Source organism: Flavobacterium ovatum, assembly GCF_040703125.1.
Taxonomy (GTDB): domain Bacteria; phylum Bacteroidota; class Bacteroidia; order Flavobacteriales; family Flavobacteriaceae; genus Flavobacterium; species Flavobacterium ovatum.
The window spans coordinates 3,440,687-3,498,357 of sequence record NZ_CP160035.1; the positions used below are offsets into that span (position 1 = coordinate 3,440,687).

At 35.1% G+C, this 57,671-nt stretch carries 42 protein-coding genes and 1 other RNA gene (2 of these 43 running past the window's edge); 18 read left to right on the forward strand and 25 right to left on the reverse strand.

Translation table 11 applies throughout. From position 1 onward, the window contains the following. The 3 genes in view from ABZP37_RS14415 to ABZP37_RS14425 are tightly spaced (at most 57 nt apart) and all read left to right on the forward strand, a layout consistent with a single transcriptional unit that may run on beyond the window. Nucleotides 1-4,166 carry the end of a gliding motility-associated C-terminal domain-containing protein gene (locus ABZP37_RS14415; protein ID WP_366183799.1) on the forward strand. Its footprint begins 8,503 nt before the window's first position, so only the last 4,166 of its 12,669 coding nucleotides appear in the window; its start codon lies beyond the left edge, outside the window; it ends in the stop codon at nucleotides 4,164-4,166. A 57-nt stretch (nucleotides 4,167-4,223) separates the two neighbouring features. After that, nucleotides 4,224-5,132 carry a type IX secretion system membrane protein PorP/SprF gene (locus ABZP37_RS14420; protein ID WP_366183062.1) on the forward strand — a complete coding sequence of 303 codons (909 nt, stop codon included), beginning with the start codon at nucleotides 4,224-4,226 and terminating at the stop codon, nucleotides 5,130-5,132. An 11-nt stretch (nucleotides 5,133-5,143) separates the two neighbouring features. After that, nucleotides 5,144-7,081, forward strand: a complete 1,938-nt coding sequence (locus ABZP37_RS14425) for an OmpA family protein (RefSeq protein ID WP_366183060.1) — start codon at nucleotides 5,144-5,146, stop codon at nucleotides 7,079-7,081. A 650-nt stretch (nucleotides 7,082-7,731) separates the two neighbouring features. Here the strand turns inward: ABZP37_RS14425 and ABZP37_RS14430 are convergent. Then, a complete protein-coding gene (locus tag ABZP37_RS14430; protein ID WP_366183800.1) occupies nucleotides 7,732-8,535 on the reverse strand; it encodes an SDR family oxidoreductase in 804 nt (267 codons plus the stop codon). 113 nt (nucleotides 8,536-8,648) lie between these two features. Further along, nucleotides 8,649-8,746, reverse strand: an RNA gene (gene ffs, locus ABZP37_RS14435) — signal recognition particle sRNA small type. 87 nt (nucleotides 8,747-8,833) lie between these two features. Here ffs and ABZP37_RS14440 point away from each other — a divergent pair. After that, the gene (locus ABZP37_RS14440; protein ID WP_366183801.1) at nucleotides 8,834-9,883 is read left to right on the forward strand and encodes a glutaminyl-peptide cyclotransferase; all 1,050 of its coding nucleotides are present in this window, start codon (nucleotides 8,834-8,836) and stop codon (nucleotides 9,881-9,883) included. A 146-nt stretch (nucleotides 9,884-10,029) separates the two neighbouring features. Here the strand turns inward: ABZP37_RS14440 and ABZP37_RS14445 are convergent, their stop codons facing one another. After that, nucleotides 10,030-10,923 (reverse strand): hypothetical protein, encoded by an 894-nt coding sequence (locus ABZP37_RS14445; protein WP_366183802.1) that lies wholly within the window; start codon nucleotides 10,921-10,923, stop codon nucleotides 10,030-10,032. A gap of 112 nt (nucleotides 10,924-11,035) precedes the next feature. Here ABZP37_RS14445 and ABZP37_RS14450 point away from each other — a divergent pair, with 112 nt between their 5' ends. Next, nucleotides 11,036-12,064 (forward strand): formimidoylglutamase, encoded by a 1,029-nt coding sequence (locus ABZP37_RS14450; protein ID WP_366183803.1) that lies wholly within the window; start codon nucleotides 11,036-11,038, stop codon nucleotides 12,062-12,064. Nucleotides 12,065-12,177: 113 nt separating this feature from the next. After that, a complete protein-coding gene (locus tag ABZP37_RS14455; RefSeq protein ID WP_366183804.1) occupies nucleotides 12,178-13,437 on the forward strand; it encodes a DEAD/DEAH box helicase in 1,260 nt (419 codons plus the stop codon). Between the two features lie 103 nt (nucleotides 13,438-13,540). Here ABZP37_RS14455 and ABZP37_RS14460 read toward each other — a convergent pair whose 3' ends face one another. The 3 genes from ABZP37_RS14460 to aroC all read right to left on the reverse strand — a co-directional run bounded on the left by ABZP37_RS14460 (nucleotide 13,541) and on the right by aroC (nucleotide 18,287). Then, nucleotides 13,541-15,736, reverse strand: a complete 2,196-nt coding sequence (locus ABZP37_RS14460) for a response regulator (RefSeq protein WP_366183805.1) — start codon at nucleotides 15,734-15,736, stop codon at nucleotides 13,541-13,543. A gap of 68 nt (nucleotides 15,737-15,804) precedes the next feature. After that, nucleotides 15,805-17,082, reverse strand: a complete 1,278-nt coding sequence (locus ABZP37_RS14465) for a dicarboxylate/amino acid:cation symporter (protein WP_366187544.1) — start codon at nucleotides 17,080-17,082, stop codon at nucleotides 15,805-15,807. Nucleotides 17,083-17,225: 143 nt separating this feature from the next. Next, nucleotides 17,226-18,287, reverse strand: a complete 1,062-nt coding sequence (aroC, locus tag ABZP37_RS14470; protein WP_366183806.1) for a chorismate synthase — start codon at nucleotides 18,285-18,287, stop codon at nucleotides 17,226-17,228. Between the two features lie 233 nt (nucleotides 18,288-18,520). Between aroC and ABZP37_RS14475 the strand changes: the two genes are divergently transcribed. Beyond that, complete coding sequence (locus ABZP37_RS14475) at nucleotides 18,521-19,345, forward strand: UDP-2,3-diacylglucosamine diphosphatase (protein WP_366183807.1); 825 nt, start codon at nucleotides 18,521-18,523, stop codon at nucleotides 19,343-19,345. A gap of 133 nt (nucleotides 19,346-19,478) precedes the next feature. Then, nucleotides 19,479-19,985, forward strand: coding sequence for a hypothetical protein (locus ABZP37_RS14480; RefSeq protein ID WP_366183808.1), 507 nt, complete (start codon nucleotides 19,479-19,481; stop codon nucleotides 19,983-19,985). A gap of 46 nt (nucleotides 19,986-20,031) precedes the next feature. Here the strand turns inward: ABZP37_RS14480 and ABZP37_RS14485 are convergent, their stop codons facing one another. Continuing rightward, nucleotides 20,032-20,460, reverse strand: coding sequence for a protease complex subunit PrcB family protein (locus ABZP37_RS14485; RefSeq protein WP_366183809.1), 429 nt, complete (start codon nucleotides 20,458-20,460; stop codon nucleotides 20,032-20,034). An 11-nt stretch (nucleotides 20,461-20,471) separates the two neighbouring features. Then, the gene (bshA, locus tag ABZP37_RS14490) at nucleotides 20,472-21,635 is read right to left on the reverse strand and encodes an N-acetyl-alpha-D-glucosaminyl L-malate synthase BshA (protein ID WP_366183810.1); all 1,164 of its coding nucleotides are present in this window, start codon (nucleotides 21,633-21,635) and stop codon (nucleotides 20,472-20,474) included. A 583-nt stretch (nucleotides 21,636-22,218) separates the two neighbouring features. Between bshA and ABZP37_RS14495 the strand changes: the two genes are divergently transcribed. The 3 genes from ABZP37_RS14495 to ABZP37_RS14505 are packed head-to-tail and all read left to right on the forward strand — an operon-like array spanning nucleotide 22,219 to nucleotide 23,066. Continuing rightward, entirely contained in the window at nucleotides 22,219-22,377 is a 159-nt protein-coding gene (locus tag ABZP37_RS14495; RefSeq protein WP_366187546.1) for an enoyl-CoA hydratase/isomerase family protein, read from the forward strand. Next, the gene (locus tag ABZP37_RS14500) at nucleotides 22,313-22,876 is read left to right on the forward strand and encodes an enoyl-CoA hydratase-related protein (RefSeq protein ID WP_366183811.1); all 564 of its coding nucleotides are present in this window, start codon (nucleotides 22,313-22,315) and stop codon (nucleotides 22,874-22,876) included. Before ABZP37_RS14495 ends, ABZP37_RS14500 begins: the two co-directional genes overlap by 65 nt. Nucleotides 22,877-22,895: 19 nt before the next feature. Further along, complete coding sequence (locus ABZP37_RS14505) at nucleotides 22,896-23,066, forward strand: aldehyde dehydrogenase family protein (protein ID WP_366183812.1); 171 nt, start codon at nucleotides 22,896-22,898, stop codon at nucleotides 23,064-23,066. 13 nt (nucleotides 23,067-23,079) lie between these two features. Here ABZP37_RS14505 and ABZP37_RS14510 read toward each other — a convergent pair whose 3' ends face one another. After that, entirely contained in the window at nucleotides 23,080-23,568 is a 489-nt protein-coding gene (locus ABZP37_RS14510) for a T9SS type A sorting domain-containing protein (RefSeq protein ID WP_366183813.1), read from the reverse strand. Between the two features lie 412 nt (nucleotides 23,569-23,980). Between ABZP37_RS14510 and ABZP37_RS14515 the strand changes: the two genes are divergently transcribed. The 4 genes from ABZP37_RS14515 to ABZP37_RS14530 all read left to right on the forward strand — a co-directional run bounded on the left by ABZP37_RS14515 (nucleotide 23,981) and on the right by ABZP37_RS14530 (nucleotide 30,017). Next, complete coding sequence (locus ABZP37_RS14515; protein WP_366183814.1) at nucleotides 23,981-24,751, forward strand: enoyl-CoA hydratase-related protein; 771 nt, start codon at nucleotides 23,981-23,983, stop codon at nucleotides 24,749-24,751. 10 nt (nucleotides 24,752-24,761) lie between these two features. Continuing rightward, nucleotides 24,762-26,219 carry an aldehyde dehydrogenase family protein gene (locus tag ABZP37_RS14520; RefSeq protein ID WP_264619072.1) on the forward strand — a complete coding sequence of 486 codons (1,458 nt, stop codon included), beginning with the start codon at nucleotides 24,762-24,764 and terminating at the stop codon, nucleotides 26,217-26,219. A 95-nt stretch (nucleotides 26,220-26,314) separates the two neighbouring features. Then, on the forward strand, nucleotides 26,315-27,346 hold the full coding sequence (locus ABZP37_RS14525; protein ID WP_366183815.1) for an L-rhamnose/proton symporter RhaT: 1,032 nt from the start codon (nucleotides 26,315-26,317) through the stop codon (nucleotides 27,344-27,346). Nucleotides 27,347-27,485: 139 nt separating this feature from the next. Continuing rightward, entirely contained in the window at nucleotides 27,486-30,017 is a 2,532-nt protein-coding gene (locus ABZP37_RS14530) for a sugar-binding domain-containing protein (RefSeq protein WP_366183816.1), read from the forward strand. Nucleotides 30,018-30,710: 693 nt separating this feature from the next. Here ABZP37_RS14530 and ABZP37_RS14535 read toward each other — a convergent pair. The 3 genes from ABZP37_RS14535 to ABZP37_RS14545 all read right to left on the reverse strand — a co-directional run bounded on the left by ABZP37_RS14535 (nucleotide 30,711) and on the right by ABZP37_RS14545 (nucleotide 33,597). Further along, nucleotides 30,711-31,964, reverse strand: coding sequence for an FAD-dependent oxidoreductase (locus ABZP37_RS14535; protein ID WP_366183817.1), 1,254 nt, complete (start codon nucleotides 31,962-31,964; stop codon nucleotides 30,711-30,713). Nucleotides 31,965-31,979: 15 nt separating this feature from the next. After that, the gene (locus ABZP37_RS14540; RefSeq protein ID WP_366183818.1) at nucleotides 31,980-32,288 is read right to left on the reverse strand and encodes a 2Fe-2S iron-sulfur cluster-binding protein; all 309 of its coding nucleotides are present in this window, start codon (nucleotides 32,286-32,288) and stop codon (nucleotides 31,980-31,982) included. 151 nt (nucleotides 32,289-32,439) lie between these two features. Next, nucleotides 32,440-33,597, reverse strand: coding sequence for a cytochrome P450 (locus ABZP37_RS14545; protein WP_366183819.1), 1,158 nt, complete (start codon nucleotides 33,595-33,597; stop codon nucleotides 32,440-32,442). Nucleotides 33,598-33,912: 315 nt separating this feature from the next. On the opposite strand from ABZP37_RS14545, the gene ABZP37_RS14550 reads away from it, so the two are divergent. Next, nucleotides 33,913-34,749, forward strand: coding sequence for an AraC family transcriptional regulator (locus tag ABZP37_RS14550; protein ID WP_366183820.1), 837 nt, complete (start codon nucleotides 33,913-33,915; stop codon nucleotides 34,747-34,749). A 170-nt stretch (nucleotides 34,750-34,919) separates the two neighbouring features. Here the strand turns inward: ABZP37_RS14550 and ABZP37_RS14555 are convergent, their stop codons facing one another. The 10 genes from ABZP37_RS14555 to ABZP37_RS14600 all read right to left on the reverse strand — a co-directional run bounded on the left by ABZP37_RS14555 (nucleotide 34,920) and on the right by ABZP37_RS14600 (nucleotide 50,506). Continuing rightward, nucleotides 34,920-36,173 carry an MFS transporter gene (locus ABZP37_RS14555; RefSeq protein ID WP_366183821.1) on the reverse strand — a complete coding sequence of 418 codons (1,254 nt, stop codon included), beginning with the start codon at nucleotides 36,171-36,173 and terminating at the stop codon, nucleotides 34,920-34,922. A gap of 164 nt (nucleotides 36,174-36,337) precedes the next feature. Continuing rightward, entirely contained in the window at nucleotides 36,338-37,390 is a 1,053-nt protein-coding gene (locus ABZP37_RS14560) for a sugar phosphate isomerase/epimerase (protein WP_366183822.1), read from the reverse strand. 196 nt (nucleotides 37,391-37,586) lie between these two features. Then, a complete protein-coding gene (locus ABZP37_RS14565; protein WP_366183823.1) occupies nucleotides 37,587-38,744 on the reverse strand; it encodes a Gfo/Idh/MocA family oxidoreductase in 1,158 nt (385 codons plus the stop codon). 67 nt (nucleotides 38,745-38,811) lie between these two features. Continuing rightward, nucleotides 38,812-41,028, reverse strand: a complete 2,217-nt coding sequence (locus tag ABZP37_RS14570) for a c-type cytochrome (protein WP_366183824.1) — start codon at nucleotides 41,026-41,028, stop codon at nucleotides 38,812-38,814. 14 nt (nucleotides 41,029-41,042) lie between these two features. Beyond that, on the reverse strand, nucleotides 41,043-41,798 hold the full coding sequence (locus tag ABZP37_RS14575; RefSeq protein ID WP_366183825.1) for a ThuA domain-containing protein: 756 nt from the start codon (nucleotides 41,796-41,798) through the stop codon (nucleotides 41,043-41,045). Between the two features lie 12 nt (nucleotides 41,799-41,810). Further along, the gene (locus ABZP37_RS14580) at nucleotides 41,811-44,165 is read right to left on the reverse strand and encodes a TonB-dependent receptor (RefSeq protein WP_366183826.1); all 2,355 of its coding nucleotides are present in this window, start codon (nucleotides 44,163-44,165) and stop codon (nucleotides 41,811-41,813) included. Between the two features lie 14 nt (nucleotides 44,166-44,179). Next, a complete protein-coding gene (locus ABZP37_RS14585; RefSeq protein ID WP_366183827.1) occupies nucleotides 44,180-44,542 on the reverse strand; it encodes a c-type cytochrome in 363 nt (120 codons plus the stop codon). A 259-nt stretch (nucleotides 44,543-44,801) separates the two neighbouring features. After that, the gene (locus tag ABZP37_RS14590; RefSeq protein ID WP_366183828.1) at nucleotides 44,802-45,686 is read right to left on the reverse strand and encodes a family 16 glycosylhydrolase; all 885 of its coding nucleotides are present in this window, start codon (nucleotides 45,684-45,686) and stop codon (nucleotides 44,802-44,804) included. Nucleotides 45,687-45,920: 234 nt separating this feature from the next. After that, nucleotides 45,921-47,345, reverse strand: a complete 1,425-nt coding sequence (locus tag ABZP37_RS14595) for a sulfatase (protein WP_366183829.1) — start codon at nucleotides 47,343-47,345, stop codon at nucleotides 45,921-45,923. A 92-nt stretch (nucleotides 47,346-47,437) separates the two neighbouring features. Continuing rightward, nucleotides 47,438-50,506, reverse strand: coding sequence for a DUF2264 domain-containing protein (locus ABZP37_RS14600; RefSeq protein WP_366183830.1), 3,069 nt, complete (start codon nucleotides 50,504-50,506; stop codon nucleotides 47,438-47,440). 220 nt (nucleotides 50,507-50,726) lie between these two features. On the opposite strand from ABZP37_RS14600, the gene ABZP37_RS14605 reads away from it, so the two are divergent. Next, a complete protein-coding gene (locus tag ABZP37_RS14605) occupies nucleotides 50,727-51,875 on the forward strand; it encodes a hypothetical protein (protein ID WP_366183831.1) in 1,149 nt (382 codons plus the stop codon). Nucleotides 51,876-51,991: 116 nt separating this feature from the next. Here the strand turns inward: ABZP37_RS14605 and ABZP37_RS14610 are convergent, their stop codons facing one another. Both ABZP37_RS14610 and ABZP37_RS14615 read right to left on the reverse strand, forming a co-directional pair. After that, nucleotides 51,992-53,968, reverse strand: a complete 1,977-nt coding sequence (locus ABZP37_RS14610) for a plastocyanin/azurin family copper-binding protein (RefSeq protein ID WP_366183832.1) — start codon at nucleotides 53,966-53,968, stop codon at nucleotides 51,992-51,994. Nucleotides 53,969-53,985: 17 nt separating this feature from the next. Further along, nucleotides 53,986-55,881, reverse strand: a complete 1,896-nt coding sequence (locus ABZP37_RS14615) for a family 16 glycoside hydrolase (protein WP_366183833.1) — start codon at nucleotides 55,879-55,881, stop codon at nucleotides 53,986-53,988. Nucleotides 55,882-56,130: 249 nt separating this feature from the next. Between ABZP37_RS14615 and ABZP37_RS14620 the strand changes: the two genes are divergently transcribed. Next, nucleotides 56,131-56,808 (forward strand): hypothetical protein, encoded by a 678-nt coding sequence (locus tag ABZP37_RS14620; protein WP_366183834.1) that lies wholly within the window; start codon nucleotides 56,131-56,133, stop codon nucleotides 56,806-56,808. A 139-nt stretch (nucleotides 56,809-56,947) separates the two neighbouring features. On the opposite strand, the gene ABZP37_RS14625 is transcribed toward ABZP37_RS14620, so the two are convergent. Further along, nucleotides 56,948-57,671 carry the 3' portion of a DUF1080 domain-containing protein gene (locus ABZP37_RS14625; protein ID WP_366183835.1) on the reverse strand. It continues 125 nt past the right edge of the window, so 724 of the gene's 849 nt are visible here — the last part of the coding sequence; the start codon falls outside the window, past its right edge — the gene reads right to left on this strand; the stop codon is at nucleotides 56,948-56,950.

Here is a 57,671-nt window from a genome sequence, read left to right on the forward strand (position 1 = left end):
GTAACGGTCTTGCCGATGGAACGATAACCGTTTCTGGGGTTAGTGCTGGCGCAACTACAACTATTAAATTAGACAATACAGGGGCTGACTTAAGTGCTCAAACTGCTTTTGGTCCTGGTACTTATACCATTACCGCTACTGCTGCTAATGGAAATACTAGCGGAAATTGTACGGCTTCGAAAACAGTTACCATATCTCAACCCATTGCTGTAGCTCTTAACGTAGCGTCTACTAATGTTTCTTGTAACGGTCTTGCCGATGGAACGATAACCGTTTCTGGGGTTAGCGCTGGCGCAACTACAACTATTAAATTAGACAATACAGGGGCTGACTTAAGTGCTCAAACTGCTTTTGGTCCTGGTACTTATACCATTACTGCTACTGCTGCTAATGGAAATACTAGCGGAAATTGTACGGCTTCGAAAACAGTTACCATATCTCAACCCATTGCTGTAGCTCTTAACGTAGCGTCTACTAATGTTTCTTGTAACGGTCTTGCCGATGGAACGATAACCGTTTCTGGGGTTAGCGCTGGCGCAACTACAACTATTAAATTAGACAATACAGGGGCTGACTTAAGTGCTCAAACTGCTTTTGGTCCTGGTACTTATACCATTACTGCTACTGCTGCTAATGGAAATACTAGCGGAAATTGTACGGCTTCGAAAACAGTTACCATATCTCAACCCATTGCTGTAGCTCTTAACGTAGCGTCTACTAATGTTTCTTGTAACGGTCTTGCCGATGGAACGATAACCGTTTCTGGGGTTAGCGCTGGCGCAACTACAACTATTAAATTAGACAATACAGGGGCTGACTTAAGTGCTCAAACTGCTTTTGGTCCTGGTACTTATACCATTACCGCTACTGCTGCTAATGGAAATACTAGCGGAAATTGTACGGCTTCGAAAACAGTTACCATATCTCAACCCATTGCTGTAGCTCTTAACGTAGCGTCTACTAATGTTTTTTGTAACGGTCTTGCCGATGGAACGATAACCGTTTCTGGGGTTAGCGCTGGCGCAACTACAACTATTAAATTAGACAATACAGGGGCTGACTTAAGTGCTCAAACTGCTTTTGGTCCTGGTACTTATACCATTACCGCTACTGCTGCTAATGGAAATACTAATGGTAATTGTACGGCTTCGAAAACAGTTACCATATCTCAACCCATTGCTGTAGCTCTTAACGTAGCGTCTACTAATGTTTCTTGTAACGGTCTTGCCGATGGAACGATAACCGTTTCTGGGGTTAGCGCTGGCGCAACTACAACTATTAAATTAGACAATACAGGGGCTGACTTAAGTGCTCAAACTGCTTTTGGTCCTGGTACTTATACCATTACCGCTACTGCTGCTAATGGAAATAATAATGGTAATTGTACGGCTTCGAAAACAGTTACCATATCTCAACCCATTGCTGTAGCTCTTAACGTAGCGTCTACTAATGTTTCTTGTAACGGTCTTGCCGATGGAACGATAACCGTTTCTGGGGTTAGCGCTGGCGCAACTACAACTATTAAATTAGACAATACAGGGGCTGACTTAAGTGCTCAAACTGCTTTTGGTCCTGGTACTTATACCATTACCGCTACTGCTGCTAATGGAAATACTAGCGGAAATTGTACGGCTTCGAAAACAGTTACCATATCTCAACCCATTGCTGTAGCTCTTAACGTAGCGTCTACTAATGTTTTTTGTAACGGTCTTGCCGATGGAACGATAACCGTTTCTGGGGTTAGCGCTGGCGCAACTACAACTATTAAATTAGACAATACAGGGGCTGACTTAAGTGCTCAAACTGCTTTTGGTCCTGGTACTTATACCATTACCGCTACTGCTGCTAATGGAAATACTAATGGTAATTGTACGGCTTCGAAAACAGTTACCATATCTCAACCCATTGCTGTAGCTCTTAACGTAGCGTCTACTAATGTTTCTTGTAACGGTCTTGCCGATGGAACGATAACCGTTTCTGGGGTTAGCGCTGGCGCAACTACAACTATTAAATTAGACAATACAGGGGCTGACTTAAGTGCTCAAACTGCTTTTGGTCCTGGTACTTATACCATTACCGCTACTGCTGCTAATGGAAATAATAATGGTAATTGTACGGCTTCGAAAACAGTTACCATATCTCAACCCATTGCTGTAGCTCTTAACGTAGCGTCTACTAATGTTTCTTGTAACGGTCTTGCCGATGGAACGATAACCGTTTCTGGGGTTAGCGCTGGCGCAACTACAACTATTAAATTAGACAATACAGGGGCTGACTTAAGTGCTCAAACTGCTTTTGGTCCTGGTACTTATACCATTACTGCTACTGCTGCTAATGGAAATACTAGCGGAAATTGTACGGCTTCGAAAACAGTTACCATATCTCAACCTGAAATTGCTGTCTCTGTAAGCGGAGTTGCTACTAATGCTTCTTGCTTTGGACTAGCAGATGGTTCGATTGCAGTAACCAATAGTGCTGGTTCGACTGTAGTGATTACAAATGCTGCTAACGAAGTAGTTGCTAATACAGAATTAGTTGCTGGTACTTACACCCTAACGGCTACTACAGCTGGTGGAAACCAAGGACAAAATTGTACAGCTACTGCTCAAGTAACCATATCTCAACCTGAAATCGCTGTCTCTGTAAGCGGAGTTGCTACTAATGCTTCTTGCTTTGGACTAGCGGATGGTTCGATTGCAGTAACCAATAGTGCTGGTTCGACTGTAGTGATTACAAATGCTGCTAACGTAGTAGTTAATAATACAGGATTACTTGCAGGTACTTATACCCTAACAGCTATTGCTGATGGTGGTAATACAGATCAAAAATGTACGGCTACCGCTCAAGTAACAATATCTCAACCTTCTGCCACACTAAGTGCCAGTGTAATTATTAAAAACAATAATAATTGTATAGGATGTAGTAATGGTGCTATTAACCTAACAGTACTAGGTGGAACAACACCTTATTCATACACATGGTCTAATGGAGCTATAACTGAAGATATTGCTTCTTTACCTAAAGGTAAATACGATGTTGAAATTAAAGACAAAAATGGATGTACTGTGAATTATTCTTATTTCGTTACTGAATCTGGAATTGAAATTCTTAAAGATGCAGTATATGAAGACAGTAATAATGATGGTAAAACTAATATTGGAGATAAAATTGTGTATAACTTTATTGTGAAAAATACAGGAAATGTAACTTTAACTAGTGTAAAGGTAACTGACAATAAAGCGACTGTTAGTGGAGGACCTATCGCTTCTCTTGAAGCAGGGGCTTCAGATAACACAACTTTTACAGCTACACATGCTATCACTCAAGAAGATATTAACGCTGGAATATTTTACAATTTAGCATTAGCAAATGGTATTGACACTGAAGGGGTTCCAGTAACAGCTACATCTACAGACCCTACACCATGTGATTCATGTCCAAAAGATCCTACTTGTAATGACTGCACTAGCACTATAACTCCTTTAAATCAAAGTCCTAAATTAGAAGTTAAAATAGCTCAAGATAATGATAGATATAGTTTTATTGGTGATATTATCAATTATACCATTACAGTAACCAATACAGGTAATGTGACTCTCCATGACATCCGAGTGACTGATAGTGTTACAGGTTTAGATATTACCATTCAAGGCTCATTAGCACCTGGAGAAAGTATTCAACCGATTATTCGAAGTCATACTATAGTTAAAGATGACTTAGTGCGTGAATTTGTAACCAATACAGCTAATGCGGTTGGTTTAACAATTACGAATAATGAGGTACCTGCCCTACCTGATTCTAAAACAGCTGAAAAAGCAACAGTACTGCCTTGTGAATCAATATATATTTACAACGCTTTCTCACCAAATGGTGATGGAATTAATGAAAAGTTTATAGTTGATGGCTTTAGATCTGAATTTAAAATCTGCTACCCTGAGAATACTGTTGAGATTTATAACCGATGGGGAGTATTGGTTTTTGAAACCAAAAACTATGACAATGAAACCAACTTTTTTGAAGGGTATTCAAGAGGTAGAACAACTGTCAGCGAATCATCTGGATTACCTACAGGAACCTATTTTTACATCATAAGTTATAGTTCCATTGATGGAATTGGTGATATTCAAACTTATAGAAAAGAAGGGTATTTATACCTTACTCGATAATTACAACTCAACTCTAACTCCTGAGGATGAAAATCCTCAGGTTAAAACTAGAACCACATGAAAACAAAAATACTTTCTTTCGTTTTGATGTTTACTGCAACGGTAAGTTTTGCACAACAAGATTCGCAATTTACTCAGTACATGTACAACACAATCAATGTCAATCCGGCCTACGCAGGATCTAGAGGAGCCTTGAGTATATTTGCTTTGCATCGTACCCAATGGGTAGGACTCGATGGAGCACCTGTAACTAATGCTGTTTCAATAAACACTCCTTTGAATAGTAGTAGACTTGGACTTGGAGTATCGCTAATCAATGATAGGATTGGACCTACTACTGAGAATACGATCTCTGCTGATTTATCATACACAATACCTACTTCGGAGACTTTCAAGCTTTCCTTTGGTATTAAAGCTACCGCCAATTTGTTTGACCTAAACAATAGTAAACTTGTTTCTAAAGAACAGGGGGACCCAACCTTACAAAGTTTTACTAAATTCAATCCTAACTTAGGTGCTGGTTTATATTTACATTCTGATAAAGCATATGTAGGCTTTTCTATTCCTAACTTTATTGAATCTAATCGATATGATGATAATGAAGTCGCTCTTTTTAAAGAAAAAGTAAACTATTATTTGATTGCTGGTTATGTTTTTGATTTAAACAACAACATTAAATTCAAACCTGCTATGCTCTCTAAAATGGTTAAAGGGTCTCCTTTACAGGCTGATATTTCTGCTAACTTTTTATTCTTTGATAAATTTATGCTTGGTGCTTCTTACAGATGGAGCGCTGCTGTTAGTGCAATGGTAGGTTTTCAAATTTCGGATGCTATGTATATTGGATATGGTTATGACAGAGAGACTACTAACTTAAACAATTACAGTTCTGGTTCTCATGAAATTTTCTTGCGCTACGAGATTTTCAAAAATAACGATAAAATCACTACTCCAAGATTCTTCTAAAAGCAATTATTATGAAAAATAAGATACTCCTTTACATAACAATAGTAAGTGTTTTTTCCTTAAACATTTACTCTCAAAAAGCTAGATTAGCTGCAGCCGATCAAAAATATGACAACTATGCCTATATAGATGCCATAAAAACTTATGAAAGAGTAGCAGAGAAAGGCTACAAGTCTGCCGATATGTTTCAAAAGTTAGGTAATGCTTATTATTTTAACGCACAACTTGAAAATGCAGCCAAATGGTATGGGGAATTATTTGCTATGAATACCTCTGTTGAACCCGAATACTATTACAGATATTCACAGTCTCTAAGAGCCATTGGTGAGAATAAACAAGCCGATGCTATGATGGTTAAATTTGTAGAGCTTTCTGGAAATGACAATAGAGCAAAACTCTTTAAAAAAAATAGAAACTACCTAGCAGAAATTAAAGCCAATTCTGGAAGATACGATATTGAGGATGCAGGTATAAACTCTAAATATTCTGATTATGGGACCGCTATTTATAACAACAAAATAGTTTTTACTTCCGCTCGGGATACCGGTAGTATAGGACAAAGAAAACACACTTGGACCAATCAATATTTTACCAATTTATATATGGCTGATTTGGGTGATCAAATGACCCCTGGAGCTCCTAGTAAATTTGATAAAAACATAAACTCTAAATTTCATGAATCTACTCCGGTATTTACCAAAGATGGAAACACTATGTATTTCACTAGAAACAACTTTATTGATGGTAAGAAAGGTAAAAATGGAAACGATGTCACTTTAATCAAAATTTACAAAGCAACAATCGAAAAAGAAAAGTGGGCTAATATTATTGAATTGCCTTTTAATAGTAACAATTATTCTACAGCACACCCTACCCTTAGTCAAGATGAAAAAACATTATATTTTGCTTCAGATATGCCAGGGACTTTAGGTCTTTCTGATTTGTTTAAAGTAAAAATAAATGACGATGGTAGCTTTGGTACTCCTGAAAATTTAGGCAATACCATTAACACTCCTGGTAGAGAAACTTTTCCTTTCATGAGTGACGAAAATGAAATCTACTTTGCCTCTGACGGGCATCCTGGTTTGGGAGGTCTAGATGTATTTGTTTCTAAAATAAGTCAAGATGGAACTTTTAGTGAGGTTCAAAATGTGGGTGCTGATATTAATTCCCCTAAAGATGATTTTGCCTATTTAATAGATACTAAATCTCGTAGAGGTTTCTTTACCTCTAATAGAGACGGAGGACAGGGATATGACGATATTTATAAATTTTTAGAAAACAAAAGGTTGACTTGCGAACAAGAATTGTATGGACAAATTACAGATATCGATTCTAAAGAAGTTCTTCCTAATTCTAAAGTGAGTCTTTTTGACAAAAGATTCAAAGACATCTCCTCTATGATGTCTGATCAAAAAGGAAATTATTCTTTTATGGTCGAATGCGATAAAACGTATTATGTAAGAGCTGAAAAACCAGAATACACAACAAAGGAAGAAAAAATAACAGTCGATAAGGATCAAGGTAAAACAAAACTCGATATTGCTTTAGAAAAAATTACTTGTAAAGTTGCCATTGGAGATGATTTGGGTAAATGTTTTGGTATCAAAATGATCTACTTTGACTTTGACAAATCAGATATTAGACCTGAAGCTGCTTTAGACCTAGAAAAAATATTAGATGTACTAAAACAATATCCAAATATGAAACTAGATATTCGTTCTCATACCGATAGTAGAGGAAGCTTTAAATACAACGAAGCCTTATCTGATCGAAGAGTTAAATCAACCATTGCTTGGTTGATTAAAAATGGTATAAACTCAAACAGGTTTATCGGTAGAGGATATGGGGAATATGAGTTAGTAAATAAATGTTCAGACGGTGTTAATTGTACTGAAGAAGAACACCAACTAAATAGAAGAAGTGAATTTATTATTACTGATTTGTAACATTATAAGTTGTACTTTAATATAAAACATAAGGCCTTAAAAGTATATCTTTTAGGCCTTTTTTATTAGCCACAGATTAAATTGATTTCCACAGATTAAATCCTTTTAATCCAAATAATCTGTGGCAAAAAGTTTTTAGAAGCTAAAGCGAAATGCACTAAAGCACATAGTTTTAACTATAATTTGAGACCAATAAAAACTTTTTGTTTGCTTAGGTTTTTCCTTTTATATCAACACAGTTCTTAATGCGGTTATGTGATTTTCTATGACTTCATTATTAGAATGTAATTTTGAATTTACATTTTTCACACTGCAACACAAAAGCAGTTAACTACTTTTTTGTGTATCCATTTTTAAATATGTATTTCAGACTATTGAAGTTCTAACAAGATAATTTCGACCGCAGGAAACTTGTCACTGAATCGTTTTAATAATAGTGTTTCATCTTAACTCAAAGTAGCTGTTTTCATAATTATTGATTTCTTTTACAGAAATAAACAATTAAAAACTTGTGTATGTATTTGTGTACACATTTTACCCAGGATTGTACTTTAATACGTTTTGGGATATTTGATATGTTTTCTCCTTAATTTATTATGATTAACGTCTTTAAATTATAGACATTAAACGAATGTAATACAAATGAGTCGTTACAAATTATAATGGTTCATCAACATTTTCTCATACATTTTGTCAGGCAAAATACGTTTGAGCACAATAGAAAACTTTTGCATAAAAGCACCTACCTTATAATGAATCTTTGGATTTGTATTTTGAATAATTACATAAACTGCTGTTGCCATTTCCAAAGGGTCGCCCCCACTATCCACGTGAGCATCCATAGTTTGCAACATATCCCCATACACTTTTTCGTAAGCAGAACCAGAGACTATTGGAGCATGATAACGTCCAGAAGCAATGTTAGTAGCAAAATCACCAGGAGCAATATTTGTAATTTGGATTCCAAATGATTTCACTTCCATACGTAAAGCCTCAGTAACCAATTCTAAAGCTCCTTTAGAAGCCGAATAAATTGAACGATATGGCAATCCCATATAACCCGCAATTGAAGTCACATTGATAATCAAACCCGATTTTTGAATACGCATTTGTGGCAATACCGCTTTCATAACCTCAATAGGTCCAAAAAAATTGGTCTCAAAATTATTCTTAATTTCCTCTGTAGGGATTTCTTCTAAGGGGCCTGTTATTCCAACACCTGCATTATTAATCACAACATCAATTCGTCCAGAACGAGCTATAACTTGGGCGATTGCAGTCATTATAGTATCCGTTTTTCGAACATCTAAAGCTAATAAAGGAAAAACTGAATTTGCAATCCGATTAGGATTCCTGCTAGTACCATAAACTATAAAACCTTTTAGGTGTAAAAATTCACCAATAGATTTCCCAATTCCAGAGGAACCTCCTGTAATCAAAACTACTTTACTCATTATTACTTATTTTCTTAGAAACGTCCAAAAATAAAAAAATCTTCCCTAAGGAAGACTACATTTATTAATTTTTAAAAAAAAATCTGATTCGCCGCGGCGAACAGATAAATAAAAAATGGCAAGCGACCTACATCGCACCGCTCAACCACGTACCCTTGCTATGTTCCCATCCTGGGGGAGTCTGCAGGAGCTGGTCGTGTAGGACTTGCCGGTGCAAATATACAATCTTTTTATATTTTTGCAAGACCTTTGCTCGCTTAAAATAACATTGTATATTCGTCTAACAAATTTTTTAATCATGAAAAAGCATAACTTACTATATGTCATTTTATTAGGAATGGCAGTTTCTAACTGTGGGGACAAAAAAAAAGGTGAAAATTCTATATTTACTTTTGATTCGACTCAATATTTAGCCCAATACCAACCTCAAGACAAACTAAATTTGGGAGTTTTGAATCCAAATTCAAAAGAAATCGATAGCATCATCTATTTTGTCAATGATACAAAAGTTGGAGTAACGAAAGGAAACACTAAATTACCGTTGGCATTAATAGAACAAAAATTAGGCTACCAAAACCTAAAAGCTTTAGTTTATTTTGAAGGCGAAAACTCAGAAGCTACTACAAGAGTAGAACTGGTTTCTAATGTAACTCCAAAACTATTAAAATATAAAATCATAAATACCTACCCTCATGACATCAATTCATTTACGGAAGGTTTAGAGTTTTATAAAGACACCTTATATGAAAGCACAGGCTTAAATGGAAAATCATACCTTAGAAAGTACGATTACAAAACAGGCAAAGTATTCCAACAAATAGATTTAGATTCAAAATATTTTGGAGAAGGAATCACCATCTTAAATGATAAAATCTATCAATTGACTTGGCAAAATAAAACTGGCTTTATCTATAATGCTAAAACTATGAAGCTAGAAAAAACCTTCACTTACGACAAAGACATTGAAGGTTGGGGAATGACCAATGACGGCACAAACATCTATCAAACTGATAAGACAGAGAAAATTTGGAAAATGGATCCAGCAACTCAAAAAATGATTGATTACGTTAATGTATATGCCGGAAATGCTAAAATTAAATCCATTAACGAACTAGAATGGATAGAAGGTAAAATATACACTAACGTTTGGATGAAAGACGCTATTGCTGTTGTAAATCCAGCAAACGGAGCAGTTGAAGGAATCCTAGATTTATCAGGTTTACGTAAATTCTTAAATGTTACTCCAGATGACGTGCTAAACGGAATTGCTTATAATCCGAAAACAAAAACAATATTTATCACAGGGAAAAATTGGGATAAGATGTTTGAGATTACCGTTTCAGAATAAACTTTATTTTCTGTAAAGCAACAAGGGGCTAACATTTTTTTGTCAGCCCCTTGCTTATTTAATATCTAAACTTTTCATTTCATCATAAAAAAAAAGTAGTGATTCGAAAATCACTACTTTTTTAAATTTTTATTATTTAAAGACTGTTATTTCAAATCAAAACTTGATTTAGAAACCAAAACATCTTTATCAAATACATTTACAAAATAAGTCCCTTTAGCAAAGTCCTTACCAGGTAAGTTTTCAGAAACGTTTACAGTTTTATTTTCGTATTTTACTGTAGTTGCAAAACTGTATGATAATGTTTTATCCCCAAAATTTTGTGTTTTCTTATCTCCCAAAACATTATTTTTACTATCAATTACTTGTACGTAGTAGGTTTTATCTCCAGTTTTAGCAATTTGATTTTCAGCAATAGTAAAACTTATTTTAAGCATATCTGCTCTACTTGCTTTATCCGTTTCAATTTGCTTTTCACTACTTCTTAAAAGCCCTGGATTTCTAACTATATAAGCTGATGTTCTTAAATTTACAACTGATAATTTTGCTCCTTTTTCAACAACTTTTGAAAGTTCGTCATTTTGAGTTACTAATACTTCATTGGTTTTTTTAGCAGCAACTAATACAACAGTCGTACTATCACGTTGTACAGTCAACTTTGTATTTTGTTTTTTTAAACCATCATTTTCAGCTATCAAAGCTTTCATGTTGCTTTGTAAAGCAATATATTGAGATTTAAATTTTGAAACGTCTCCTTTTGATTTACTCAAGTCAGACATTATACCTACCACTTTATCTCTTTCTTTAATTAATTCCTCTGACATAGAGGTGTTTTCTGCAATTGCTGCATCATACGTTGTTTTTAGTTCTTGCAAATCTTTCATTACTGTTTCTTTTTCTGAAACTGTAGTTTTCAATTCAGTTTGAACAGTTTCTACATCCGAAGAAACTTTAAAAATATAAACTAAACTTCCGACTAATAGAATTGCTAAAACAGCAATAACCGCTTTTAGACTTGAATTACTTTGTTGATTTTCCATTTTAAATTATTTGTTTTATAGAATTTGTTTTTTCAAATTTAATGAATATATGTACATCTTTTAACGTAAGTATATACATTTATAGTATTTTTGAAAAAAAAATATTTTTTTTATGGAAAAGCTTTTGCCTTTTACAATGAAGGATCTTGCAAAGATTACCAATCACAGAAGTGGTGAGATAAAATTTGGAGAAAAAATGATTACCATCGCTAGCGGTGTTGATCCAATCTCATTTTTAATAAAATCAGAAGCTAAATATGTACTTGTAGGCATTCCTGAAGATGTTGGGATTCAAGCAAATTCTGGACGACCAGGGGCTGCATCAGCCTGGAAAACAGCTATAAACAGCATTGCTAATATCCAACACAATCGTTTTTGTAAAGGAAATCAAATTATCGTTTTAGGCGAAATTGATGTACAAGAAGAAATGGAAGATGCCAAAAAATTGGATTTCAAAAACATCGATGACCGTTTAAAACTTAGCCAATTAGTTGCCAAAATAGACAAAGAGGTTTCTCATATAATTTTTAGTATCATCAAGGCTGGTAAAACTCCAATTATTATTGGTGGCGGTCAAAATAATGCTTACGGAAACATAAAAGGAGCTGCCCTAGCTAAGGGAAAACCTATAAACTCTATTAATTTTGATGCCCATTCAGATTTTAGAATACTCGAAGGACGTCATAGTGGAAATGGGTTTTCATATGCCTACAACGAAGGTTTTTTAAAAAAATATTTCATTTTTGGTTTACATGAAAACTACGTTTCAAAAAGCGTATTGGATCTAATCAAAAAAACGGAAGACAGATTACGTTACAATACCTATGACAGTATTAAGATTCGTAGTGAAAAAAATTTTTCCCAAGAAATGATTGCCGCACATGAATTTATAAAAACAGATTCCTATGGAATTGAAATAGATTTAGATGCAATACCTAATATCGCGAGTAGTGCTATGACATTAAGCGGTTTTTCTATTGAAGAACTACGACAATTTATTGCATACTTTGGGAAACATAAGAACGCGACTTACTTACACATTTGCGAAGGTGCACCAGACTTAGATGCAGATAAAAACAATCATTTAATAGGACAACTTATTGGCTATTTAGTTACTGATTTTATTAAGTCAAATCAGTAATATATAATACTACCAAAACAGCATAAATCTCCCATTTTATAAGGAATGAATAAATAACACTATCTTTGCCGTTCAATAGCTGTACTTATTACAGTGTATTTAATTTCAAAAATATGTTATTCGAAGATTTAAAACTTTCAAAAAGTATTCAAAAAGCCGTATATGAACAAGGCTATATTAACCCCACACCAATTCAAGAACAATCAATTCCACTTATTTTAGCTGGAAATGACTTGATTGGGTGCGCACAAACAGGTACTGGAAAAACAGCTGCTTTTGCTATTCCAATTATACATCAATTACACAGAATTGTAGGTTCTACAAAAAAAGCAAAACAAATTCGTGCCTTAGTAATTACTCCTACACGAGAATTAGCCGTACAAATAGGACAAAGCTTTGACACATACGCCAAATATACAAATCTTACGCAGCTGACAATTTTTGGTGGAGTCTCACAAAACCCACAAGTAGATACTTTAAAAGACGGAGTAGATATATTAATTGCAACTCCTGGAAGATTATTAGATTTACACAAACAAGGTTTTATAGACTTAGACCATTTGCATACATTAGTACTTGATGAAGCAGACCAAATGCTTGATATGGGATTTGTAAATGATGTCAAAAAAATTGTAAAATTGACTCCTAAAAACCGTCAAACATTATTTTTCTCGGCTACCATGCCTATTGCTATACGTGAGTTAGCTGAAATGTTTTTGACAAAGCCTGAAACTGTCACTGTTTCTCCTGTTTCTTCTACAGCTGAAAAGGTTGAACAACGTGTTTATTTTGTTGAAAAAGGTGAAAAAAGAAACCTTTTATACCAATTAATTCAAAATGAAAACCTTAGTGATGTATTAGTTTTTTCAAGAACCAAACACGGAGCTGATAATGTAGTGAAAGCGCTTCGCAAGAAAAACATTCCTGCTGAAGCTATTCATGGAGATAAATCTCAAAATGCAAGACAAAGAGTTCTTGAAGCTTTTAAAAATAAAGAAGTAGGTGTATTAGTAGCTACTGATATTGCCGCACGAGGAATCGATATTGATCAATTACCATTTGTTATTAATTTTGATTTACCTAATATACCTGAAACCTACGTACACCGTATAGGACGTACAGGACGTGCTGGAAATGGTGGTGTTGCAATTTCTTTTTGTAGTAAAGATGAACACGGTTACTGGAAAGACATACAAAAACTAATCAAAGTAGATGTTCAAACAATTAGTGATCACCCTTTCCCTTGGCATTCAGGAAATCCTGAAACTGCTCCTGGAGGTTCTACAAAACCTCAAAACTCTAATAGAGGTGGCGAAGGTCATAAATCAAGAAAATCTACTGCCTCAAAACAGAATAAAAAACGTTGGTATTAATTGATACACACAAACAAAACCAAAAACACCTCTATTTTCCTTAAAAAAATAGAGGTGTTTTTTTATACTAATATCCCGTCCTGAAAATGGTGATTTTAAAAAGCTATGCTTTAAAAATAAGTTGATTTATTATTTTAAACAAAATAGCAGTTTCGAATGGCTTCACAATGATATCGTTTATACCTACTGATAAAGCTTGTTCGGTGATTTCTTCTTTACTATAAGCCGTAAGAGCGATAATAGGTGTTAAAACCCCCATAGCTCTAATAATTTTAGTAGCTTCAAATCCATTCATTTCCGGCATATTTATATCCATCAAAATGGCGTCAAAACTGGAGTTTTCCACTAATTCAATAGCTTCTTTTCCTGACCCAACAACAACACACTTATAGTTTCGTTTTTCAATAATTTTTTGGGTAACTAAACGATTTATACTATTATCATCTACAACAAGGACTGTAAAAACCTGACTGTTTGATAAATCGACTTCAATGTCATTTATAATATCATTTGTTTTTTCAGGATTTGAATCAAACGGAATAACAAACATAAAGGTTGTGCCTTCCCCTAATACACTTTCAATAAAAATGGTACTTTCAAATAGCCCTAATAATTTCTTAACGATTGGTAGCCCTAATCCTGTTCCTTGATAATCTAAATCTTTTCTACCTACTTGAGTAAATGTTTCAAATACCTTCTCTTGGTCTTCTTTGGCTATTCCAATTCCAGTATCCTTGATTTTAAATTCTATATAATGTTTGATTCCCTCAACCTTTACTAATTTTGATCTAATAATAACCTTACCGTCATGGGTGAATTTTAGTGCGTTACTAATCAAATTAATTAAAATTTGAGAAAACCTTAATTTATCACCAATTAAAAATTCTGGGATTTCCGGGTCTAAATCAACATCAATTGTATTATTATGATTTTTAGCAATAAATGATAGTGAGGTAATTATCATTTCAATTTCGTCTCCAATATTGAAAGTTAAATCTTCAAGAACTATTCGGTTCTCTTCTATCTTATTAATTTGCAAAACATCATTAATTAAAGACAATAAATACCTTGCAGAAAATTTCAAAGAATTAAGGTGCGGACTATTTTCTAATTCTTTATGTTCTTCTAATAGCATATTTGTAATCCCTACTACTCCATACAACGGAGTTCTTAACTCATGAGTGATCGTCGATAAAAACTGTGATTTTAAGAGCGAAGCCTCATCTGCTTTTTCCTTTGCGATAATTAATTCAGCATTAGTCAATGTTAAAACATTATTCGCTTTTTTCTTAAAAAGATAATTTTTATACAAAGTATACATTTGCAACAAAAGAATTCCAATGACTACAATAAATAAAACTACAATGATCTTTGATTTTTTTAAACTTTGATTTTGCAAATTATTTGCTGCAGAAATCGTATCTACTTTCCTTTTATATTCATCTAATTCAACATTGATCCCTACACGTTTAGCTCTTTTAATATTTTGTGAGTTCTGAATTTCAACAGTCAACTTATTATATTTGACTAAATATTCGTAAGCCCTCTTAAAATCTCCTTTTTTAAATAAGTAACTAGAGTATTCATTATACGAAAACGACAAATCTAAATGATTCTGGTTTTTTATCCCTAACTCTATTGCTTTTAAAAAGAAAAACTCTGCTTTAGCATAGTTTTGAATATTTCCACTATACATCCCATTTAGCATATTTAAAATAACTAAATTAGATTTATCTCCATACTTAGCACTGTTATTGTTTACAAATTCTAAATACGGAATACCTTCTTTAAACAATTTAATATCAAAATAAGCCCAAGCTATATTCAATTTAGTAAATACAATCTGAGAAGTATCTTTGTTTTTTTGATTAAATCGAAGTGATTCATTAAAAAAAGCAATACCCTTTTTATACTCTTTTTTCTCAAAACAATATAGGTTCCCTAAATTATTATTTATCCAATTTTTGATTGTATCATTTTTGGCTTTATTAGCATAAACTAACCCCTTCTTGTAATATAAAATAGCTTTATCATACTCAGATAACTCTTCATAATTAGCTCCAATTATATTGTAGGATCTAGCAATAAGATCATTATCATTATTTGTAAGAGCATAACGCAACACTAATCTAGAAGTAATGAATGATTTTTCAAAATTAGATTCATGTAATAAACTGGAAGCCTCTTTGGCTAATTCCAAAATTTCTTTTCTAGAAAAAGTACTATTTATGGTATCTAAAGGATTACCATAAACGGCCCCAGAAAATAGGATAATTATCAATAATCTAATTGGAATCATACAAAATAACTATAAGTTAAATATACATTAAATTTAATTCTAGAGACAAAATTTAACATTATTAATAATTATGATTTAACTGGATTTAGTTTCCCCACAGATTTAGCTACAATTGTGGCAACGGTAGCGTCACTGGTTATATTTACGACCGTCCTACACATATCCAAAGGTCTATCAATAGCAAAAATTAGTGCTAATCCTGCTTCGGGAATTCCAGCTTGTCCCAGTACAATCACTAACATAACCATACCAGCACTAGGAACAGCCGCTGAACCTATCGATGCTAAAGTAGCGGTAACTACAATCATTAATTGAGTATGAAAATCTAATGGATAAGGCAACATAGCTTGTGCTATAAAAATCGCTGCTACCGCCTGATATAAGCTGGTCCCATCCATATTTACGGTAGCCCCCAAGGGCAATACAAAACTAGAAACTTCTTCATCGACTCCTACATGTTCTGTGACACATTCCATGGTTACTGGTAAGGTAGCAGCGCTCGAACTAGTCGAAAAAGCTAACAATTGAGCAGGAGCTATCGCTTTAAAAAAACTAATAGGGTTTACTTTTGCAAAAAGCATCAATAATGTTGGGTAAAGTATAAAAGTCATTATCAATAATCCAAACAATACCGTTAATCCATAAATTGCTAGAGCACCTAGAGTAGTAAAATCAGGAATCTCAACCATCAGCGCCGCCATTAATGCAAATACACCGTATGGTGAAAACAACATGATGATATCAATAATTTTCATAATTACATCATTTAGACCCTTAAAAAAATCCACCACTGGTTTTGATTTTTCTTCTTCAACAAGGATCAATCCTATCCCTATAAGAATCACGAAAAAAATAACTTGTAGCATACTCCCGTTGTCTGACAATGCATTGAAAAAATTATCTGGGACAATATCCACCATTGGCTGTAGTGGACCACTAGTTTTAGCTTTATCAGCTAATTCAATTTTTTGTGACGCATCCCCTGAAAAATTTTCAAGCAAACTCTTTCTTGACGCTTCATTGATATAACTTCCTGGCTTAATGACATTGGCCAAAACTAAACCTAAACTGACTGCAAAAATAGTAGTGCACAAATAAAAAAACACTGTACGACCACCTAGTTTTGATAGTTTAGAAATATCTTTTAAATCTGCTAATCCTACAATTAAAGAAACGACAATCAATGGAACTGCAATCATTTTAAGCATATTGATAAACACAGTACCGAATGGTTTTATCCAATCCACTACAATTCCTTTTTGCTCTAAGTTTTTCATTAGAAATCCAAACAGCAAACCTGCTACCATTCCTATTAGGATTTTCCAATGCAATTCAAGTTTCTTTATCATTCTAAATAGTTTTATTTTTAATTCTGGTTAAAAGGTACAAAAAAAGGCGAGCTCAATTTTAAAATTAATGCTTCACCTTTTTAGAATTGTTATATTGTTAAAAAACAATACCCTTATTTTTGATAATCAAATTTACCTCCTTATTTGTAGGTTTTATTGATTAAATAGAAATCTGCCAAAACTATTGCAGCCATTGCTTCCACAATAGGTACTGCACGAGGAACTACACAAGGATCGTGACGTCCTTTTCCAGTCATCTCCGTTATATTCCCTTTATTATCTAATGATTCTTGTTTTTTCATGATGGTAGCTACTGGCTTGAAAGCTACTCTGAAATAAATATCCATTCCGTTGCTAATACCACCTTGAATACCACCTGAAAGATTCGTCTTAGTTGTTCCATCTGGATTGTAAAGGTCGTTATGTTCACTTCCTTTCATTTTAGAACCACAAAAACCACTTCCAAATTCAAATCCTTTTACAGCATTGATTGAAAGCATTGCTTTTCCTAATTCAGCGTGTAATTTATCAAAAACTGGCTCTCCCAATCCGATCGGCACATTTTGAATCACGCAAGTTACAGTACCTCCTACTGTATCACCTTCTTTACGAATTTCACGAATATATTCTTCCATTTCAGCTGCTAAAGCTTCATCTGGACAACGTACAGGATTGCTTTCAATTTTAGAAAAATCCAAATCTTGGTAAGGTTTCTCCAAATAAATCGGACCTACAGAAGAAACATACGCATTGATTTTAATCTCAGGTAACATTTGTTTAGCAATAGCTCCTCCTACTACTCTACTAGCGGTTTCACGTGCAGAACTTCTTCCTCCACCACGATAATCTCTAGAACCATATTTTTGATCATACACATAATCAGCATGACTAGGTCTATAATTGTCTTTGATATGAGAGTAATCATCGGATTTTTGATTGGTATTTGGGATAATAAAACCAATAGGTGTCCCAGTAGTTTTCCCCTCAAAAATACCTGACAAAAACTGAACATCGTCTGGTTCTTTTCTTTGGGTAACAATTGCTGATTGACCTGGTTTTCTTCTTGACATTTCAAGTTGAATAGCGTCAAAATCTAATGTTATTCCTGATGGACATCCATCTATAATTCCGCCTAAGGCTTCTCCGTGTGACTCTCCAAAAGTTGTTAATCTAAATAGTGTGCCGTAGCTATTTCCTGCCATTATAATTAATTTTTAACAAAAATACTATTTTATACGGATTATGCATTCAATCTAAATCAAAAAAACAGACATTTTAAATACTATACTATGATTATCGTGATTTTTTTAGCCTATCATAAAGAAAAATGCTAAAATTTGACTTTGAATTAATATTGGCGTCCAAATCTTAACTTTAAGTTTAGTTTTAAAAAGTACCAATGGTTTTAATTTGTCCTAATTCAAATTAGAATACATTGAAAAAAAGAAAAGTTGAATTAGTAGTCATTTCAGACACCCATCTAGGGACTTATGGTAGTCATGCCAAAGAGTTATACAAGTACTTGAACTCTATAAAACCCAATACTTTAGTCTTAAATGGGGATATTATAGACATTTGGCAATTTAGAAAGTCCTATTTTCCTAAGTCGCATTTAAAGGTGATTCAAAAAATCATCAGTTTTGCGTCCAAAGGAACCAAAGTGTATTACATCACCGGAAATCATGATGAAATGCTAAGAAAATTTAGCGATCTAAACATGGGGAATTTTTCATTGGTGGATAAATTGGTTTTGGAATTGGATGACAAAAAAGCGTGGATATTTCATGGAGATGTATTTGATGCTTCTGTCAATCATGCCAAATGGATTGCCAAATTAGGAGGATTAGGATACGACTATTTAATCCTACTCAATCGACTAGTTAATTGGTGTTTGAACAAAATAGGAAAAGAACCTTATTCTTTTTCCAAAAAAATAAAAGCAAGTGTCAAAAAAGCGGTCAAGCATATATCCGATTTTGAAGAAACCGCCACTGAGTTAGCCATTGAAAACAACTATGATTATGTTATTTGTGGTCATATACACGAACCTAAAATGATTCAAAAAACAAATAAAAATGGAAGTACCCTTTATTTAAATTCTGGAGATTGGGTAGAAAACTTGACTGCCTTAGAATACAATAAGAAAAAATGGAAATTGAGACGTTATGACGAATCCTACTATTTAGATAATGAAAACTCAACAGAAGAAGAAGAAATTTTAAACACTAAATTAATAGCTTCTATTCTTTTTTCTAAATAAAACAGTACCACCAAAACTATCAACTTAAATTATAGTTATAATCTTACTGTGAATTATGTAATTTATTCAAAAAATTATATAAAATTTAGACTTTTTTATTAAGTATATTTGCCTTAAACAAATTATAAATTTTATGAAGAAACTTATTTTATCGGCTATTATGTTAATGGGATTAGCATTCAGCACACAAGCACAAACTATTTCTAAAAATGCATTAGGATTGCGTTTTGGTGATAGTGGCGGTTTTGGAGGAGAAATTTCATACCAAAGAGGTTTATCTAGCAACAACAGACTAGAATTAGACTTAGGGTGGAGAAATAGAAATAATTACAACAATAGTGGTTATGACGACAACGCCATCAAATTAACGGGACTTTACCAATGGGTTTGGAATATTGATGGAGGTTTCAACTGGTATGCTGGTGTAGGTGGTGGATTAGGAAATTATAAATATGACCATAAAGGAACATCATATAGCGATACGTTCTTTTTTGCTGCTGGAGATATTGGAATTGAGTACAACTTCCCTATTCCATTGTTAATCTCTCTAGATTTCCGTCCTGAATTTGGTGGAAATGGATATTACAAAAATAATTATGGTTCTGATGTTGCATTATCTTTAAGATACCAATTTAACTAAGAACAACTCATACTGAAAATGCCGCTCATTAATTGAGCGGCATTTTTTATTTGATACTAATTGATTTTTTTGAATTAATCTTAATCACACAGTATGGATAAGTAATTCCCTGAGTTACCATATCAGTAAGTTTAGGACTTAATTCTTCTATTTTGACAATTATAGAGTCTTTGGTTTGTTCAACTCTCTCCACTCCTATTGAATAACCACCTGTGGCTTGCTCGCCCATATTTAAAATCAAGAAATTCGATTTTTGAATATCGGTGTTACTTATTTTATTTCGCAAAAAGGGATCATTTTGCAACATTTTAATCTCATTGGGTTCAGACAGAATCTCATAAAAATGAATATTTGCACCACCCGTAGATTGTTGTGTTAGCACTTCATATAGAGGTGGAGTTTTAGTTGTTTTAACAACCTTAGAACCACAAGACACTAACATTAATGAAAACAATAAGAATCCTACCTTTTTCATTTTTTTACTATTTAATTCAAGTCAGATGGTGATTTGGTTTTCTTAGCATACTTTTCCAAAGCTACCTCATACAAGTTAACATAAAGTGGCAAGATATTTTTGATATCAAATTTCTTAGCTACTTCCAGTGCATTTTTCTTGAATTCACAAAGTACTAAATCATCACTCAAAATTTTAACGGCATTTTCTGCCATTTCATCAATGTTTCCTACATCACTCAAGTACCCAGAAACTCCAGAGAAATTTACCTCAGGTAAACCTCCAGAATTACTCGAAATCACAGGGACTCCCCAAGCCATAGCTTCTAAAGCGGCAAGACCAAAACTTTCTGTCTCCGAAGGGAGCAAAAACAAATCTGAATAGCTCAAAATTTTATCAATTTCGTGACTGTTTCCAAAAAAGATAACTTTATCTGAAATCCCTAATTCTTGACACAATACCTCTGCCTTTTCTTTTTCAGGACCATCCCCTACCATCATTAATTTGGCTGGAATTTTTTGTTGAATTTTATGAAAAATTCTAATAATATCTGGAATACGTTTTACTTTCCTAAAATTACTAATATGAGTAATAATTTTTTCTCCTTTTTCTGCCATTACCGAACGACGACAAGGAATATGTGGGTCTAGAATATTTTTATCTAGTTCAATAAAATTTGGAATCACATGAATATCACGTTTGATATTCAGTAAACGATAGGTATCATCTTTTAAACTTTGAGATACCGAAGTCACTACATCAGATTTATTGATACTAAAACTCACTGCAGGTTTATAGAATGGATGATTCCCTACCAAAGTAATATCTGTACCGTGTAAAGTTGTTACCATCGGTATATGAATACCTTCATCTTTCAGCATTTGTCTTGCCATATACCCTGCATACGCATGAGGAATAGCATAATGTACATGAAGGATTTCAATATTATACAATTTGACCATATCTACCAATTTGCTTGACAAAGCCAACTCATAGGGTTGGTAGTGAAACAAAGGATATTCAGGAACGTTTACCTCATGGTAATGTACATTAGGATTCAACAACGCCAAGCGCACGGGTTGGCTATAGGTGATAAAATGTACCTCATGACCCATTCGACCTAACTCTAATCCTAACTCTGTTGCGACAACACCACTACCTCCAAAGGTTGGGTAACAAACAATTGCAATTCTCATCTATTCATTTTAATATAGACCGCAAATTACTCAAAATTGCTACAATAAAGCGTAAAATTAAGTTAAAACTAAGGCTTGATTAAAAGACAGAAAAAACTTTAAATTATAATTTTACGAATCCAAAAATACAATTAAACTTGCGTATATCTACCCGTTACCTTCAATCTTTCATCCACAATCTAAATAAAAATCATTAATTACGTTCTTAACCCGTAAATTATCTACTCCTATTTAACCCTCTTATTATTTGATAAAAACAAGACAATCTGCATAAATAATCCTTACCCTATTTTATGTCTTACTAATAGTTAGTAACTTCTCTTATTGGTAATCAAATCATTCGTTTCTGATGATCAATATAAGTAGAAACTAAAAAAACTATCTATATCATAGTTCTTCTGTAGTCTTGTCTAGTTAATATCTATGTTAAATCAGTTGTTTTTATTTATATATAAATACCAATTAACTACTAATACATGGAATCAATTATTCGCTCACAGACTGGAGCACATGCAACGATCACCTTAAATAAACCACCTGCCAACAGTTATGAACTAGTTTTTTAACGGCTTTAGCCGATACGATCGAAACTACTAACCAAGACCGAACCATCAAGGTTGTTTTAATTAATAGCGCTTCAGAAAAGTTTTTCTGTGCTGGAGCAGACATCAAAGTTTTTGGAACAAACACTATCGAACAAAGAAATGGTCGTGGCGGCCCGCAGAGTTTGTCATTTAATTAGCACTAGTAACAATATATTTATCGCTGCCTTTAATGAACATATCCTTGGTGGTGCATTGGAACTGGCTATGGCTTGCGACATTCGTTTGGCAGCTCTAGGCAATTACCTTATTGGCCTTCCGGAAATTAAGCTCGGACTCATTCTAGGAAATGGTAGAACCGTACGTTTGATTAATCTTATAGGCGCAAGTCGTGCTATGGAATTACTCGTTACAGGAAACACGATTAATGCCGTTACAGCGCATCAATTTAGACTAATCAATCAATTATTTCCTGCAGATTCATTTGAAAATGATGTGAATCAATATTGCACCGCACTAGCTGCTGGCGCAGGAGAAGCTATGGCAAGTATCAAGAAATTTGTTTTAGAAAGTCAAGGATTAAATGCACAACAAGCTTTATATTTGGAAACCGCTTTGGTGAATCCATTGTATGAAACTCCAGACGGAATCGAAGGTTTTCAAGCTTTTATCGAGAAAAGAACACCTAATTTTAAATAACTAACCAAAATATACAACATTGATTATCAAACCACATGAATTAACACCAGTAACGGCATCAGAATTTTGTCGTTTGGTACATGAAGTAGGTGTTCCAAAAGGAGTAGTGAATATGGTTGTTACACAAAATGCCGAAGCAGCTTCGTTACTAGTTGAATGTCCGATACCAAATTGGTTATTTTTTAATTAGGAACCAATCCAACCTAATTTACGATCAATTTCGTTTTGGCCATTTTAATGTTATTCTTCACTATAACTACAAAATAAACACCTTTAGTTAATTTACTTATATCAAGTTTGTTGGCCAACTGTACCAAATGTACTTCTTGCACCAAAGCTCCTTGAACATTGTATATATTGGCCGTGCTATTGACCAAATCATCCACGATTGTCAGCACTGCTTGTTCTTTGGCTGGATTTGGAGAAATACTGATTTGATTGTCATACTGAAATTTCTCATTCGATAAAAGACGAATATTGTGACTGAAATTATTCACTTGTAAACATACACTACTTACATGTCCGCCTGCATCTGGAAATTGCACCGAAACCACGTTATTGGCAGCCAATAAACTGTACGGAACAGGGATTTCTAATACACCGCTGTGCGAATGTCTCCTGACTTCGCACACAATCCAATTATCCATAAAGGTTGGAGAACAAATATCACAGCAGCAACTTATTTCTTTCAAAAACTGATGCAGTTTACGTGATTGCTTTCCCGAAAAAGCGGGACAGGCTCTTCGTCGCAATGACTTTGTAGATGTGGTTTGCTTTAATCTGTTTGCTATAAACCAAACGTTTATTAAACTTAGAACGGAAGTAGTTTGTGTAGCGTTTCTTCCAGAATGACAAACTTTGTCGATTTTGCTTGCTTTACGTTTGTTGCTTTAAAGCGACAAAACTTATATGGACTTCCTTTTTAACTACTTTACAATTTCAAGCAACGTAAAGCTTTATGTCTTATATGGTTTAAAAGTAAAGATGTGGTTACCAAGCTTAACTAAAATTGTGTATGGTCTAGTTATTGTCTATATAAAACTTGTTGTTTTATTCATATGTAAATAGTATTTTTACATATAAATAATATTTAACAATTAAAACATGGATATAATTATTTGCTCACAGAACGGAGCGCTTACCACTATCACCTTAAACAAACCACCTGCAAATAGTTACGAATTGAATTTCTTAACAGCATTAGGAGATACGATTGAAAAAATTAATCAAGATCAAACTATAAAAGTTGTGTTAATCAAAAGCGCATCCGAAAAGTTTTTTTGCGCAGGTGCCGATATCAAAGTTTTTGGCAGCAATACTGTAGAACAAAATAAAGAAATGGTTGTGGCCGCTCGTCGTGTTTGTCATTTAATAAGCACAAGTACAAAAATTTTCATTGCAGCTTTTAGAGGTCATATTCTAGGCGGTGGATTGGAATTGGCTATGGCTTGCGACATTCGATTAGCCTCTCAAGGAAATTATCTTATTGGTCTTCCAGAAATTAAACTTGGACTGATTCCTGGAAATGGAGGAACAGTTCGATTAATTACTCTTATTGGTGCAAGTCGCGCAATGGAATTGCTCGTAACTGGAAACACGATTAATGCCGTAACGGCACATCAATTCGGACTAATCAATCACTTATATCCTGCGGATACTTTCGAAAAGGATGTTTTAGACTATTGTAAAAATTTAGCCTCTGGCGCAGGAGAAGCGATGGCAAGCATTAAGAAATTTACTCTTGAAAGTCAAGGGATGAATCTACAACAAGCTTTGCAACTAGAAACTGCTCTAGTTAATCCATTATATGAAACGCCAGATGGAATAGAAGGTTTTAAAGCCTTTATCGAAAAAAGAACGCCTAATTTTAAATAACTATATCAAAATGAACCAAAATATTCAACATTACAAATGTTACATCAACGGAGAATGGTTAGATTCTTCGACTCGCGATAGTATTAAAGTAGAAAATCCAGCTAATCTGGAAGTTTTTGCAACGGTAACCGCTTGTTCGAAAGAAGATGTGCAATACGCCTTAGAATCTTCAGAAAAAGCGCAGCTCGCATGGCAATTGACACCAGCACACCAACGTGCGTTATATTTGTTTGCTATTGCTGACAAATTGAAAGAAGAACGCGATCATTTTGCCAAACTATTGGTTTTAGAGCAAGGAAAAACATTTCCAGAAGCACAAGGCGAAGTAGATGGAACGATTCAGTATTTAACATATAATGCCGAAGCCGCACGTCGAATTCAAGGTTCTATGTTTCCTTCTGAAAATAAAAACGAACATTTAGCAATCTACAAAGTACCTTACGGAGTTACTGTAGGTTTGTGTGCTTTTAATTTTCCTTTGGCTTTGATTGGTCGAAAAGTAGGACCAGCTTTGGTTACAGGAAATACTATGATTATTAAACCGCATGAATTGACACCAGTCACGGCATCAGAATTTTGTCGCTTGGTGCATGAAGTAGGAGTTCCAAAGGGAGTGGTGAATATGGTTGTAACTCAAAATGCCGAAGCAGCTTCGTTATTAGTTGAAAGTCCGATTACCAAATTGGTGAGTTTAACCGGTAGCACGCGTGCTGGAAGAGGGATTTACAAAGCAGTAGCGCATAATGTTACGGCTTTGACATTAGAATTAGGAGGAAAAGCACCTTTTATTGTTTGTGACGATGCCGATATTGAAAAAGCGGTCGAAGCAGCAGCTATTTCTCGCTACGCTAACTGTGGACAAGTTTGTATTTGTAACGAAATGGTGATGGTTGATGAAAAAATAGCCGATGAGTTCACCGATAAATTAATCAAAAGAGTGAAAGAAATAAAAGTGGGTGATCCTTTTGATACTTCTGTAAATATGGGCCCTGGAGTAAGTTCGTTAGGTATGGAGCGGATTGATGGCTTGGTGAAAAAGAATATTGAGCAAGGAGCAGAATTGGTTTTGGGTGGAAAACGTCCTGATGGAGCTATGTTCGAAAAAGGAAACTGGTACGAACCAACCATTTTGACAAACGTCAAAAACGATCATGTTACCATGCAAGAAGAGATATTTGGTCCAGTTTTACCCATTATGAAAGTTTCTGGTTTTGAAGAAGCACTGGCTTTAACCAATGCTCGTGAAGAAGGACTATCTGCATATCTATATACCAACAATTACAAGCGCCATATGACTGCGATTGACCAAATGCAAGTAGGAACGATATTCATAAATCGCGGAATTGTAGGCTACATTCAAGGATACCATTCCGGTCACAAAACTTCTGGGATTGGAGGAGAGGACGGCATTTATGGTATTGAAGGTTTCTTGCAAAAAAGAACAGTTTACCTAGATTACAACGATTAAAATAGATAAACAACTCAATAACCATTAGAGATAAACCAAATATGCCGTTTCTAATGGTTTTTTTATAAAAATAACAACCAATAACTATAATATCTATGGGAATAGGAATCTTTTGGGTCTTGATGGCCGCTGTTATGCTAGGTTTTTACGCCTTGCCAAGTAAATATGTAAAAAATTACGCTATCGAAAATACCTGGGGTGTTTTTTGGGTACTGGCCATGTTTGTCATACCTGTTATTTCTGCTTTTGCACTTGTAGATGGGTTAATAGAAACGTATAGCCAAGTATCCTCTTCATTATTTTTACTGATTTTAGGACTGAGTATTCTATGGGGAATCGGGAATTTGTTATGGGGAATAAGTATTTCTAAAATCGGAATGGCTCTGGGTTTTTCACTTTTAATTGGAGTAGGAACCTTGTCTGGCTCTTTGTTGCCATTTTTTATGGGAAGTGCCGACAAAATAGGAACTCCGGGTGGCATGGTGATTCTAGGAGGAATTTTCATCATCATGATCGGAATTATAGCCAACGGAAAAGCGGGATTATTGCGAGAAAAATTTGAAAATAGTGAAGCTGACAAAACCAATATCAACCCAAATAAAATGAGAAACGGAATTATCCTTTGTGTAATTGGCGGAATTTGTGCGGCGGGTTTTAATCTTTCCTATCATGTGGCTGATAATTTGGGACATATTGGTCAAATTTCGCAAGAACAATTTGGTAACCAACCTTGGATTGCTCGTATTGCCGTGATGTTGCCTTCGTTTATAGGTAGCGGAATTGCAACGGTGATCTATTTTAGTAATCAATTATCAAAAAATAATAGTTGGTCTAATTTTAAAGTAGCGGATAGCTCAAAAAATTTAGTTCTTTTATTGGTTATGGCAATTGTATATTGTGCTTCATTAATTATATACGGTTTGGGTGCTTATGAATTAGGGCCTTTGGGAACCTCAGTTGGATTTGCCATTTTTCAAACTGGTTGTATAATGGTTGCCAATCTTTTAGGTTTTTTTACTGGTGAATGGAACAAGGCAGGAGCACAAAGTAAAAATTGGTTGTTTGCAGGATTAACTATAATGTCTATTGGAATTATTGCGGTAGCTTATGGTAATGCCATAGTGTAATTGTTTTACACTTAAATAGGTTTTAACAAAAAAATAAACCTTTAAATAAAATATAAATATTCATATATAAATTTATAGTTTACATATGAAATATATTTCGTAAATTTGAACTTTATTTAATCAACTAAAACTATATTGTATGAAAAACATTAGAAAGCTTTTTGCAATTTTTGTTGCTCTAGGCTCCGTTACTCTTACAGTAGCCCAGCCTAACACGACTCTATCTTTGGAGAAAACAAATGAGCAGGTTACCGATTTGAACGGAATGAGATGGCGATTTAAAATGATGCTTCCGGGTGAAGGGGTAAAAAAAGGTCTCCACAAACTACCGGCGGAGGATATCGAAACCTTGGTATGGAATAATGCCAAAGTACCTGGTGATGTCTACACCGATTTATGGAAAGCAGGGGTGATTGAAGACCCTCATTTTGGTCGTAATAGCGTCAAAGCACAATGGGTACAGCAATATGAGTGGTGGTACGCACTGCAATTTAGTGTTACTGAAGGAGTAGAAAACCAGATTGTTGATATTGTTTTTGAAAGTGTTGATTATGGCTGCGAAGTATGGCTGAACGGTCACTATCTAGGTAAACATGAGGGTGTTTTTTCGAAGTTTTCTTTCAACGTAAATGACTATCTGCGTATTCACAAATGGGATTTCCTTAAAGGTCGTAACATGCTAGTTGTAAAACTTGATACGCCACCACAGGTAAATGCGTTTGTAGCCGGTAAAAAAACACCTTGGTTTGGTGATTACTGGAGAGACATTACACCAATTGGAATTGTGGGTCCTGTAAATATGGTACGTACGGGTAAGGTTCGTTTTACGGATGTTTATGCACATACAAAATTGAATAAAAATGGTTCAGCCGATGTGAATATGGAACTTACGGTGGAAAATAAAACGAATCAAACTAAAGAAATGACTTTTGAAGGTTCTCTAAAAGGGAAGAACTTTAACATGAATGAAATGCGATTTGATTTCAAAAAGATGGTAGCACCTGGTGTTCATAAATTAAGCCAGAATGTACATATTAAGGATCCAAAATTATGGTGGCCTTGGGATTTGGGAGACCAAAACTTGTACCAGTCTAAGATTTCGATCAAAGACGGAAAAATCAATCAAGACGTAAAAGAAACAACTTTTGGTATTCGAGAAGTGACCTCAAAGTGGAATCCTGGTTTCAAGAAAGATGTTGATGTGACTTTTCCTAGGTCTACTTATATCAACGGAAAATTCCATTTTATTCGTTCTGCTTGTTGGGGTGGACCACCAAATATTTTTGTGGGACGTACTGAAAAAAGTGACTACAAAGAATTGATTCGTTTGGCCAAAGAAATGAATATGAATAACATTCGTATTTTTGGATGGCACCCTCCCGAAGTTCCAGAATTTTATCAATATTGCGACGAAATGGGGATGACGGTTTGGCAAGATATTATTCCGTTGGGCACAGGAAATATTCCGTCTGACGAGAAAAATTTATCAGAAATTTTTAATGAAGGCGTAAAAGTAGTTGTAGATCGTAGAAATCATCCCTCATTGATTATGATGGAAGGTGGAGAAGAAATGATGTTTAGAACTCGTGATCCAAAATTTGGACGTGATTTCTTGGAACGTTTGGGCGATTCCTTGCAAGCTCATGTAGATTTGCCATATGTTCCAGATTCACCAATGACCGATCCTGTTGGTCAAGCAGCAGGTTTCAAACCAAAAGAAGCGATTCATGCCTTGCGATATTTTTATGATATGGGGGAATGGCTGCATGAAGATTGGTTGCAAACCAAAGCCGATGGTTTCCCTATCGTTCCTGAGTTTGCCATTACTTCGGTTCCGTCTGTAGAGAGTTTGAAGAAATTTATTCCAGAAAATGAAATGTGGCCTCCAGGATTGAGTTGGGGACATCATTGGGCAGATTTGACTCGTTTGCGTATGCAAAACTGGGATGTTTTTGGTAGCGAAATGAAAGGTTCTCTAGAAGAATTTGTAAATGCCACTCAAGATGCCCAAGGGATTATTTTTCAAAATGGTATTGAACATTTCCGTCGTGATAAACCTAGTTTGAGTGGTATCGCACTTTGTCATTACATCACTTACGGTCCCGATATGAAATGGGGAATTGTAGATAATTATCGCAAGCCAAAAAATTCGTACTATTTTGTGCAAAAAGCATATCAGCCACTGTTGGTTAATTTTGAATTTACCAAACGTCGTTGGTCAAACAACGAAGCTTTTAAAGGAAATATTTGGATTATCAATGATTTCTATAAATCATACAAAGATTGCAAAGTTAAATTTGAAGTGAAGGATGATTCTGGAAACATCGTTCTAAACAAGAATTTTGCTGTAAATGCAATTGATGAAAATAGTGCTAAATCATTTTTTGCAATTGATGAAAAAGTGTTGAAAACTGTAAAATCTAAGTTTTTTGTAAATTTAGAACTTACGGATAAAGGTGGAAACGTCATTTCAAAAAATGATTATTTCTTTTTGATTGGAGATCAGGCAGCCGCTTCAAAACGTTTTAAAGAATGGAAACAGGAGCGTTTGGATTTAGAAAATAAAAATGGTGGTTATGGTTCTTATTACCATTATTTCAAAGAATTGGATAGCGACAGCACTATACGCTACGAAAGTGGAATACAAACTCCAAAAGCCAAAGGGTTTTAAATTAAACTACAAATACTAAAATGGCTTTCCTATTTGAAAGCCTTTCTAGTATTTAATAATTTTGGTTCTATAAAATTTTAAAATAAATAAATAAAATTAATTAAATGTAAGATTTTGATTTGTATAGAAGTCTATTAAAATAAAAAATCGGCTATTAAATTCAATTTTAATAGCCCGCTCGTGCACACCTGCTACATCACATCATTTTCTAATTTAAAAATATACCAAAACTTGATTTTCTTTGCGGGCACGAGCAAGATGTCTCGTCCTAAAATAAGTTTACATATTTATTCCGTTATCGTCATTAGCACCCCAACTCCCCTAACCCTGATGGAAGTGGAAATCATTTTGAAATAAAAGTCCCCATTTCCTGGAGCAAAAAAGCGACTGAAAGAAGCTCTTTTTGCGACATGGGAAATGGGGACTTTTATGAGAAATATTGTAACGCACAGCAGGAAATAGTTCCTAAAAATGAATATGGTTCTCGATACATTTTTATTCCGCTCCGCTTTATAAAAACACTACCATTGACGTTCTATATTAAGCAGCTGATTTGCTAACACTTAAAAACCACACCCCTAACCCCTCTCGAGAGGGGAATTAGAAGTACAAACATTCAAATAACGTCATTTTATATTGCGTTTTTTGAAAAAAATCATACCTCGAACGGATGAAAATCAGTGGCTCATTTATTTAAGAAACTAAAATAGCATCCATTTTTAAAGCTTCTACAGCGACTAATTTTTCTTTATCTATCGTATGACCGTCTTTGATGAGTTTTGTTCCGATTACGTAAGCTTTGGCATTGTTAACAGCATCTACCGACAGCAAAACATCATCTTGAAAATACCAAACCGAAAAACTGTTGGGATTGGCTGGTTCGTGACGCAAGATTATTTGGTTGTAGCCTTGTGATAGACCGACCATTTGCAACTTAACATCGTATTGATCGGACCAAAACCACGGAATACTATCGTAAACCGGAGATTTTCCGCAGATGGAAGCCGCAGCCACTTTGGACTGATCCACGGCATTTTGAACCGATTCTAAGCGAATATTGCGTTTGTAATGTGGGTTGTAGTGAAAAGTGCAATCACCAATAGCATAAATATTTTCGTCGCTGGTTTGTGCTCTTTCGTTAACTAGGATTCCGTTTTCGATAGTCAATTGAGCTTGTTCTGCCAGTTCTTTGTTCACAAAAATTCCAACACCTACAATTAACATATCGGCAGGATATCGAGAACCATCGGCGCAAATCACTTCGTTGTAGCTGTCATGCGTTTCTATTGCCGAAACGTTTTTGCCTGTAAGTACTTCTACTCCATTGCGAGCATGTAGCTCATGGAAAAAAGCGGACATTTCGGGGGCTGTTACTCTAGCCAAGATGCGGTCTTCTCTTTCGAGAACCACTACTTCTGCCCCTAATTTTTTGAGCGAAGCGGCAGTTTCTAGACCGATATAACCACCTCCTATCACCACAACACGTTTTAATGTACTGCTTTTCATAAAACAACGTATATCACTGATGTTCTGAGCGGTACGTAAAGGATAAACATGAACAGCAGTATCCAATCCTGGAATCGGTGGAATGATTGGACGAGCACCCGTAGCAATGACTAATTTATTATAGGCAACAGTTTCTCCGTCGGACAAAGTAATCGTTTTATCTTTAGGTTGAATGGAGTTTACTTTGACACCCAAACGCAAGTCGATGGCGTCTTTTTCATAACTTTCCAGCGACTTTAATAGATTTTTGTCTATCGCATCATCACTAGTCAAATACGCTTTGGACAAAGGCGGTTTATGGTACGGAACTACAGGATCTGCATCAATCAAGATGATATTGCCTTCCCAACCTTCACGGCGTAAAGCGGTTGCGCAATTAACGCCTCCGTGGCTTGCTCCAATGATCACACAGGTTCCTTTTGTAGTGGTTTCTCCAGACATAAACTTATTTTTTAATTATTTAGCAACACGTAAAACGACTCCGTCAAGTGCTTCACTGATCTCTAATTGGCAACACAAACGACTGAATTCATTAGCATTATCGTCTAGTTCTAGCATGTCTGTTTCGATTTCGCTTGCCTCACCCGTTTTGGCAACGTGCTCTGGTAAAACGTGTACGTGACAGGTGGCACAAGAACATACGCCTCCGCAGTCTCCATCAATGCCTTTTACACCATTATCTACAGCCAAAGCCATTACAGATCCTGAAGTTCCTTCTAGTGTTATTGTTTCGTTATCGCTGGTGATAAAAGTTATTTTTGCCATAATTATGTTTTTTACAAGGTCCTTTTTCAGACCGATTTTTTTGAATTAGCACGCAGATTTCACAGATCTCAGCAGATAAAAACGGGTATATTGGACTCTGGATTTCATCTAAAATAAGTTCCGGAAACTACTTTGAGCGTGCGTTAAATTATTATTTTTTATTAAACTTCATTTGTAATGCGTGGAACCCCACTTTGCGTTTGAATTCGCCCAACTCTTCGATATTTTCTTCTGCACTGATGATTTCCATGCTTTGTACTTTGGCTGTTAGTACTTCAACTAATACTTTCATAATTGCACGTGCATGTGTGGCTCCTAGGCAGTTATGCGTACCAAAACCAAAACTCAAATGCGGATTCATTTTACGGTCTAAAACTACTTCGTTTGCATTTTCGAATACTTTTTCGTCACGGTTAGCTGCTGCCCATACGAGTGAAATTCGAGTATCGGCTTTGATGGCGTGCTCACAAACGGTAGTGTCTTCTGTAACTACGCGTCCCATTTGAGTTAAAGGTGCGTAGTAGCGAATTAACTCTTCTATGGCTCTGTTTCTGATTTCAGGTTCCTCACGCAATCTTTCTAATGATTTTGGATTATCTGCCAAATAAGCAAGCGAATTTGAGACAGCATTGATAACCGTATCACGACCACCTGCAAACGTCAAAATCATGACTCCTTTTACTTCTTCCTTGGTTAGTTTTTTACCATCTACTTCTGACGCTAATAAAACCGAATATAAATCAGCTCCTGGATTGGCAATTGCTTTGTCTATTTCGGCATCGATATAATCGTATAAAATAGCGGCTTTGTCTCCGTCTAAAGCTTCTCCTTCACTTCGGAAAACGTGCGTTCCCCAAGAAATCCATAAATCCGATTTGTCGTAAGCAGTATTCAATAACAAAGTCAACGCCCTTGATTGTAATTTTAAGGCAAATTCGCTAATCACATCTACAGAATCCAAAGCTAAAACTTCATCTACCAAAACACTTATTTGCGCTGTAAGTTTCGCTTGGTATTCCTCTTCTAATGGTCTTTTGAACCAAGGATCTAGAATATCTCTAAAACTTTTGTGTTGTGGTGGATCTACTTCAAACGGAATTTGACGCGTAGTCCTGATGTTTACTTCGGACGGAATTACAATTCGCCCTGGAGTGGCTCCAGATTGAAATGTTTTCCAGTCGTGGGCTCCTTTGCGTACATCTTTATGACGCAAAAGCATGGTTACGGGATCGTTTTGATCGTCCATTTCTCCAAAACCTTTATTGGTTCTTGCTTCTGAAAACGGACAGGTTATTTCGCTTTTTTTCATTTCAAAAAGGGTTAGTTGTGTGTTCTGTGTTCCTTACTTTTCTTCTGTACGTTTTAAAACACGACATTGAATATCAAAAATCAAAGATTCTCTATATACAAACCTAGTTTCAATTAGTCTATTGTACTATGCAAATATTGCCAATATCTCTGAAAATAAACTATTGCTTAACGTCACATTTATAAACTATTCTGTCCGTATTATTAAAAATAACAAAAATAATAGACAACATAGAATACTATATACTATTTTTACAACCAATAAGAGCAGTCAATTCGATTTTTACTATTTCCATAAAACCAACAAAACTAGCCTATGAAACCTATTCTAGAACCCATACACTTAGGGGAACAAAAGACTATTACGGCTTTTACATATCAAGAAGATAATTTTGAGGTGCCATGGCATTTTCATCCACAGCACGAATTGACTTTTATAGAATCTAGTTTTGGAACTAAGTTTATTGGCGATTATGTAGGTCCTTATGAACCTGGAGAATTGGTGTTGGTTCGATCTAATTTGCCACATTGCTGGAAAAATCAGGAACAGAATGGGGTACTTTCTCAGTCGATAGTCATTCAGTGGAACAAAGGCGTTTTTGCGAAGGTTCCCGAGTTAGACACATTATTCGAAATGCTAACTACTGCCTCCAAAGGTATTATTTTCGAAAAAAAATCTATTGAAAAACTCATTCCTGAATTGAAAAAATTACTAACCCTAAGCAGCGATGATTTGTATATTAACTTCTTAGGATTCTTGCTACGCTTGTCCAAATGTGCATACACTACTTTATCTGATGCGAGTTTTGTTGATGATATTCCGCATGAGCATAACAACCGTATGACCAGAGTTCATGATTTTATCGAAAAGAGTTTTGAACGTAAAATATATTTGAAAGAAGTAGCCGACTTGGTCAACATGTCTGAACAGTCTTTTTCTCGTTTTTTCAACAAAATGATGGGACGGTCTTTTTTTACTTTTCTAAATGAATACCGTATCAATATGGCCAGTAGAATGCTTTTGTATTCTGATAAATCGGTTTCCCAAATTAGCTATGACTGTGGCTATGAATCGCCGCCTTTTTTCTTCAAAAAATTCAATGAAGTCTATGAAATGTCACCAACAAAATACAGAAAAAAGTATTCGAAGTAGTTTTAAAAAAAGCCCTAATTAATACGTGTAGATTAATTAGGGCTTTTTTAAAGAATAGTTCTTCCTTAATAAAAAAGTACGTAATATGGTATTCACTTTTCAATCTAATGTAGCTATCAGAAAGCTCAATTTCTACCAATTTACTTATTGCTGAATTTGAAAAACCTCGTTTAAGCAAGCACCACTTTCTTTTTATTTTTCATATAAAAATTTAAGCCTATAAATGCAATTATTAAAATAATAGGAATCACCATCGTTACTTTCAAAACTTCGGGACCTGCAGCGTTTCTGGCTAATTCGAGTAAATTATTCATTTCTTCTGGAGATGTACTGGCTGCATTTGCATCTGAAGGTAAATTTTCCATGATTAATTGGTCATAAAAATTCCCCATAAAAATGGTATAAATGGATACGGCAAACATACCAGCGCCACCCATTAAGTTTAAACCAAGTGCTCCAGAGTCTGGAATGTTTTCTGAGACAAATCCTAACATGGTTGGCCAGAAATAGCAAACGCCCAAACCAAATACAAAGGCACCGATAAAAATTGAATTCCCAGTTAAAGTTGCTAAAAGATACAATCCTAAGGCCGCAAAAACAGCCGATAAAAGCAACACTCCTTGTGGCGAAAAACGATGTACAACAGGTTCTGCCACGCCTCGACCAATGATCATTACACCAGTGGTCAAAGTCAAAATCAGAATAGAATTATCGGTTACATTTTTAAGTAGCATTTCGATCCATTGTCCTGTAAATAGTTCCGTAATCGCGGTACCAAACATGCAAATGAACATAAATAAGAATAGCGGAGATGTTACCGATTTATACATCGTACTAGTAGAAACGCCTGAAGCGACTCTTTCTGTAACTGGAAAATCGAGTTTGGAGAAAAGAAAACCATAAATAAAAGTAGGAATCAACATGATACCCACTTGTATTTGCCAATTCAATCCTAGATAATTAAACAGTAGCACCACTAAGGTTCCGATAAAAATTCCGCTAGGAAACCACAGGTGAAAATGGTTTAACTTAGTCGTTTTGTTGTCTGGATAAAGTGTCGCAACCAGTGGGTTACAAGCTGCTTCGACTGTTCCGTTGGCGATACCGATCAAAAGTGTCGAAATAAAAAGTGTCCAATAACCTTGTGCAAAAATGGTTAGCACGATACCTAATAAATGAAAAACGAAAGCCATTACAAGGAGTTTTTTCATTCCCACTGCATCTACAATAAAACCACCAATGACTATAGCTAATGGAAAACCCCAAAAAGCAGTGGCGATAATGGTTCCTAATTCGCCTGCGGTGAGTTCAAAATCGGTACCCAGTTTACTCATGATACCCGCTCTGATTCCGAACGAAAGTGAAGTAACTAATAAGGCTAGACAACTAGCCAAAAAAAGCTTATTTTTTTCAATAGATTGCATAATTTATAATTTATTTGGTTTGGTTTTAATAGTAAAATAGTCCTGTACTAGAGTGGTTTTTAGTATAGAACACTAAAATTCATGTCCTTATGAATATTTTTTATTTATCGAAAAATAATATAACAAGCTAAAAAAACACCTCAAAGCAAGGTGTTTTTATACTGTTATATTCCTAATATTTTTCGGTTTAGTTCTTTATCAATTCCCGAAGATGCAAAATCATCAAATGCTTTTTCGGTTACCTTTATGATGTGATCTTTAATAAATATAGCTCCTTCTTTGGCGCCACTTTCAGGGTGTTTGATGGCACATTCCCATTCCATTACTGCCCATCCATCAAATCCATAAGTTGCCAATTTGCTAAAAATTTGTTTGAAATCAACTTGACCATCTCCCAAAGATCTGAATCTTCCGGCACGATCAACCCAGTTTTCATAACCGCCATAAACCCCTTGTTTTCCAGTTGGATTAAACTCGGCATCTTTGACATGGAACATTTTAATACGCTCATGATAATGGTCGATATAACTAATATAATCCAAACACTGCAATAAAAAATGCGATGGATCATAAAGCAAACATGCTCTTGGATGTTGGTTGACTTTATCTAAAAAACGTTCATAAGAAACACCATCATGCAAATCTTCGCCTGGATGAATTTCGTAACATACATCTACACCCGCTTCGTCAAAAGCATTTAGAATAGGCATCCAACGGTTGGCCAATTCTGTAAAACCATCGTCAACTAATCCAGCAGGACGTTGTGGCCATGGGTAAACGGTATGCCAAAGCAATGAGCCACTAAAAGTAGCGTGTGCATTGATACCCAAATTCTGAGAGGCTTTTGCAGCATATTTCAACTGTTGTACCGCCCATTTGGTACGCTCTTTTGGATTATTATGCACTTCTTTGGGAGCAAAACCATCAAATAAATGGTCGTAGGCTGGATTTACAGCTACCAACTGCCCTTGTAAATGGGTAGAAAGTTCAGTGATTTCTAATCCTGCTTCGTTTACTTTTCCTTTAATTTCGTCAGCATAGGTTTTACTTTCGGCTGCTTTTTGTAAATCAAAATAATGGCTATCCCAAGTCGGAATTTGGACTCCTTTGAAACCTAAATCTTTTGCCCATTTGCAAATAGAATCTAAATCGTTGAAGGGAGCTTCTGAACCTAAAAATTGTGCTAAAAAGATAGCTGGACCTTTAATATTTGTCATAACTATTTTGTTTTTTATATTATTTATAAAAGTTGTCGCTATGCGAACCAAATCAAAAGCAAAAAAATGGTACACTGATTTTCAAACACTGATAAAACCGATTTCAAAAAAAATCATAGTATTAAAATCCGTTTTTGATCCGTGTTTTCGCTTTAGCGAATCTGTTTCATCCGCGTTCTATTGTTAGCATGGCAACTTATACCACAAAATCCATCCATTTTTGAGTGGATTCACCCGATGCAATGGCTTGTTCGATAAAAGCCATCCCTCTTACGCCATCATCAACACCTGTAAAATCGAGCATTTCTTCGGTTGCAGTTTCTTGTTTTAGTTCTGCTTGGATCGTCAAGGCAAAATTTCGATACAAATTAGCAAAAGCTTCCAAATATCCTTCTGGATGTCCGCCTGGTGTTCGTGTGTTGTGTTTGGCAAAATTACCTAGATAGGCACCGCCGGTTCTTAAAACTTGGCGAGGTTCGTCTATCCATTTCATCACCAAAGAATTGGCGTCATCTTGCTGCCACTCCAAGCCACCTTTTTGTCCGTAAACTCTAATTTTAATATTGTTTTCTTCGCCTGCTGCCACTTGTGTAGCAAACAAAATTCCCGAAGCTCCATTATCGAACTTCAAAAGTACTGTAGCGTCATCATCCAGTTTTCGACCTTCGACTACTGTATTGATAGCAGCATTAATTTGGGTTACCTTCAAACCCGAAATGTATTCTGCAAGGTTAAAGGCATGCGTACCAATATCACCCAAACAACCTCCTTTTCCACTTTTGGAAGGGTCGGTGCGCCAAGCGGCTTGTTTGTTGTCTCCACTTTCTTCCAATTTACTCAACCAACCTTGTGGGTATTCGACATAAATTTTGGTAATACTGCCAAGTTTTCCAGCGGCAATTTGTTGCTTGGCTTCTTTCACCATTGGATAGCCTGTATACGTATGGGTCAAACAAAAACGTTGTCCTGTTTCTTCGGCTACACTTTTTAAAATTTTAGCTTCCGCTAAAGAAAAAGCCATGGGTTTATCTAGAATCACATGGAAACCAGATTGCATCGCCAATTTTGCTGGTTCGAAGTGAACGTGGTTTGGTGTTACAATACTTACCACCTGCATGCGCTCATTTTCGGGTAACTGTTGTTCTTTTTCGAATAATTCGACAAAAGACGCATAACATCTGGCTGGATTTAAACCTAGTTCTTTTCCGCTTTCTAATGACACATCTGGATTGGAACTAAAAGCTCCACAAACCAATTCGTATTCACTGTCTATTTGAGCTGCAATACGGTGAATGGCTCCAATAAAAGCACCTTTGCCTCCACCTATCATTCCAAGTCTTAGTTTTTTTGACATAATAGTTATTGTTTTTTACTAGTATAAGCAGCAATCATCTAAACAATTATGCTGCTTACTGTAGCTATTAATTTAACTCTCCCGCTGTATAAGGTAGCGTTCTGTTGGCCGTATTTTTTCTAATTTTAGCCACTTCCTCTGGCGTCACCATTTTTGCTTTATTTCCAAAATCACTTCTTACATAGCTCAAAACTGCTGCGATATAAGCATCGTCGTTTTCAAGAAGAGAAGGCATTAGATTGGCAGTATAACTTGTACCATCAATAGGTCCAGTCAAACCATGAAGTAAAATTTTTATTGCTTTTTGAGGATTCTTTTCATTAATGGTTTTGTTTTTTGCTAAAAGAGGCGCTAAAAATTCTTTTTCGCCCAAAGCAATTCCTTTACCATCCATTCCGTGACAAGCTGCACAAAGAGTTTTATAAATATTAGATCCTTCACTAATTACTTTTTGTTCTGCAGCGTTCATCAATTTTTCTTCTTCCAAGCGCTTTTTATCTGCTATTTTTGCATTTTCAAACGCTTTTACAGAAGCAATCAAGACTTCATTATTTGGATATTTTTCCATCATGAAATTAATAATGGCTTTTGCCTTTGGACTCTCATTAAAACGTAGCGACAAGGCCAGTTGAAACCTTACATCGGCACTTGGATCTGTTTTAAGTGTTTCTAGGTTTTCGACAATAAAATTATTCGTTTTGGCATTCATGAAATTTTCACTTGCCCAAACAGCCGTTTTTCGAACATTAGCATCGGTGTCTTTAAAAGTAGCAGCCAATAATTCTTTCGATAAAGAATGCATACCACTTAAAGTCCATAAAGCATGCATTTTGGCTAAGTGATTTGGCGCGGTTTTAACCATCGTTTCCAATTGAGTCACTACGCTTTTATCATTACGCAACACCAGTAATTTTTGAGCGTTTTCTCTCCACCAACCATTTGGGTGGTTCAAGTACCCTACCAATTTGGCACTACTAGCATCTAGCAAATCAGGCTTAACTTTTGACGGTTTAATTTTATCATAAACCACTCTATAAATACGACCACGACCTACGTTTTTCTCCAATCCTTTTTTCAAAATCTCTGGTCTTAAAAAACTCCCTTGTCTTGTCCAGTTGCTTTCTTGAATAATTCCGTGGTACATATCCACAATATATAAACAACCGTCAGGTCCTGTCGCCATATTTACGGGTCTAAAATTCATATCGGCAGAAGCGATAAACTCTTGCTGATTATAGGCGTTTTCAAGTGTTATTTTACCATCATTGTTGTGCACCACTGCTCTTCTGATGATACGTCCTACGGGTTCACAAACAAAATAATTATTCTTTAAATCAGCAGGTAGCGCATCACCTCTAAAAATTGTTTGTCCTGTGGAAGCTGTAAAATGGTTCAAAGTGCCATCAGGTCGTAATCTTTTCATTCCACCTTGTACATCTGGCGTAACAATAATAGGCCATGGCTCGACAAAATCTCCAACTAACTGGTCTTTGAATTCTAAATTTCCGTAAAAATTGCTCTGTTGGAATCCAAAAGCAGGATTTTCACTTCCAGCTGATGATTGAAACAAACGCCCATAATCATCAAAGCCTAATCCCCATTGTCCTTGAGGATTTCCATGTAATTCTTCTGGAATTAATTTTCCGTTTTCGAATGAGTAACGTATTTTGTTTACGGTAACATAAATGCGGTTATCAAGATTCCACATCAAACCACTTTTTTGATGTTCTAGATTTTTCTGGTCTCCATCATTATTTTCATAAACTATTACTTTTTCGTCAGCATGACCGTCGTTGTTTGTATCTCTGTAGCTGTATATGTTGTTGGTCCAGGTTTCGTTTACCAACAAGCGATCGTCTAAGCATAGCATCATTCGAGGCAAAACCAAGCTATCCAAATAAACCGTTGCTTTGTCCATTTTACCATCAGCATTGGTATCTTCCAACAGTTTAATTTTGCAAGTATTCATTTTTTGGCCAGTACCGTCAATATCTTGCATATAGGTATTCATTTCGGCTACATACATTCTACCGTTTCCGTCCCAGACGATTGCTACAGGCTCACTTACCATAGGTTCGTCAGCAACTAGTTCAAGATGATAACCTTTTTGCAAAGCCATCATTTTCATACTTTCCTCAGCAGAAACAGGCAACGGATTTGGATTCGTATTTACGATTATTTTCCCAGTTGCATCGCGTTGAAAACTGTCTTTATAGGTTTTACAAGTAACTATCAACGTTAGTAATACAACAAAACCTAAAATATAATTAATTCTTTTTTTCATGACTCGTATAATTTTTATTTGCTTTTACCCATTGCATATTTAATTCCGCCTAATAAATGCTGCAGAAATAACGGTTCTTTATAGGATTCATCCGTATGCCCCAGCTCTGTATAAAATGCCCTTCCACCATCAAAATTGTGGTACCATGCCATTGGGTGATTAGCTCCCATTTTGCCTTTTCCAGCATCATAAGAAGTCTCGTCAATAGAAACAAGCACTTTTAAATCTGGTGCCATCCATTTAAAATTGTACCATTCGTCTTTTCTCTTCCAGTCGGCTGGAAGGTGTTTGGTCGAAATATGTTTACGATCAGTAACTTTCAAAACAGCTTCTTGTTGTTTGGGATGGCTAGAAAAATAGGCTCCAACTAAATTGCCATACCAGGCCCAGTCGTACTCACAATCTGTTGCTGCATGAATCCCCATAAAACCACCACCAGATTGAATATACTGTTCGAAGGCTTGTTGTTGCTCTTCGTCCAAAACGTCACCTGTTGGACTTAAGAAGATAACCGCCGCATATTGCTTTAAATTTTCTTTATTGAAATTCTTGCTGTTTGTGGTAGTATCAGTTTTAAACCCGTTTTCTTCTCCCAGTTTCATAATCGCTTTGATGCCAGCCGGAATCGATTGATGGTGAAACTTTGCTGTTTTACTGAAAATCAAAACTTTATTTGATTTCTTAGCAAAACTAGTTCCTGTCGAAAAGACAAATACAAGCGCCAATAAAGCAGTTAATACAGTAAAATGGTTCTTTTTGGTTTGTTTCATGGTTCGAGTTATTTAAAAATTAGTTCTTAAAAGTAATCCGTACGTGCGTGCTGTCGCTAAGTGTGCTGCGCCAAAATTGTAAGCGTAATCTACGTATTTTTTATTGGTTAGATTCTCTGCCCAGATAGAAATTTCTAGTTTTTTGAAAGATATTCCTGCTCTAGCATTAAGCAAATGATAAGAGTTTTGAGAAAGTTGATTGGCTAAATCAAAATATTGTTTACCCAAATACTTCCATTCTACCCTTGCAAATGATTTGACACTCTCTGTAATTGATTGTTTATATTGTGCTGCCAACATAGAGGTAATAGCAGGTGTAAACAATTGTTTTCTAGAGTTGAAAGTTTCTGTATTTCCATTGTCTGACAAAGTCAAGTCTTTGTATTTTGCATCTGTAAGTCCGAGATTATAATTCAATTCTAAATTTTTGATTGGAATAATTTCGGTTTGCAACTCGATACCTTTACTAGTCAGCTCCCCTACGTTTTTGGTAACGGTAATGGCATCTGGCAACACTAAGGTTGGTACTTGTGCATTGTTTACTGTTGTATAAAAAGCAGCTAGATTAAGACGCAAACGATTGGCTAAAAAGGTGTTTTTACTACCAATTTCAAAATTGTTACTAAATTCTGGTTCATAGGTTTGCAAAGCTTCTCTAGGATCACCAGATAATTGACTTATCCCTCCAGTTCTAAAACCTCTATTATAAGTCGCAAATAAGTTTGAATTTGGATTGATTTTATACTGTAATCCTGCTTTTGGACTAAAAGCATCAAAACTAGCTGAAGCTGAAGTTTCTGGAAAAATAGTTCCCACGGCATCACCATCAGGCTGACGTTCGCCTTGAGCAGTTTGCTTTCTTTCTTCAAGATCATAACGCAATCCTAGAGTAAGATCCAGTTTTTCGTTTAGTGCATAGGTTCCTTGTCCAAATAGTGCCAAACCATTTCCTTTTCCTTGATTGGTATTGATGTAGGTTACATTACTTTCAGGTGCACCTAACATATTACCATCATCACCAATATGAATACCTTGTTTTACTGGATTGTCTTGATGAAACAAATAGGTTCCCGCAATCCACTTTAATTTCGATGCTGAATTTGCTTTCGAACTAAAACGCAATTCTTGACTGATGACATTGACATTATTCCAATCCCTACCGTAATTATTTACAATTGCATAACCATCCAATGGAGAAAAATCACCATCAATAGGCGTTTTGTAATATCGGTAATTGCTTTGGTAAGCCGTTTGTGAAACGAAATCAAATGTGTCGGCATTATACTTTAATGACAAACTAGTATTAAAAGTCTTGTCGACCATTTTTGCAATACTATTTTGGTTTAATTTATAAGGATTTGATAATGCCTCATCAATACTTGACGCCAAAGGAAAAGCACCATTATTATTATTTAAAATATGCTTAGCGTTTAAGGTAATAGACAATTTGGAGTTCGGTAGGAACTTCAAATAATAGTTCCCCATGGCACTATTTTGCTTATCAAAATTAGAGTTATTGAAGGTATTAGTAAAATAACCGTCTCTTTTGGTGAATAAACCACTTGCTCCAAAAAATAATTTATCTTTTAGAATAGGTAATCGAACGCCCGCACTAATGCGTTGTTGGTTAAAATTACCAAAGCCTAGTTCAGCAAAACCAGTTGTCTCATTTGTAGGTTGTTTGGTAATAATGTTGACCACACCTCCCATTGCATTTCGTCCATACAAAGTTCCTTGAGGACCTCGCAAAACTTCGATACGTTCAATATCCTGCAATTGTGAGATGTAAGTATCCAAACCAAACTGGTTCACGCCATCAATATAGGTAGCCACAGCGGGATCATAAGATGTTGTGGTAATTCCTCTTATGGAAGTGACATTACGATTATCACCAGGATTGGCAGCATTAAAATTGGGTACAATAGCTGTAATATCTTTTATATCCCAAATTTTGTATTCTTTGATTTGTTTCTCTGTTAAAGTCGAAATACTTACTGGCAGATTTTGTTGGTTTTCTTCACGTTTTTGAGCACTTACGATTACCTCGTCCAATTCATTTTCAGATTTAGAAAGTTTAAAAACTAAACTGTTTTCATTTTTAGCTGAGATGCTTACTTTCTGACTGAAAGTAGCATAACCGACACCTTTTATTTTTATAACATAATCGCCATAAGCTACATTTTCGATACTAAAACTTCCATCACTACTAGAAGTTGTATAGTGATTGGTATTTAGAATCTCTATTGTGGCATTAGAAATTCCTTGATTTGCATTATTAACTACTTTTCCTCTAAATTTAGTAGATTGATTCGCTAAGACTGCTAAACTGCACGTTAGCATTAAACATAGTAATAGGATTTTTTTCATTTTATGGTTATATTTTATTTAATTGATAAAATATATTTGATCATTTTTTTGGCATCGTCAGGTTTTAAGCTTGAATGTGCAGACATAGGAATCGGCCCCCAACTACCAGAACCACCTTTGATTACTTTTTGACTTAATAAATCATAATTTGCTTCAATTGCAGCATATTTTTTGGCTACATCTTTATAACTAGGGCCTACCAACTTAGCATCTACCTTATGACAAGCCAAACAATCTGATTTTGAAATAAGGGTTTTTCCCGCTGCTATTTCAGCTGGTGTCGCTTTTTTAGCTTGTGCGCTAACAGTAGTTGATGAAATAAGTAGGAATGCAATTGCCATGGTTACTGACAATAGAAATTTGTAAATAGTTTTCATAAGGGTTAAATGTTAATAGTTATTATAGGTTATTTTCACTCTACCATACCGTGCTATACTGTACTGTTAATTACCAATAAGTATAAAATCTAGATACAGTCAATAGTAAAAAAGAGGAATCATGAATAACAAAAATCCTAATTTCTTGCAATTACAAGAATTAAATGATTCCTCTTTTTTGTTTTTTTTTTAAGATAGTAAGTGCTATATTCTGTTTTAATAATTCCTATAGCAAGATTGTTTCTATGGGACAATATTTTTAATTTACCAACTGCCAAGAACGTACCCAGTTGTAAGTAGTCGTTCTATCCTTCAAAGAGCCATTCAATCCTCCATCAGCAGGAACTGGATTCCAATCATACGTCTCCACAACCAATCGTAAATACATTTTAATATCAAAATTTGCTGGTGGTTTTACAGTAGAAGTATGTTTACCATCTAGAAAGAATTGCACTTCATCAGCACTTTTCCACCAAACTCCGTACACATGGAAATCATCATATACTTTTCCACTTACTGCTGCCTTAGCACCATTGGAAGCTTTCTTATAATCACATCCTTCAGGAATATTTCTACTGTGTGTGTTCGAATTCATTTGTTGATCAAAATTTTTCATCCATTCCTTTGGACTAGTAATTTGGCCAACAGTTTCTAAAATATCTAATTCGGTAGTTCGCTTATCGCAACCTGATGTGTTTTTCCCTTCATTAATCAACCAAAAAGTTGTTGACATAAAGGTTTTATTTGCTTTTACTTCACACTCATAATACCCATAAGTTTTTCCTTCTTTCGACCCCACATAACCTCCACTATGTGTAAATTCCTTCCCTTGTTTCACCACTTTTTCGGGTAACATTTTAGAAATTATTTTTAGACTTCCATCAGAAACACTAATATTTTCAGCCAAAAATAATCCTGGAGCACGACCAATCCATCCTTGACCTGATATTTGCCATTTGGACTCATCTACTTTTTTACCATCAAACTCATCGGACATTTCTTTTATCAAAGACCATTTTTGAGTTGCAGGTTTTGGATCATTTCCTTTTTCGAAAAAAGGTCCTTTTTGAGCAGAAAGTCCCGTTACAAAAAGTGAAGATACTAGACAAAAAACTAGTCTAGTTTTGCTGTAATTTGATTTCATAGTTTTCTTTGGTTGTAATTTTAAAATAGATTTATTAGCTATAATAAATCTAAGGTATTATCTATTTTTAAAATAAGAAACTAAAAAACCATTTGTCTCCCAAAAATACACCAAAATGCTATTATTTGCCAAAAAAGAACAATTACCCCCCTACTATTGCTGCACTCAAGAAACCTATATTTAATGTCTGATCATTTATTACTCCTATCTATAATGGAAATCTACACTACTAATCTAGTTTAATTTGTCTAGTTTATTTTTCAATAACAGTTTCAATTCTTCTACTATTGCAGGGTTTTCTTGGGCAATATTTTTAGCTTCTTTAGCAGTAGATTTTTCGTCATACAGTTCTGTTGCACCATTTTTATGAAGTGTAAATCGGTATTGCATTGTTCTAATACTATTCGCTTTTCCATTGTAACTAAAGGCTACGTGACCACTACTATTTGCATCTTTAAGTATTGGCAATAATGATTCGCCATTTGCAAAACTTGGTTTTTCTATTCCACTTAAATCACATAATGTTGGAAAAATATCGACCGTTTCAACAATTCCATTGGATTGTTTTCCTTTTGCTTTTAATTCTGGATAGGAAATAATTAAAGGTGAACGAACGCCTTCTTCAAACAAATTGTGTTTGCCCCAAATGGCATGTTCACCAAGATTCCAACCATGATCTCCCCACAATACAATGATGGTATTTTTATCAGCTCCTGTTTCTTTCAATTTCGCTAAAATAAAACCTACTTGTTGGTCGGCATAACTAACGCAGGCAGCGTAATGCTTGCGTACTTCATCAGCAAATTCCTTATCTGTATTTGGATTTTTACCCCAAAGATTGTATTGAAAAAACTCACTTGAATTATGCCAAGTCGAAACAGAAGTCGGTTTTTCTGGACTTTGTATTGGTGGCAGTATGACATTTTTATACAAGTCGAAATATTTCTTTGGAGCGCCAAACGGCAAATGTGGTCTGATAAGTCCAACAGCCAAGAAAAACGGCTTGTCTTGACTAGATAATTTTCCGAGTTGCTTAATCGCTTCATTGGCTATATGACCATCAGGATAACTAGTATCTGGACCATCAAATGACTGAAAAACATCCATCTTCGTTTTTCCAGTTGCTCTTATCTCTCCATTTGCCAAACCGTGCATAGCTCCACGTGGATGTTCCCATTCGGCCACGGGCATCAACTGCTCATTCCAAGCATTTGGCATTTCGATTACATTTACATCATTCCAATCTTTACCTCCTAAACCGCCCGGATGATGCGATACTTTACCTATCGAAACTGTTGTATATCCTTTGTTTCTAAACCATTCTGGCATACTTGGCGGTACGGAATTTGGGTTTACTTTTAGTTTTTCGGCTCTTTCAAAAATAGCATCGTTTCCTGGGTCTCCGTACCTACCAGTTAACATGGTGTAACGGGAAGGACCGCAACTTGGCGAATTAACATAATGGTTTAAAAACACACGTCCATCACTGGCTAGCTTGTCTATATTCGGACTTTTGATATAGGAAACCCCAAAAGAATTGAGCTCTGGACGCAAATCATCCATGCAAATTAATAGAATGTTTTTTTGGCGTTCTTGTGCTTGAATTGTAACACAGCAGACCATTCCAAAAAGTAGCGTAACCAATTTTAAATTCTTCATTTTTATTTTTTTTTCGAAAAATGTTTAACCAAATATAGGACTTTCTCTCAAATTATCGTTCCCAAAAAACAGTTCTATTAACATACTAGAATCTAATAAACTATTTCGGTTTTTGAATTATCTGCATTCGTAACAGTCACCTTTTCTTTGCTAACTTTTACTTTTTTGACAACGCTCAATTCTGCATCTGTAAAAGGAATTCCTGATTTTTTCCAAAGCATAGCCGTTACATAAACCTTATTTTTATCGGCTGGATCATAACTTCCTGATACATTAATCACAGTGCTCTCCTTTGTTTCTGGATGAATACCTGTAGACGTTATCGCTTGGCTAGCTTTCCATCCTTGAATAGGAACCAATGCCAATTGATAATTGCCATTGTCTATAATTTGTACTTCTTCTTTATTTATTTTTCGAATAGTTTTCGAAATAAAACCATTGATATGCGGCAAAGCATAATGTCCCAGCGTAAAATCAAATGCCGTTTTTCCCTCCATTTTATCCACTCTCAAAACACCATTTTCAATTGGAATATCTGCTAATTGAATACTAGCATTATCCACATACTCAGCGATTAATTTTCTATAATAAACACCCTTTTCAAACTTTTTAAAATTATAAACATGTCCAGATTCAAACGGATGGTCTGCTTGTTTTGTTTTAAAAACATAATTCATCGCAGCGGTTCCTTCGCTATTGTCGGCTTGCCATGTAAACTCTGAGTTGTACGATAATTTGTTGTAGTTTTCACTAGATCGAAAAGATTCCTTAATTCCTTTTTGAGGAACATTACACCAAGCTCTAATTTCAGACGCTCCTATAGACGGATAATTAGTTACCATAATTTCCGAATTTTTGTAAAAGTGATTGGTTGTTGGTGCATTTTTTAATTCCTTGTCCCAAACACCACCATTTTCTTCTTCATTCCAGAATTTACTATCAGCAGGGGAAAACAAACTCAAGAACGCTTTTCCCATCCAAAATACACTTCCACGACAGCTATAACTTTGTGTTGAAGGCTCAAAACCACCATAAAAACCAAGAGTTGGAATATCATCTTTTCTAAATTCAGGATGCTGTAAAAATTGCAAAAGCACAGCAGACGATGTTCCTCGCAAGCCACCCCAATTGGCATTTGGTAAGTCTTTTTCATAATAACTCATTAACGGAAACGAACTAATAGACGCAAATCTATAGGTAATACTTCGACCCCACATGATCATTTTGCCGTCTTTGCTAAACATGTACGGATAATTGGCTTCTACTGGTAGGAAGTTCTTTTTGAATTTCTCTGCAATCTCTGGGTAATGCTTATCTCCAAAGTATTTACTCCAAACGGGACCATACATTTGAAACGCCCACATACTATAATAATCGAAAGCAGGATTGTCATTATACCAACCGTCTTCTCTATAATGTTCTAGTGATTTATTCAAGTAGTCTTCAAGCAATTTTTCATTTACTTGGTATCCTTTTTCTTTAAAATAACTTAAAATAAAGATATTGAAGAATTTCCAGTTCGAAGGCACGGTATTACCATCTCCATAACTAATCATCGTTTTTGCTAATTTATCTTGCTGTGCTTTGGTTAAGGGATCCCATATAATTTCGGGAATCATAAACATGGATACCGAAAGTGCTCCAAACTCTACCAATGTTTGTCCGGGCCAATCTCCTTTTTTCATTGGAATATAAGAAGGATGGTTTTCATCAATTAAGTTTACGATGTTCTTACGATAATATTCGGCTATTTTAATACCATTAATTTCCAAATTTGGATTTTCTTTTAATAATGGTGCAGCCACAAATAATGTTCGACACAAACCTTCTAATTTTTCAACTGGACTTTGACGGCCATCTTTAGGATACGATACCGTACCCATTTTTGGAAATTTCAAAGGATCATCGTAGTTTTTTACGTAACTAAAGGCTCCTTTCAATAAATACTTAGCCGCATCTATCCAATGTTGACGGGTCATTCCTGTTTTTGGACTTTTTACAAAATCAGGATTCTGAATCTGAAAAATAGGTTGTCCGCCTACCATTTTATACACTTCGGATCCAGCTGCCAAGAAAGCTCCTGAACCATATACTTCCGTTTTGTCTGCCCATGCACTTCCGGGAGCTGCGCCAATAGGTTGTACATAACCCAACATGCCCTCTTTTGTAATATGCGAGCGCAAACAATTCCATGCTTTTTCAATATGCGGCGAATAGATCGCTTTATCGAGTAATCCGTGATTCACTCCCCAAGCCAAACCAAAAGTAAAAAAGGAAGTTCCACTTGTTTCAGGTGTTGGGTAAACATCTTGCCCTAATAAACTCATCACCCAATGTCCCTCTGGCGTTTGAATTTCGATTAATTTCTTGGCCATTTTTAAATAAATAGCTTTGAAATATTCATATTCTTTCGACCCCGGTTCGTATTCGTCCATTAGTAAAGTTAGACCTCCAAACACCCAACCATTGCCACGGGACCAAAATATTTTTTTGCCATGATCTAATTTTCCAATATAGCTGTTATCTCTGTAAAAAAGGCTTTCTTCCTCATCGAATAAATGAGCTCGAGAGGCTTCATATTCTTTCATCATGAAGTCATTGTACTTTTGTTCTCCCGTAATTTTTGCCAATTTTGCCCAAACAGGAGGTCCCATAAATAAGGCGTCGCACCAAGTCCAGCGTTCTACATGCTTGTAATTGTCTAGCGTTATGGGTTGCGTACTTGGATTGTTGATTACATAATCAATCCCTTCCTTTGTTGGTTTAAGCATGGTAGAATCTCCAAATTTTCGGAACAATTCTAGGTGCATTTGACCAATAGTGTGATCGTCGGCCATGTATTTGCGGTGGTGTAATTTCCAGTTTTGCTCCTCACCTATTTTTCGCAACCAATTCCAATAGCGGTCGTCTTTTGCGATTTCGGCATATTTGAGCATACCAACATAAAAAGCACCATTTGTCCAATCGGCAATATGGTGTGGTTTTTTCCTATCACTGTAAATATCTTTAAAATGTTCTATTTGCCAATCGGCTACCCGTTGCATTTCGTTACGAACAGATACTGGATTTATAGATTGGTTGTCTTGTTGCGCCTTTACATTCGAAAAAAAGAATAGTGCAAACAATAAAAAACGAATTGATTTTTTTAGTTCAAATAGCATAAAATGGTAGTTTTTTGGTTTGGTACAAATGAAAATTAGTTTTTATAAGGATAGACCCTTTTATTTATGTAATTTTCGAAACCAAATATAAATAGTAAAATTCGAATTAACAGAAGTTAACGGTACTTGTAACCGTTACACAGCGAACTTTTTAGACTATAAAATCCACTAAAACAAGTTGATAACAAAAAACATATCAAAAGAAAATAAAATTTCACAATTGGAAAGAGTATTGGAAAGCGATACTTTTAAGCTGTCACCAACGAGTTCTAGATTGTTGCGTTTTTTGACCAATGCTACTCTCGAAGGAAAAGAGTTAAAAGAGACTACTGTTGGAATCGAAATTTTCGGAAATTCTTTTATCGAAGATGCGAGTTCGTCAAAGATGCGCGTTAGCATATACAATTTAAGAAAAAAACTAAAAGCATATTATAGTGACGAAGGTAAAAACGATGCTTTAAAAATTGAAATCCGAAAAGGACAATACTACACTGATTTCATCATTAACAAAGAAATCAGGATTGAAAAAAGCGCAGTTGATAATTACAAAAATAGATTTGTAATGGCATTATCTGCCGTTGGTGTGCTTGGTCTTTTTGTGATCGGACTTCTGGTTTATTTTCTGTACCAGCCTTCTACACCTATTTGGGATTCGTTTTTCACCAATAAAAAAGAAACTATTGTAGTTGTGGGTGATGTTTTTGGAGTGCTAGGAAAAACCGCCACGGGTCAAGTGGGTTGGAATAGAGATTATAACATCAATTCGATGGCAGATTTCTATAAATTAAAAAATGAAAATCCTAAAATTGCTGAAGGAATCAAACCTTCTGACTACACCTATTTGACAAGTTCTGGCGTACTAGGAACCAAGGTGCTATCTGACTTTTTCTTCCAACAGAAATCAGATTTTACAGTGCGTTTTTCGAGTAAATTAAATTATGCCGATTTAAAGGAAAACAATACCGTATACATCGGACCAATGAAGAACAAAAACATGTTTATTGATTATGTAAATAATTATAATAAACACTTTAATATTCAGGATTTTAAAATAAGGTACAAGAATAATTTAAAAAAAATAGATACCGTTTTTGACTTACGCGAAACAGATGGCATCAAAGATTATGCTTTGGTCTGCAGAATTAAAGGCCAAGCCAATAAAGGGGAACAGTTCTTTTTCTTTTCCGATCACGACATTGGAAATATTGCAGTAGTGGAATATTTTACCAACAAAGACAATTTGGCTTCCTTTACCAAAAAATACCTGCAAGAAAGTGAATCATTTGTAGCTGTCTTTTTGGTCGAAGGAAAAGACAGAACCAATCTCGGCATTAAGCTGCTTTTAGTAGATGCTGAAAAGGGGAAATGATGAATTGAAAAGTCAAAATTAAGAATATCATTTCTTCTACTAAATAAAAAATGTGACTCTTTTAAAAGGAGTCACATTTTTTGCTTTTGTACTATTGGTACCGTTGAACTGCGTTTTTATTTAACGATTAACTTAGTTCTCATAGTAAAGGAATGCCCTGGAAAGGTACATACTATCCAATATTCACCTGGTACGCTTGGAGAGGTAAAATAAATGGTTTCGTTACTTTCTGGTCCTACTGTACCTGTATGGAACAAGACTAAATCATTAAAGGGAACATAACTCAAATCGGCGCCATCAAGACCTAGATTAAGAGCCAATTGTCCAATTTTCAAAGGTGTTTCTTTACCTGGTTTTGTAATAACAACATTGTGTATCATGTCATCATTATTGTTTAAGGTAAATTGAATTTTACTATTTCTCTTAATCGTAATTTCTGGTCTATCGTATTTTAATCCCGGAATCGTTCCTATTGATACTACCTCATCAGCTCCATGTTCTCCCCAACTTGATGGCATTGTGGTCACTCTTTTTGGCTGTTCTACTTTTTTGGTAGGTGTACTTGCCATATGCATCATGTGTCCTCCCTTTAGTTCCCCTCCAGGAACTTGGTTTAAAGTATAGTAACCTGTATTGTGTACTAGTAATTCACCCGAAGCAGCTTCTAGCTTTGGAACTTCAATTTGATGAATAAATCCTAATCGCATACCGTGAATCACTAATTTCACTTTCAAACCATCAGCCGAAATTACCGCTTTGTGTGTCATTGCTTTTTGCTGATCTACAATTGGACTACCATAAGTATCATGGTAATTGTATGTAAATGTTGAAATTTTATAATTGGAAAGATCTTCAGCCATTTTTTTGTTGATTGGTTTGGTAAATTCCAATTCAAAACCATCATCAAGTGCTTTCATTGTTTTGATTTCGAATGGTGTTTTGCCGTTCCAAACTAAACGCTGTAAACCAAATTCCTTTTTACCTGTTGAAGACCAACCACGACTTGTCATTCCAACAATCATATTGTTATCTTCACCCCAAATCATTCTTAAAACTCCAGATGAAAATCCTTCGACAAAACCAAAAGAAGCACCTTGATAAACACCGTTGACTTTTTCCATGAAGACACGCATAATTTTACTGTGTCCTTGGTCACCAATAAATTGTTGCCCTTCAAATGGACCAAACTTTCCGCCTGTTGTATCATATAGAATATCAGAAGTAGAAATCCCTAGAATGGTATGAGGAAACCAGATTGCAGCTGATTTTAATGCTTTCTCTTTTTTTGCATACTCATACATTGAAAGTCCCGATTGCGGTTCAATGTCTTCTGGTTTCAACTTCAGTGGCGAATTTGGTTCGTCTGTCCATCGTAAACTAGCTGTATGACCAGCAAAATCACCTTTTTCTAAGTGGGTCATTCGTCCAGAACCAACCCAATCCCCTTGGTTTTCAGTATAGAAAATATCATTATTATCATTAATTGCAAAACCTGCTGGAGACCTTAAACCTGCTGCCAATGGTGTGAATTTTCCATCAGGAGATACTTTTACTAACCAACCTCTCCATTTTGCAAAACTTTTACCTCCTTTGTACCAAGATACATTCAGCGTTAGTATCATATCCCCGTTTTTATCAAACTTAGGACCGTAGGAGTATTCATGATAATTTCCAGATAAAGGCCAAGTACAAACTGTTTTGTACAAATCAGCAATTCCATCGTTGTTTTTATCTTCAAGTCTTGTTAATTCGCCTCTTTGTGCCAAGTAAAATCCTTTATCCTTATAAGCCAAACCCAAAGCCTCATGCAGACCATGTGCATATCGGTTAAACTGTGGTGTTTTGCTATAAGGTTTGTCAATTAACCATACTTCTCCTCTACGGGTGGAAACCCCTAATTTACCGTCATCGGTTAGAGCTAATCCTCCTACTTCAAGTTTTATATCCTTAGGAATTGGAATATCTTCTATTTTATAAAATTCTGATTCTTTTTGGGCTTGCCCTACATTTAGCATTTTAACATTCTGAGCGTGTCCCAATTGGCTTACAAAAAGAACAGCTACTACTGCGATTGTTTTATTGATAATCTTCATGTCTTTTCTCTTTAAATTTACCAGATTATGCTATAAATAATTGTTGATTTACCTTTTGGAAGTTCCACTAGCAATTCCTCTTTTCCATTATTATTTCTAATGATTGGTTTTCCCTCTTTCAAAACAATGTAATAGCTTTCGTTATTGATAATATAGGTGTTGTTCTCTAATAATTGAATGTTGTCTCCTTCCGCAATTTTATGCCAAATTGAAGATTTCGAATTAGCTGTAATTATTCGATCCAACCCTCTTTTTAAGTTTGAGGTAGCTTTAAACGTATCTGATATTTCATTACCATCCATTTCAAATGAGAAAACGGGCATTCCATCATTTTTCAACTCATATCCTAATGGTTTGAATGTGTTTTTTTCATTTAAAGCTTTTGGCCACGCCTCATTATTAGACCCTAAAGATGCAAAATCTAAATCACCATGGGAAGCAATTGAAAAACCCATAGGTTCTCCACGCTGATGTTCTCCTCTGGAATGCCACATTTGTGTTGTCTCTAAAAAATCGCCACTCCAAACATAAAGTAACGATCCAGTAGCTAAGTCTAAACTGAAATTTAACTTTTCAACCAAACCAACCGAAATACAATGTGTACGCTCACCTCCTCTAAAATTTAAAAAACTACGTTGGGTAAGCGGTTTGTCAGTAACGGCAACAGTAATCGGTTTAATTGGTTTGCTCTTACTCAAACTTGTACTTCCTGTCTTTAGTAACGAATAGCGCTGCATTTGCGGTCCTTGAACAAAAAAGTCCAACCCTCGGCGCCAAGCAAAAGGCTTGTTGTACACTAGACTATAGGTTACTTGTCCTTTTTCTAAATGAACTTTCCCATACTTAGTACTATTCATATCAACATCTTCATTACTATTTACAATCGTATCTTTATTAATTATTAAATAAGCACCGCCGTCAACAGTCCCTTCAAATAGATACTCACCCGAAGTTGGAATAGTTAATGTTCCTTTGTAACTTAAAATTTTCTGATCTCTTGGGTCAATTTGTAATAATGGAGAAATAGAATCTGTTTTGATCTCTTCTAGTAGTTTGAATTTTTCGAAATTTTTTATAACAGCTTCCCCTTTGGAATTATCATATATTTTAAGTGAAGTGTTCCCAATACCAATAGTTTTTCCATCATAAAGTTTGTACTTAATATTTTTAAAAGCCACCGGGCCATGGTCACCTTGAATCATTAAAGGGCCAAGTGCTTTTTCATCTCCAAAAGCAGCAGCTCGCGTAGGACCTGTAACTTCCACGTTTTCATGAAGCAATACATCATTTAGTCTTACTTCTTCAAACCAAGCATTTTTTATTTTTTTATTATTGGAATCAAATTTAGCGGCATGAAAAATCACCTTTAAATGTTGCCAAAGACCTGGTGCTTTTGCGGCATTCATTTTAGGACTATGCCCTTCATAACCTTCCTTACCTTTTTCGGCGTCATTGTTCCAACGTTGGTAAATTCCGCCAATATCATTGTAATGTGGTTCTGCTACTCCCCAACTATCAAACAATTGGATTTCGTAGCGACCTTGAAAATATACACCTGAATTGGAACCTACAGGCATCATAACATCTAATTCTAATTCGATATCGCCATGCTCAAATTTGGTAAATAAATTATTTTTTATCTTCGTACTTGGAATATTCAGCAAAACTCCAGTACCTTTTGTAGAAGTAAAATTTTTTTCTTTGGTTCTATCTGCAATTGCATTTCCAACAATTTGCCAATTTCCCTTTGTTGGTTTAAAACTTGCTAAGTCATTCAGTTCAATAGTAGAAAAAGGTAATGTAGTTTGCTCTTTCTTTTCAACTCTTCCAATTTCTTGTAAAGTCTTTGCTTCATTTTTCTCGCTGCAAATTATAAGCGAAAGCGTAAAACAAAAAAGAATTGTTTTTTTCATTTGGTTAGATATTTAGTTACTATAATATATTTGTTTTCGTAAAAATATTCTTTATTGGTTGTAACAAAGGAGTCATATGTTTAATTTATAGCAAGAATTGGTTATTTTAACCGAAAATTCAATTGTAATTGCGTACTTATACTTCAAAATAGAAAAAAAACCAATTATCTTTTGAACCTTTAATTCGAAAATCAACATTTCATAAAAAAAATTTATCTTTGTAAATCCAGCAAATTCAATCCTATCTTGATGAAAAAAATTATACTTATAGCACTCTTACTTCTACCATTTTACTGGTTTATGTCTGAAGCTAAAACTGCCTATAATTTTGAAAAACCTATTATCAAATTTCAAGCAGATTCGACTGTGTTACCACCAAAGTTAAACTTTGACTATATAAAAAGTAGGACTTCCAAATTAGGAAAAAAGGTTGAAGTAGATGCTCATTTTTGTGAAGAGAACAACAGAATGACCAAAGCGTTTATCACAAACTATTTAAGCGCACAAGAAATAGTAGTAGGAGACCCTATAACTTTTGACTGTAAAAATTCTGATGGATTTTGCTTTAAAGAATACAAGGAATTTGAAACCTTTAACTTATTTACTTTCACCTATCAAAATGGATATTGTTGTAAAACGCTTTATGCCGTTACCACCAAAAAAGATACTTTAGCGATCATCAATATAGGTGTACTGGCTTTTTCTGCAAATAAAAGCGGATGGCTCGGTGATAAATATGGGAAATGGATAAGTGAAGACGTTATGGACATGACTACTGTATCGCATTATGACGATGATTTTATTGAAGACAATAACAATTCAAGAATTGATACTACTTGGTCAATAATCCGAATAAATAAAGAAGGATTACTTAAAGAAAACATCTATAAAAAAGTAGCCTATTTAGAAGGTAGAAAAATTGAATAGTTAGCACTTATTTACCAAAAAAACACCTAATAGATTATAACAATTGCTTACTGATAAATATCTGCATGTAGCAGCGCTAAATAATCAAAAAAATAGCCTGAAAAAATCAGGCTATTTGGTAATTATTTATAATGTAATTCTATTCCTTTAACTCTCTCACCCAAATATTTCTAAAGCTCACATCGCTTCCGTGATCCTGTAATCTAATGGGTTCCTTTCCGTGAACATCTTGCCTTGGCCAACCCACATATGCACATGCACCTTGAATTGCAAAATGATCTTGTATTAATACGCCATTTTGAAGTACCGTCATCGTTGCTTGTTTAATTCTCTTTTCTCCTTTAAATACCGGAGGATGGTAAATGATGTCATAACTATTCCATTCTCCTGTTGGTACCGTTGGGTTTACCAATGGTGCCGCTTGTTTATAAATAGAACCTACCATACCATTTACATAGGTTTCATTGTCATTATTATCTAATATTTGAACTTCGTACCTAGCATCCAATGCAACGCCACTGTTGCCTCTTGCTTGTCCTGTTCTTTCTTTTATTGCAGCTGGAGAACGCCATTCTATATGCAACTGTACAGCACCAAATTTTTGTTTGGTAACAACATTGTCTCCCTTTTGTCCTTTTGGTTTGAAAATAGTCATGGTTTTTTCTTTCTTATCCAATTTCCAAGGACAAGGACTATTGTCGTCTTGATTTATCCATGCATCCAAATTGCTACCATCAAACAATACAATAGCATCAGAAGGTACTCCATTTTGTCCATAAGGATCAACTTTTAAAGGTACTGGCTCATAAAATTCGGTCTCTCTATGGTCTTTAGGCGAAGGAATACCTTCAAAATTACCTGTT

Coding starts and splice junctions, on each gene's coding strand:
- ABZP37_RS14430 (WP_366183800.1), bottom strand. CDS start 8,535: ATGAGTAAAGTAGTTTTGATTACAGGAGGTTCCTCTGGAATTGGGAAA.
- aroC (WP_366183806.1), bottom strand. CDS start 18,287: ATGGCAGGAAATAGCTACGGCACACTATTTAGATTAACAACTTTTGGA.
- ABZP37_RS14600 (WP_366183830.1), bottom strand. CDS start 50,506: ATGCTATTTGAACTAAAAAAATCAATTCGTTTTTTATTGTTTGCACTA.
- ABZP37_RS14615 (WP_366183833.1), bottom strand. CDS start 55,881: ATGAAAAAAACAATTCTTTTTTGTTTTACGCTTTCGCTTATAATTTGC.
- ABZP37_RS14480 (WP_366183808.1), top strand. CDS start 19,479: ATGAAGAAACTTATTTTATCGGCTATTATGTTAATGGGATTAGCATTC.
- ABZP37_RS14525 (WP_366183815.1), top strand. CDS start 26,315: ATGGGAATAGGAATCTTTTGGGTCTTGATGGCCGCTGTTATGCTAGGT.
- ABZP37_RS14455 (WP_366183804.1), top strand. CDS start 12,178: ATGTTATTCGAAGATTTAAAACTTTCAAAAAGTATTCAAAAAGCCGTA.
- ABZP37_RS14595 (WP_366183829.1), bottom strand. CDS start 47,345: ATGAAGAATTTAAAATTGGTTACGCTACTTTTTGGAATGGTCTGCTGT.
- ABZP37_RS14440 (WP_366183801.1), top strand. CDS start 8,834: ATGAAAAAGCATAACTTACTATATGTCATTTTATTAGGAATGGCAGTT.
- ABZP37_RS14425 (WP_366183060.1), top strand. CDS start 5,144: ATGAAAAATAAGATACTCCTTTACATAACAATAGTAAGTGTTTTTTCC.
- ABZP37_RS14570 (WP_366183824.1), bottom strand. CDS start 41,028: ATGAAAAAAAGAATTAATTATATTTTAGGTTTTGTTGTATTACTAACG.
- ABZP37_RS14560 (WP_366183822.1), bottom strand. CDS start 37,390: ATGACAAATATTAAAGGTCCAGCTATCTTTTTAGCACAATTTTTAGGT.
- ABZP37_RS14460 (WP_366183805.1), bottom strand. CDS start 15,736: ATGATTCCAATTAGATTATTGATAATTATCCTATTTTCTGGGGCCGTT.
- ABZP37_RS14520 (WP_264619072.1), top strand. CDS start 24,762: ATGAACCAAAATATTCAACATTACAAATGTTACATCAACGGAGAATGG.
- ABZP37_RS14530 (WP_366183816.1), top strand. CDS start 27,486: ATGAAAAACATTAGAAAGCTTTTTGCAATTTTTGTTGCTCTAGGCTCC.
- ABZP37_RS14575 (WP_366183825.1), bottom strand. CDS start 41,798: ATGAAACAAACCAAAAAGAACCATTTTACTGTATTAACTGCTTTATTG.
- ABZP37_RS14515 (WP_366183814.1), top strand. CDS start 23,981: ATGGATATAATTATTTGCTCACAGAACGGAGCGCTTACCACTATCACC.
- ABZP37_RS14550 (WP_366183820.1), top strand. CDS start 33,913: ATGAAACCTATTCTAGAACCCATACACTTAGGGGAACAAAAGACTATT.
- ABZP37_RS14585 (WP_366183827.1), bottom strand. CDS start 44,542: ATGAAAACTATTTACAAATTTCTATTGTCAGTAACCATGGCAATTGCA.
- ABZP37_RS14565 (WP_366183823.1), bottom strand. CDS start 38,744: ATGTCAAAAAAACTAAGACTTGGAATGATAGGTGGAGGCAAAGGTGCT.
- ABZP37_RS14610 (WP_366183832.1), bottom strand. CDS start 53,968: ATGAAGATTATCAATAAAACAATCGCAGTAGTAGCTGTTCTTTTTGTA.
- ABZP37_RS14540 (WP_366183818.1), bottom strand. CDS start 32,288: ATGGCAAAAATAACTTTTATCACCAGCGATAACGAAACAATAACACTA.
- ABZP37_RS14420 (WP_366183062.1), top strand. CDS start 4,224: ATGAAAACAAAAATACTTTCTTTCGTTTTGATGTTTACTGCAACGGTA.
- ABZP37_RS14580 (WP_366183826.1), bottom strand. CDS start 44,165: ATGAAAAAAATCCTATTACTATGTTTAATGCTAACGTGCAGTTTAGCA.
- ABZP37_RS14590 (WP_366183828.1), bottom strand. CDS start 45,686: ATGAAATCAAATTACAGCAAAACTAGACTAGTTTTTTGTCTAGTATCT.
- ABZP37_RS14450 (WP_366183803.1), top strand. CDS start 11,036: ATGGAAAAGCTTTTGCCTTTTACAATGAAGGATCTTGCAAAGATTACC.
- ABZP37_RS14620 (WP_366183834.1), top strand. CDS start 56,131: ATGAAAAAAATTATACTTATAGCACTCTTACTTCTACCATTTTACTGG.
- ABZP37_RS14555 (WP_366183821.1), bottom strand. CDS start 36,173: ATGCAATCTATTGAAAAAAATAAGCTTTTTTTGGCTAGTTGTCTAGCC.
- ABZP37_RS14445 (WP_366183802.1), bottom strand. CDS start 10,923: ATGGAAAATCAACAAAGTAATTCAAGTCTAAAAGCGGTTATTGCTGTT.
- ABZP37_RS14535 (WP_366183817.1), bottom strand. CDS start 31,964: ATGTCTGGAGAAACCACTACAAAAGGAACCTGTGTGATCATTGGAGCA.
- ABZP37_RS14545 (WP_366183819.1), bottom strand. CDS start 33,597: ATGAAAAAAAGCGAAATAACCTGTCCGTTTTCAGAAGCAAGAACCAAT.
- bshA (WP_366183810.1), bottom strand. CDS start 21,635: ATGAGAATTGCAATTGTTTGTTACCCAACCTTTGGAGGTAGTGGTGTT.
- ABZP37_RS14485 (WP_366183809.1), bottom strand. CDS start 20,460: ATGAAAAAGGTAGGATTCTTATTGTTTTCATTAATGTTAGTGTCTTGT.